Consider the following 57,671-nt stretch of genomic DNA (forward strand, 5'->3'; position numbering starts at 1 on the left):
TCACGGATATCCGCCTCATAGAAAGGCACTTCAACCCCTGTAATTCTCTCAACAACTTCTATACTTTTACGATTGCTATTGACAAGATTATCCACTACAACCACTTGATGACCTGCTTGGATCAACTCAATAACAGTGTGGGTTCCGATAAAACCTGCTCCACCTGTTACCAAAATTTTTTCTTGCATCTTTTTTCCTCGATTCTCGAATTATTTTTTCTTATTTTACCATTTTTGATAGGGAATGTCATTTGCCATCCTAGAGGGGAGACTAAAATTTCAGTAAAATGCTTATACTCTTCGAAAATCTCTTCAAACCATGTTAGCTTCGCCTTGCCGTGGATTGGTATGGTTACTGACTTCGTCAGTTCGATCCACAACCTCAAAGCCGTGCTTTGAGCAGCCAGCGGCTAGCTTCCTAGTTTGCTCTTTGATTTTCATTGAGTATTATTCGCTTTTTACTCGTTTGACATAGTTTGCGATTGGATAGTTTACTGGGTCCAGAGTCAATTCCTTGTCTTGGATCAGTTGAGCTAAATGGTAACCGATGATAGGACCCGTTGTGAGGCCTGATGAACCTAGACCACTAGCCGCATAGACACCTGCTAAGCCTGGCACCTGTCCAAAGAAAGGGGAGAAATCACTGGTATAGGCACGGATTCCCACACGCTCAGCTCTGGAAGTCGCTTTAGCCAAGGCTGGATAGTGAGGTAAGACTGCCTCCTCCATTTGTTGGAGCAAGGTTTCATCTACTGTCAAATCAAATCCCATATCATTTTCATGAGTAGCGCCTAAGGACAATTTCCCACCTGCAAAAGGAATCAAATCCCACTCCCCTTCTGGCATGACAACAGGGTAAGCTTCCATGTTTTTGGAAATCTGATAATCTCGGAGTTGCCCCTTTTGGGGACGAACATCTACCTCATATCCTAAAGGCTCCAAAATATCCCCCAACCAAGCTCCCGTCGCTAAAATAACCCGTTCAAGCACCTCTTCGCCAATCTGATAACCGGACGCTAAAGGTGTCAGACTCACTTTTTCTTTGACCAGCTTGACCTGACTGGCTTCTAGCAAACGAGTCACTAAGAGCTGGCCATCTACTCTTGCCCCACCAGAAGCATAGAGCAGGTGGTCAAATCCCTGCAAGCCAGGAAATAATTCATTAGCTGAGGCTTGGTCCAGAATAGCTAACTGGCCTATCAAGGGAGATTCTTCTCTGCGCTGAAAGGCTAGTTCATAAAGTTCTTCCAACTTGGATTCATCCTTTTTCAAGAGAAAAACTCCCGAACGCTGGTAAAAGTCGATTTCCTGACCAGACTTTTCTAAATCAGTCAACAAATCCACATAAAAGTCAGCCCCCAAGCGTGCCATCTTGTACCAAGCTTTATTACGGCGTTTTGAAAACCAAGGACTGATAATTCCCGCTGCTGCCTTGGTAGCCTGACCTTGTCCATAGTCAAAAACGGTCACCTCTAAATCTGCTTCTTTGGAGAGGTAGTAGGCAGCAGTTGCCCCTACAATCCCTGCTCCAATAATGGCAACTTTTTTCATTGTCTTCACTTCCTAACTAGATATGGTGGAAAGGATTGGTCGATGCTTGACTAGGCAAAATCTCAATAGGCCAGCCCTTTTCTGCCTTCCATTGGGCAAGGAGCGCAGTAATTTTTTCGACAAAAAGGATTTCGATATAGTGGCCCGGGTCCAGCGCCAACAAGCCATCTGACAACATATCCTGAGCTGTGTGGTAGTAGATGTCACCAGTAATATAGACATCTGCCCCCTTAGCTAAAGCATCCTTGTAGAATGACTGCCCGCTACCACCACAGATGGCTACTCTTGAAATAGGCTTCTGCAAATCACTCTCTTGATAATGAACCATTCGAAGGCTATCTAGACCAAAGACTTGCTTGACATGACTAGCAAATTCTTCATATGTTTGAGGTTGAATGTCACCAATACGACCAATTCCACGTTCAGGGCCTGTTTCCTGCAGATAAGTCGTCTCCTCAATGCCTAGCATCTGGCAGAACCAGTCATTGAGACCATTTTCAACGATGTCAATATTGGTATGGCTGACATAAACTGCGATGTCATGCTTGATGAGATCAATGTAAATCTGATTTTGCGGACGGCTAGCAACCAAGTCTTTGATGGGACGAAAAATCGGCGCGTGCTTGGCGATAATCAAATCCACACCCTTTTCAATAGCCTCTGCCACCGTGTCTTCACGAATATCAAGGGCAACCATGACCCTTTGGATATCCTTGTCTAGAGTCCCGATTTGCAGACCACGACTGTCTCCCTCCATAGAAAATTCTTGCGGACAAAAGGCTTCATAACGTTTAATCACTTCACTTGCTAGCATGGAGAACCTCCTTGATGGCTTGAATTTTATCTGCTAGGACTTGACGTTCCTCCAGATTTTTTTCTGGGATTTGGTTAAGGGCAAATTCTAGCTTAGTAGCTTCTTTTTGCCATTTTTTGATAAAGACTAGGCTGACTTCTTTGGACAAGAAGGGACCAAAGCGAACATCACTGGCAGATAACTTCATTTGTCCTGCTTCCACAACTAGAATTTCATAAAACTTGCCTGCTTCTTCTAGGATGCTTTCTGCTACGATTTGAAAACCGTGGTCTTGTAGCCAGATGCGCAAGTCGTCTTCACGATTATTTGGCTGGAGGATTAAACGTTCTACACTCGCAAGCTTATCCAATCCTTCTTCCAATATCCTAGCAATCAAACGACCACCCATACCTGCAATGGTGATAACCGATACTTGGTCGACATCTTCAAAGGCTGCTAAGCCATTGGCTAAACGAACTTGGATTTTCTCCTTTAGACCGTGAGCCTCAACATTTTTGACCGCAGACTGGTAGGGACCTTCCACCACTTCCCCTGCAATAGCACTTTTAATTTGGCCTCTTTCGACCAACTCGATAGGCAGATAAGCATGGTCACTCCCCACATCAAGTAACACAGCACCTTGGGGCACAAAGGACGCCACCAATTCTAATCTCTTTGAAATCATCTTCTCTCGCTTTCCAAAACTCTATTACCTTTTATTATACCATATTTCAGCTAGCAATCTTGCACCTAAAAAAACCGCAATCCACAGATTGCAGTCTTTCTTTATTTTCTAGCTTGATAACGACTAGTTAGAATGAAAATCAGGGTAAAGACCAGCATCATAGTTCCATAAACAGGCAGTGTTTGTCCAGTTAAGGTTGATATTTCAAGCAGTTTCTGGATTCTTGGGAAGAGAGCTGTAGTCAGGAAGCCTCCTACTGACCAAACAATCAAGAGAACACGCCAGAGGGTAAATGGCATGCAGGCTCTAAATACGGATAAGAAACCGATAGACCCAAGGAGATAATAGAGTAGGGTTGAGATTTCTAACTCAGACCAACCTTGACTACTTCCAAATATTTTTACAAAAAGGACGCTAAATACGACCATGAGAGCGCTTGGTAGGGCACGAAGCATGGATCTTCTGAGGAAGTTTGGTTCGACAGGCTTGATATTTCGCTCAAAAGTCAGAACGAATGGTGGGAACCCTTCCACGAACTGGTCAATCATGGTAATCTGGATTGGAATGAAAGGGAAAATCAAAATCCACTCAGACCGTCCTAGAAGAACACTAGCAATACAAATCACCGCAAGCAAGAAGGAATAAATCGTCTTAATCAAGAAAATCGGTGCAATATGGGCGATATTATTGACCACACGACGACCTTCAAAGAGAATCTCAGGAACATCATTGAAGTCTGAGTTCAAGAGAACCAGATTAGCAATCTGACGAGTCGCTGGATCCCCCTCCGCCATCACGATAGAACAATCCGCCTCACGAAGGGCCAGGATATCATTGACACCATCCCCTGTCATAGCCGTTGTATGCCCTGCTTTTTTCAGCGTTTGGATGATGAGTTTCTTTTGATGAGGGGAAACACGTCCGAAAATCGCAGTCTCCTCCGCCATGGCCATCAATTTCTCATCGGAGATTTTCGAGCAATCTACATAGCTGTGATAGTCTGCAAACCCAGCCTTCTGAGCAATGCTGGATACCGTGACTGGATTGTCACCAGAGATAATCTTGAGCCCCACTTCCTGGGAACGGAGATAGTCTAGCGTTTCAGCTGCTCCTTCTCGAATCGGGTCCAAGATTTCCAGCAAGGCTAGAGCCTGAATATCAGAAGGTTTCTGTGGTTTGTGGTGGTCTAGTTTTTCCTGACTAAGGGCCAAGACCAAGACACGTGACCCTCTCTCCAAGGCCTCTCTGGCTTCTGGTACTTCAGAGTCCAACAACATCTCAGGAGCACCTAAGAAAACCGTTCCTAGCCCTTCTAACTCCATTGCTCCCCACTTGCGGTCGCTAGAGAATGGAAGATTCGAGATCATAGGATAGGCAACCTGTCCTTGGAAACGCTGACGAATGGCTTGGGCGGTTGGATTTTTATCCTCACTATGAGCGATGTAGCTGGTTAGAATACTGGCAATAGCCTCGTCACCATAAGTTTCTGTCAGAGGAAGAACAGCCTCCACATGCATCTTTCCTTGGGTGATGGTCCCCGTCTTGTCCAGACAGAGCATATCCACGCGCGCCAAGGTCTCGACAGAGTACATCTCCTGCACCAAGACCTTTTTCAAGCCCAGCTTGATCACCGCAGTCAAGAGTGAAGTAATGGTCAAAAGGGCAATTCCCTTAGGCAACATCCCCAAAAGGGCTGTCGATGAATTTACAACGGATGACTTGAGGGGTAAGCCTTTTAACATCAAGGCTTCTAGCAGGAGAGCTAGACCAAAGGGAATGATAATCTTCCCAGTAAAACCAGCTAGCTTGTCTAGCGATTTCATGATACGAGAGTTGATGGGTTTCACTGTCTTAGCTTCCAGCATGAGCTTAGCAGCATAGTTGTCTGCTCCAACATGGTGAACTTGAGCCAAAACTGCGCCACTGGCTAGGAAACTTCCTGATAAAAGCAGAGCATCCACTTCCTTTTGTACCAAATCACTCTCACCGGTCAACATGGCTTCATTGACTTCCGCAAATCCTTCCAGAACCAGTGCATCACTAGGGATTTGCTCTCCAGCAGACAGACGAATGACATCTCCTAGAACCAACTCTTCTGGATTGAGGGCAACTTCCTGTCCATCACGAATCGTTTTGACCTTTTCCTTAGTCATGAGATTGAGCTTGTCCACCATGTGTTTAGCCCGTAGCTCGGTCACAATCCCAGAAAAAGCGTTAAAGCAAATAACGGCAAAGAAGACCAGATTGCTCCAAGCCTGCACAAAGGCCAGCGCTAGAGCAATAACAAAGTTTAATGCGTTAAAAAGTGTGAAAACATTTCGTTTGATGATTTGCCAAGTACTGGTACTGGCTGAAGCGGTAAAGTCATTGACCAAACCTTGAGCCTGTCTTTCCTTGACTTCTCTTTGGGTTAATCCCATAATCTTATTTTTATCCATGAATTCTATCATATCATTTTTTCTAGAAGAATTCTAATCTCATCCAAAAACTGTTGGTCGATAACTGAAAAAGTTTGCCAGTAGTCTTTTGATAAGGTATAATAATAAAAGCAATACAATCGAAGGAGATCTCATGTTTTATACTTATTTGCGTGGACTAGTCATGCTGATCTTGTGGTCCATCAATGGCAATGCCCACTATCACAATACTGATAAAATCCCTAGCCGAGACGAAAACTATATCCTCGTCGCACCTCACCGTACCTGGTGGGATCCTGTTTATATGGCCTTTGCGACCAAGCCAAAACAGTTCATCTTTATGGCCAAAAAAGAGCTGTTTAACAACCGTATCTTTGGCTGGTGGATCCGTATGTGTGGCGCCTTTCCTATCGACCGGGAAAATCCTAGCGCTTCTGCCATCAAGTACCCTATCAACGTCCTCAAAAAAAGCGACCGCTCTCTCATCATGTTTCCAAGTGGGAGCCGTCACTCAAATGATGTCAAGGGGGGAGTTGCTCTGATTGCTAAAATGGCCAAGGTCCGTATCATGCCTGTTACCTACACCGGTCCCATGACCTTGAAAGGCTTGATTAGCCGTGAACGTGTGGATATGAACTTTGGAAATCCTATCGATATCTCAGACATCAAGAAAATGAATGATGAAGGGATTGAAATGGTTGCAAACCGTATCCAAACAGAATTCCAACGTTTGGACGAAGAAACCAAGCAGTGGCACAATGATAAAAAACCCAATCCACTCTGGTGGTTTGTCCGTATCCCAGCCCTCATTCTTGCTGTGATTGTTGGTATCCTAACGATTATCTTTACTTTCGTCGCAAGCTTTATCTGGAATCCAGATAAGAAGAGAGAGGCTCTTGGTTAAATAATACAATTATCCCTTGGCTTTTGCCAAGGGATAATTCTTTTATTTGATTTTCCATTTTTGGGCCAACCAGCTGGAAAAGGCTAGAAATCGCTCAGCAACTTGCTCATGATGCCCATAGGGATCAAAGACAAATTGACCAGTCGGATAGTGTTTCTGAAGACTAGTATGGATCTGCTCAGCATAGGCTGGTGCTTGAGCCAAGCGATTGGTATGATGGGCTCCTTCTGTTTGGCCATTCTGTAAATACAGCAAACAGTCTAGATTTCTCACTTTCTCTTCCTTGCAATAAGTCACAAAATCAGGAAACCAAAAGGAACCGCAGATAGAGAAGATACAGGAGACCTTGTCAAAATGGAAAAGACTGTATACAGCCGCCAAACCACCTAGTGAATACCCTCCATAGGCAAGGCGATTTTTGTCCAGGCGATAAAGCGACTGCAACCTGTCTAAAAGACCTCCAAATAAATGATCATGATAGACCTTTGCCTGACCGCCAAAATCTGGAGTCCCCTCTCTCAGAGCAGCTGCCTTCCATGGAGTGTAGTCATCTAGGCGATTTTTAGAGGTCAAGCCCACTAAAATCACAGATTCTGAAAGGGAAGATAGAAAATCCAAATTTCCATCATTCAAAAGAATCGCTGGATAGGTTTGATTGGGATCATAGGCCGAAGGAAGGCTGATCTTAACTTGAATCCCTTCCCAATCAAACTCATTATTTATTGATAAAGTCATTGATTTTCTCAAGGGAATCAATCACTGCTGGACCATAATCCATCAACTCATCGTAAGAAATGGTCATGATTTTTTGATTCTTAATTGCAGGAACGTTTTCCAAAACTTCATTTGCCTTCATCAACTCTACTGCGTTGGCATCCAATTTTTTATTGCGGTCGCTGGTCACATAGATAATCAACTCAGGGTCCATTGACACGAGATTTTCCAAGGTCAAGCCTGACGTTCCCGTTGCGACGTTGGTATAACCAAGTTGATTTAGCAAGCTTTCTTGCAAAGCAGACTTGTATGTACCGAAGGTTTCGTCGTTATATGCAACCATAATCAAAGCCTTTTTCTTTTCACCTTGACTTGCTGGATTAGCTTTCTTAACAGCCTCAATTTTAGCTTGTAATTGCGCCGCGTATTCATTAGCTTTGTCCTGAACATTAAAAATCATTCCAAGATTTTTGACATCTTCTACAATATTCCCTAAATCTTGCTGAATTGTTGAGAGAGAGGCTTTTTGCGTATAGACTGGGATTTTATTTTCATTCCAGGTGCTAACTGTCCCCAAGGATTTTTCAGAAAACATCATGTTTCGACCCATTACTGCGTCCGGCTCATAAGAAAGGACTGTCTCTTGTGAGACTGTTTTTTTGTCCCCAATTTGAGGAATCGTCGCAATCGCGTCTTTGTATTTACCTGTTACAGCATTGTCCGGGTTGAGCATGCCAGCAATTTTATCCTTCAAGCCTAGTTCCAATAAGATTTCAGTGGTTGAAAGATTGTTGGTGATAACTTTTTCAGGTGCCTTGTCAAAGACTTGTTCGACTTCATGTCCCTTAGCGTCATAGGTCTTGACCGTTAACGGATAAGTCGTCTCTGTGCTCGCCTTTTGACTTGTTTCTGTACTAGACTGTGTAGTAGCTTTTTCTGTAGTAGTGTTACCACAAGCTGCCATGGTTAAGGTAGCTACTGTTACGAGTAAAATACTGAGTGTTTTTTTCATCTTGTTTTCCTTTTCTTTCTTATAAATAGTGAATCATGGCTTGCTGATCCTCGGTCCAAGTAACCTGACTTTGAACTCCATATACAGTTTGCAATGACTCTGGGGTGATGGTCTCCTTTGGAGTCCCTTGGTAAAGGATTTCTCCCTCTTTCATCAGATAGAGGTAATCCGAATAGCGACAAGCAAGTTGAATATCATGCAATACAGCTAAAACATTGACCTTAAGATTCTTTACAATGGCCAACAAGTCTAGCTGATACTTGATATCTAGGTGATTGGTTGGTTCGTCCAAAAGCAAGAGAGTCGGTTCTTGTGCCAAAGCGCGTGCTAACAAGACTCGCTGTTTCTCTCCCCCCGACAGGGACGAATAAAGACGAGTTTTCTTCTCGAGCATATCCACCTTCACGAGGGCATCTTGAACGAGGACATAATCTCTTTCCTTTTCCTTCTGTAAAAAAGAGAGGTGGGGAGTTCTTCCCAGCAAGACGATTTCCTCAACTGTACAATCAAACTGCAATTGATTAAACTGGGTTACAACTGCCATTTGCTTGGCTGTTTCTTTGAGTGACCAATGCTCCAGTGGCTTTCCATCTAGTCTTATCAAGCCTTTGTCCGCCCTTTCCTGACGATAGAGGAGTTTAAGCAGACTGGTTTTCCCACTTCCATTTGGTCCTAGTATCGTGTGAAATTGATGCCCCTCAACCTTAAGAGAAACTCCTTTGAGGATTTTTTTCTCTCCTAGTCCAAAGTGAACATCCTGACAAATCAAGTCCATATCAGGCCCTCACCTCCCTTCGCCTACCTCCAACAATGTAGATAAAGAAGGGAGCACCTACTAAGGCTGTGAAAATACCAATAGGCAGCTCTGCATTTGGAATGATGATACGGGAGAGTACATCGGCCCAGATGACAAAGAGGGCACCCAGCAAGGTTGCAACGGGAAAAAGTCTCCTGTAATTTGTTCCTACTAACCCTCGAGCTAAATGTGGAGTAATCAGACCGACAAATCCAATAATCCCACAAGTTGCCACTAAGACAGCTGTCAGTACAGCCACAACGGTCACGTAAAGATACCAATAGAAGCGTAAGGGAATTCCCAAAGTTAAAGCAGCCTCATCTCCCATCATCATCGCATTGAAAACACGATACTGGGTAGCGAAAAATAGAAAGGCTATTCCTACCACCATAGTTGGCAAGAATAAGTCAGACCAGGTAGTCCCTGCAAGCGAACCCATGGTCCAAAACTTAATGGTCATCACACTGTCCGCATTAGCGCCAACAGAGATAATAAAGTTGGAAAATGCCAGAAAGAGAGCGTTGACCACCGTTCCTGATAAAATCAGACTAGAAGTCGTCATCCTTCCCTGCATAGAGGCAATGATAAGGACAGCGATTGTTGCCAAAATAGCTCCAAGGAAAGCCCCAAGGCTAATCACCAATTTTAAACCAAGAATGATGCTCAAAGTTGCCCCTAGAGTTGCACCCGCAGAAATTCCTAAGACATAAGGCTCTGCGATGGGATTGTTCACTGTAGACTGCATCACGCTACCACACATAGAAAGACCAGCCCCTACTATCAGACCTAACAATACTCGGGGGAATCTCATGTTCCATACAATGGCAAGAGTGGACTTGGAAACCTCTCCTATCTCAAGAGGAAATCCCAACCTGCTCAAAATGATCCGATAGGTATCTCCTAAGTCAATCGCTACGGACCCCATAGAAACTGCTAGAAAGAGGGAAATCCCTAAAATACCTAGCAAAACACCTAAAAGTAACACAAATTGCAGGTCCCGTCGGCTTCCAGAAAATTTGGAAAGCATGAAAACCTCCTTAAACAAAATTAAAAATTTAGAAAATTCTCATAAAAAGTATACCATATTTCCATTGGATGAACAAGGATAGAAACATAGATAGAAAAAGCCCTCTAAAAATCAGAGAGCTGATTTGAGCTCGGGCTAAAATCCTAGTGAAACAAAAAAATCTACACGGTCAGAAAAGTCTCTATCGTGCCATTTTCATACATGATGTATAGTCCAAGTAGAATGAATACTAAGGGCACAATGATTCGCTCGTATTTTTCAATTGTCTCGAATATTAACGGAATAGAGGATAACATCCGACTAATCTCGCAAAAGATAATTATGCCGATTACAAACACAAGCAACGCCACGAGGGTCTGTGACCAATCTAACAAAGCAAAATAAGGTATATAGATACCTAAATTATCTCCGCCAGACGCAATTGTCAGCAATGTAACTGTCCAAAACAGTTGATTTGCCTTGCTTTGTTCTAATCTTTCAATAATTTCTTCCTCTTCTTCCTCACCTTCTCCAACAATTGCAAAGCGAATCCCTAAATAGATAGGGATTAAACCAAGCAATCCAACCATCCATTCTTCAGGAACGAAATTAACGACATAAGCAGCAACTAAACTCGCCCCTACAAGTAAGCCTATTCCTAGATATTGCCCCGCATAAATATGCCATTTCTGTTTATTCTGTGATAGCTGTGCAAATAAAATAATTAAAATAATTAAATAATCGATACTGGTGGAAATATAAACACCAATAGCAGATATGATTGTCTGTCCCATAAAAACCTCCTGTATTAGTTAGTAATAAATCAGCAGATTTTAGGAGAGCACAGACACATTAATTTAGCTATCGCTAGTGGGTAATGTCGAACGTAGGAAAGCATTTTACTCCTCCTCAAAACGTAGTTACAAAGTAATTTCTAACTGGAATTCGGTGACTACTTCCATGTAAAGTATAACATACTATACTTTACTTCGTAAAGTGTGGGCTCTCCGAGGGGGCTTGCAGACAGTTACTCGGCTTGAAAAGCCGAGTAACTGCGCACCTTCATGGTGTCATTAGCTGATACTATTTGAGGTTTTTGTAGTCTCCAAAATTATGACCGATAAAACTATAAAATAATTTTATTTCGTTCTATTTCTGTTTTTGTAGTCTCCAAAATTATGACCGATAAAACTTTTGCTTATTGGCATACATCGATGAACAAGTTTTTGTAGTCTCCAAAATTATGACCGATAAAACGACCCTTCAGCTTCAGCTATGATTGTCGAAGTTTTTGTAGTCTCCAAAATTATGACCGATAAAACACAAGATGCCGTTTTAGAGAATAAGGAAGGGTTTTTGTAGTCTCCAAAATTATGACCGATAAAACGATTGCATTGACTATAATTGGTTCAATTTTGTTTTTGTAGTCTCCAAAATTATGACCGATAAAACCTCAATAAAAAAGCTCTCTGAAGTCAGAGAGCTGATTTGAGCTCGGGCTAAAATCCTAGTGAAAAAGATGAAACTCCTTGTGTTCATCGAACACTGTTTCCTTTCCCTATTTTCATACGGATTTTTAACGCCCTCTGCATCGTGATTCTTGCCGGATAAACCGTTTATAGACTAGGCGATGAGCCGAAGATTGTACAAAAATGTTAGTGAAACAAAAAATCTCCCCGAAGGGAGATGATCTGGTTTATTTTACCTTACAGTGCTAGGAACCGTAACCGAAGATTATACTTGAGTATATCGAGGCAAGGTGACAACATAAAAAGCCCTCTGAATATCAGAGAGCTCCAATCTTGCTGGATAAAACGTTTATAGACTAGGCGACGAGGCGAAGATTGTACTAATGGTACATCGAGTCGAAGCCAACGAAGTATAGAAACGTTTTAGACGCAAGATTAACGACGAAGTCCAAGAGAGTTGATTAACTCACGGTAACGGTTAACGTCGTTTTTACGCAAGTATGCAAGCAAGTTACGACGGCGACCGATTTTCTTCATCAATCCACGGTAAGTAGCGTGGTCTTTTTTGTGTTGTTTGATGTGTTCGTTAAGGTGGTTGATTTCCCAAGTAAGGACAGCAACTTGAACCTCTACTGAACCTGTATCACCTTCGTGACGTGCATATTGTGCGATGATTTCATTTTTTTTCTCTTTTGAGATTGCCATGATGTTTCTCCTTTTTATTTGGCTTCATCCGAGTGACAGGTTGGCATGCCTGTAACCAAGAAGAAGTTATTTGTCTTTACGACAGTTCTTATTCTACCAAGAAGCAGGGACTTTGTCAACTGATTTACTGTTTAAAACCGTGAATTACTCTACTGATTTCAGGGCTTCGAGCATATCCACTTTTCTCAAGTGGTGATTGACAAATAGGCCTAATAAGGCTAAGATTACAGTCACTGCGACGATTGGAAGCGCATAGACTTCCCAGCTGACTTGTGGATAAAAGAGTATGGTGGCAGGTGAAATCATTTGAATCAAAAATTGATGTAAATAGTGGCCAGCTACCAAACCGAGAACAATCCCCACAAGGGACAGCACCATAGTCTCGCGGTAGATATAAAGGGTCACTTCTTTATTGTGGAAACCAAGAACCTTAATAGTGGAAAGTTCACGGATACGTTCTGCGACATTGATGTTAGTGAGATTGTAAAGAATGACAATGGCTAGTAAAACGGAAACAAGGACAAGGATGGCCATGGTTTTATTGAGCGAACTAGCCACGGATTCAAAGAGATGGATGGCCGTCGCATTTTGGACGACCCCAGAAATAGCTGCTTTTTCCATAAAGATAGCAGCTTCTTTCTCCGTATTGGAAGGTGTTGGATCTTTTAATTTTACTAGGTAGGTATTGTCTTGTGGACTGGTACCGTAGACTTGTTCGTATGTCGCTCGGTTGAGATAAACAAAGTGTCCAACATAGTTTTCAGAAATAGCTGCGACCTTGATTTCCTTCCCATCAAGCTCCAGCTCGTCTCCAATCGTAACACCTGCTAGTTGGGCTAATTTTTGACTCACGACCGCTCCATCAGTGACCTGCAACTCTCGCCTATTTTCCTCTAATGCGATAAAGGGTTTGAAGTCTTCGCCACTAGTAACCATCATGGTGATAGTCTGAGGTCCTGCTTTCCCTTTGAAATCTTTTTCAATGGTTTTAGAGTAAATCTTTTGAAAAGCATGGATAGGCTCAGCTTGCAAGGCACTTTCTAGATCTGCTTTTTCTTGCTCACTGGAACTGCTCTTTTCCGCTACAATCATCTGGTATTGCTGGATTTGTTCAAATTGGCGCTCCACAACTCCTCCCACAGAAGACTGAATACCAAGACCTGCAAATAGGAGAGCAACCGAACCCGCAACTCCAAAAATGGTCATCAACATCCGTTGCTTATAACGGAAAATATTTCGCGCTGTGACCTTATGAGTGAAGCTCAAACGACTCCATATAAAGCTCAACCGTTCCAGCAAAATCTTTGATCCTTTAACGGGAGGTTTGGGAAGCAAAAGTTGGGCTGCTTCATCGTGTAATTCCCTCCGCGCCACCAGATAAGCTGGCAAGACACTGGATACCCAACTCAAGGCTAGGGCAAGGATGCTATAAGACCAGTAAAAATACTCCTGGCTTTTCCCAACGACCATTCCTGCTGTTATAACATCCGAAATCACGCCTGCAAGGAGATAATGTCCTAGAAGCGTTCCTAAAATGGTTCCTACAGTTCCTGCAAGAAAACCATAGAGGACAAACTTGGCAATTATATCTTGATTCCGGTAACCTAGGGCCTTGAAAATACCGGCATTGGTACGTTCTTCATCCACAAAGCGAGTCATAGTTGTAAAGGTCACCATTGCAGCGACCATATAAAGCACAACAGGGAAGATATTCCCGACAGAACGAATGCTTGCTGAAGCGTTACTGTACATGAGATAGCCTTGACCCCCTGGCATGGTTTGGCGATTGTATACGTGATATTTCGGCTCTGCCAGTTCATCAAGCTCTTTCTGACGCTGTTCAAGCTTCTCTTTTTCCTTAGTTAGATCACTCTCTGTCTGAGCCAGTTTTTCTTTTTGAGTCGCCAGTTCTTCCTTTGCTTTTATCAGCTGTCCCTCGATTTGACTCTTTTGCGGTTCTGGTAAAGCGGTCGCTTGTTCTTCTTGGGTTTTCAAGCGACTTTCAGCCTGCTCTAACTGACTATTGCCATTTTGAAAGTTGCTTTCAGCAGTTTGGAGCTGTTCTTTCCCCTCTTCCAAGCTCTTTTGCCCATTGGCTTTGATGCTTACCAATCGTTTTTGACCATTATCGGCTAGCAAATCTTGCAACTCTTCCTGATGTTGGGTTCGTTTGGTTTTATAGTCTGATGAAAAAGCATCCAGATTTTTTAAATCATCATAGCGCACACGCGCAATACTATAAACATCTGAATCAAACTGGCTGGGCAAAATCACTCCATAGCCAGCCAAGCTTCCATTTCCACTGCTAGCACTCCCTAAGTCTTTTTGAGAAAGCATCTCACCCGACTGAACAAATCCAGTAATTGTAAAAGTTTGGGATTTTAGGACGGACTTCCCTTCTTCTTTCTTAGTAAAGGTAATGGTCTGCCCAATCTGATAGCGGTCTTTCCAGAAGTCGGCTAGGGCAATTTCCTCATCAGCCTCTGGCAGTCGCCCTTCTGTCACTTGGAAGGTTGAAATCCCCTCTGGCTTGGAATAAAGTCGAACCGCTTCTTCACTATTTTCAACGGTTAGGTCTGCCATATAACCAAACTCAACACTTGCTCCTTGAAGGGCCTTTAATTCGTCTTGGTCTTCTTTGTCCAAGCCATAATCAGCTATCACTGCCAGATCTAGGGTATTGGCTTTACGGAGATAATCCCCTGCCGTACGTTCCATATTTGGACTGGCCACTTTGAGACCAATAAGGGCTAAAGAACCCAGCATCATCAAGGTCAGGATAGAAACAAAGCGTCCCTTTGAAGCCGTCACTGACTGAAATAGGTCTTTCCGATACGTTTTTTTCATGCTAATACTCCAATGTATCGATATCCTGCGGATGCTCATTGACTGTCATGCTCTTAACCGTGGCATCGCGCATATGAATCACCCGATCTGCAATAGGGGCTAGCGCGCCATTGTGGGTTACGATAATCACCGTTGCTCCTTTTTGACGAGACATGTCTTGGAGAATCTTCAAGACTTGCTTCCCCGTCTGGTAATCCAAGGCACCCGTCGGTTCATCACAAAGGAGGATTTTAGGATTTTTGGCTACAGCACGTGCAATGGAGACTCGCTGTTGCTCCCCTCCAGAAAGCTGGGCTGGAAAGTTATTCAGGCGATGAGCCAGACCTACATCTTTGAGCACTTGCTCTGGATCCAAGGCATCTGTCACGATTTCTGAAGCCAGTTCCACATTTTCCTTGGCTGTCAGATTGGAGACCAGATTGTAAAATTGAAAAACAAAGCCTACATCTTCACGACGATAGTTTGTTCGTTGGTGCGAACTATAGTTGGCAATATTGGCACCATCAATCCAAATCTCCCCCTCATCATTGGTATCCATACCTCCTAAAAGATTGAGAACGGTTGATTTTCCAGCACCTGAAGCGCCAAGTATGATAACCAGCTCCCCTTTTTCAATTTCAAAATTCACATCACGATTAGCCACAATCTCTGTATCCCCAACCTGGTAACGCTTGTAGCTGTGTTTCATCTCAATATAAGCCATCAGACACACCTTCTCTCAAACAAATTACTTCCTATTATCATTATAACGCTTTTTCAACTAGTTGGAAACCAGAAGCAAAAACAAAAAGCCTAGGAATCCTAGGCTTTCTGTTTATAGATTATTTTCCAAGATAGTATTCTTTTACGACGTTCAATTTTTCGTCGAATTCGAATACCAATGGTGGGAAGTTAGGGATTTCTACACCCATGATTTCATCATCTGACAAGTGTTTGATGTGTTTTACAAGGGCACGGATTGAGTTACCGTGAGCTCCTACGAATACGTTTTTACCATCTTTAAGTGCTGGAGCGATTTTATCTTCCCAGAATGGAAGGGCACGTTCCAAAGTCACTTTCAAGTTTTCAGCATCTGGAATGACTGAATCGTCAAGTGAAGCGTAACGACGGTCAGTATGTGCTGAGTATTCGTCATCATGAGGCATTGCAGGAGGCAATACATCGTATGAACGGCGCCAGATATGAACTTGCTCATCACCAAATTGTTCAGCAGCTTCAGCTTTGTTTTTACCAGTCAAACCACCGTAGTGACGTTCGTTCAAGCGCCATGATTTTTCAACTGGAACCCAGAGTTGGTCAGCAGCTTCAAGAGCCAAATTTGTTGTTTTAATCGCACGTTTCAATACTGAAGTGTAAGCTTGGTCAAATTCGATACCAGCTTCCTTGATCAATTTACCAGCGTCAATCGCTTGTTGTGTTCCTTTATCAGACAAATCAACATCAGCCCAACCAGTGAAAAGGTTAGCTTTGTTCCATTCAGACTCACCATGGCGAGCAAAAACCAATTTTACCATTAGATGGATTCTCCTTTTATTTTTCGAGGTTTCCCTCGTTTATCTATTCTATTTTACACAATTTTTCACAAAAAAGCTAGTTAAAATCAACTAAAAAGAGAAGAGCTTATCAGTCTTCTCTTTATCGCACTATCATAATTGTTCTCGATAGAGGATGAAATAGTCCCCAAAAAATAATTGGAAAACTACTACTCTTCAATTACAAATTTTTTCAATGTTCCAAAGTAAAGTGAACCACCAATAATGGTTAAAATTCCACCTACCCATCCCAACAATGGAATCAAGCCGACCGCACCACCTACAATGAGCAAGACAGAAGGTGCATTCGTAACACGTTCATCATCTTTATAATAAACAATAGCCACAATCCCCAGTACTAAAACAGCAATTTTAACCAATAACAAAATAATTGAGAGCCCTGTCAATGTCCCAACTGCTACATCTGCATCTTCAGTTGCCGCAGCAGCTCCAACAGCCATGATAAACATGATGACTGGCGCTAAAAGCAATACAATTCCTGAAATAAGACCAAAAATAGCATTGACACGAGCAAGTGTATTTGTTTTCATAATAATCTCCTTAAAATTTTTATAGGTATTATTCTATCATAGTTTCTCTAAAAATTAAACAGTCTTATAAAATTTTATAATAAATATTGATTTTCAAAAAATAGCTTTAAGTTCTATAGTCCCTTGATAATTATTAGAAATCTAAAATTATGAGAAAACTGAATAGTTATTTATTTTAATTATCTACACGGACAGGCTAGGAAAAACTTCATTTGAAGAAATGGACTAGTAAATTTTCCTATGATAAAACGCATAATATCAAAGCACTTGAACTCTTGATATTATGCGTTTTTTATGATTTTAGCGACCTTTCTCAGTCTATTCTGATTATTTCGCTTCAAATCCTTCTGCGACTGCATCTGCAAAGTTTTCTTCTACGATACTTGCACAGTGGTCACAGATAACTGCATGGTAGCTACGTTCTGCAGTAGTTGGATCGATACGACGGCAGCGGTCACATACTTCACCTGCAGCGCGTTCAACTGTAAAGGCAACATCTTCAAAGCTTACTGCACTCTCTGGAGCTGTACCTTCAGCAATGGTCAATTCTGACACGATCAAAAGTTGAGCCACATTGCTATCCAATGCTCCAAGAAGAGTTTTCACCACTTCATTTGGATAAACTGTCAAGTGGGCTTCGAGTGATTTACCGATTACTTTTGCATTACGAGCTTCTTCCAAGGCTTTTTGAGCTTGTCCACGGAAATCCATAAAGGCTACCCATGTATCCAAGATTTCTTCTTGGTTGGCAAAAGTTTCAGCTTCTGGTAATTCTGATAATTGAACGAAGTCTTCAGCTTCAAACTCAAGATAGGACCAGATTTCTTCCGCAGTGTGAGGAAGGATTGGTGTCAAGAGTTTGGTGATTTTGACAAGAATGTCATAGAAGACTGTTTGCATTTGACGGCGTTCGAGTGATTTGGCACCTTCGATGTAGACAACATCTTTGGCAAAATCAAGGTAGAAGGCAGACAAGTCAACGTTAATAAAGTTCACCAATGCCTTATAGATTGTCAAGAATTCAAAGTCAGCATAAGCATCACGAATCGTTTTCACAAGCTGGTTAAAGCGAATGGTCATGTACTTATCAACAGAACGAAGCTCATCGTAAGCCACTGCGTCTTGAGCTGGGTTAAAGTCAGATGTATTGGCAATCAAGAAACGAAGAGTGTTACGGATCTTACGGTAAGTTTCAGAGACTTGGCTCAAGATATCCATAGAGATACGCACGTCGTTGCTTGAGTCAACACTTGTCACCCAGAGACGCAAGATTTCCGCACCAAATTGTTTTTCAACATCACTTGGAGCAATGGTATTCCCAAGGGATTTAGACATCTTCTCACCTTTACCGTCAAGGGCAAAACCTTGTGATAAGATTTGTTTGTATGGCGCTACGCCATGGTTGGCAACAGATGTGATGAGTGAAGAGTTGAACCAACCACGGTATTGGTCAGAACCCTCAAGATAAAGGTCTGCTGGGTAAGTCAATTCTGGACGGTTTACTACAACCCCATTCCATGATGAACCTGAGTCAAACCAAACGTCCATGATATCTGTTTCTTTCTTGAACTCGCCATTTGGTGAACCTGGATGGGTGAATCCTTCTGGCAAGAGATCCTTAGCATCACACTCCCACCAGATGATAGAACCGTGTTCCTCAAAGAGTTGAGCCACGTGCTCGATCGTTTCAGCTGTCATGATTGCTGTACCATCTTCAGCATAGAAGATTGGAAGTGGAACACCCCAAGCACGTTGACGAGAGATAACCCAGTCGCCACGGTCGCGAATCATGTTGTAAAGACGAACTTTACCCCATTCTGAGTGGAATTTCACTTTTTCAATTTCATCCAAGATTTCTTGGCGGAATTTAGATACAGAGGCAAACCATTGTGGTACTGCACGCCAGATGATTGGTTTTTTCGTACGCCAGTCAAATGGGTATGAGTGGGATATTTCTTCTTGAGCAAGGAGCAAATCACCAAGTTTTTCGATAACAGTTGGTACAACCTTGTCATAGAATTGACCTTCAAAGTCAGAGCCAGCATTGGCCATCATAATACCGCGTTCGTTAACTGTTACAGCAACTTCAAGGCCGTTAGCAACACCGACATTGTAGTCGTCCTCACCAAAACCAGGGGCTGTATGGACAATACCAGTACCAGAGTCAGTCGTAACGTGGTCACCGAGGATCACCAACTCATCTACATCTGTATCCCATGGGTGAGCTGTCACAATTTTATTCAATTCTTGACCACGGTAGGTCGCCAAGACCTGAACATCAGCCCAGCCAAATTTCTCAGAAAGACTATTCAGTAATTCTGAAGCAACCACAAACTTACGAGATTCGCCAGCTGGTTGTACCAATACATAATCAATATCTGCTCCAACTGTCAAACCACGAGATGCTGTGATAGTAAATGGTGTAGTTGTCCATACGACGATATAAGTATCTGTATCTAGGACACCTTTGCCATCTTTGACGCGGTTAGCATAGTAAAGGGAAGTTGAAAGCAAGTCATGGTATTCAATTTCCGCTTCTGCAAGAGCTGACTCAGATGACCATGACCAGTAAACCGGCTTGGCACCACGGTAGATGTAGCCTTTCTTAGCCATTTCACCAAAGACACGGATTTGAGCCGCTTCATAGTCTGGAGTCAAGGTCACATAAGGATTTTCCCAGTCACCAGAAACACCCAAACGTTTAAAGTCTTCTCGTTGTTTATCTACTTGAGAAAGAGCATAGTCACGGCAAAGTTTCAAGTACTCAACCAAATCCATTTCTTTGCGTTTAACACCCTGTTTCGCCAAAACTTGCTCGATTGGCAGACCATGTGTATCCCAACCTGGGATATAAGGGGCGTAAAATCCTGACATAGACTTAGAACGAACAATAATATCTTTGGAAATCTTGTTCATAGCGTGTCCAACGTGGATATTTCCGTTTGCATATGGAGGGCCATCATGCAAGGTGAAATGCGGTTTTCCTTGGTTCAATTCTTGACGACGTTGGTAAAGTTTTGCATCTTCCCATTCCTTTTGCCAAACTGGCTCTTTGGTAGGAAGTCCTGCTCGCATTGGGAAAGCTGTTTTCCCAAGGTTAAGGGTATCTTTGAGTTTCATGGTATCTCCTTTATAAATATTAACAAATTAAAAACCACGACTTCCAAAAAGGACGAAAATCGTGGTACCACCTTTGTTCGAAAAAAGACAGTGTCTCTTTTCCTCTTTTCCCGTAACGTGGGGAACGTCCAGTCTTACTGTTTTCAGACTGGATTCGTTGAGAGGATAATCTAACGACTAGGGATTGCAGGGCTCACACCATCTCCCGCTCGCTGAAAATATAGTTGGTTAGATTTTGTTCTCACATTTACTTTTATAGAATAAGAACAGATTCTTTGTTTGCATCTTCCTCAGTTGTTGCAGTAGTTTCTACGTCAACTGACTCTTCATGTTGTTCACTTTCATCTGTATGTTGATTCTGTTGAGCTTCAAACTCAGCCAATTCTTTATTTCCAGCCTCGATACGAGCTTGCAACTCAGCAACCTCTTCTGGTGTGAATTGACGAGTCATATCAATTGGCTCTTCCTCTGGTTGAGAAGGAATAGTTTCACCAAGAACTTCACCCACCACTTCTTTAAAGGCTTCATCGCTTGTTTGAAGATACGTTGCTGTTGGGCGAAGAATGTCTTCCCAATCTGATGACTCAACAATAGCCAATTGACTTTCAATCGTAGACTTGAGGCGTTGATGGAATACACGACTCTTGTTCTTCAACTCTTCTGTCTCAACAGCCACTTTCTTAGCATTATCTGTTGCCTGACGGAGAATTTCATTTGCCTTGTATTTTGCTTCTTCTAGCAAACGCTGAGCGTCTTGTTCAGCTTGTTGAATAATATTGTTCGAACGTTCTTGAGCAGCCTGTTTGACACGCTCCGCAGTATCTTGAGCAATCAAAACTGACTGACTCAAGGAATCTTTCATCTCATCAAAGTAAGACAAACGTTCTTCCAAACTCTTGATGTGTGTCTCTTTGTCGTGATTACTACGAACCAAATCTTCATAGTCACGAACAACGATATCAAGAAATTCATCTACTTCTTCTGGGTCAAAACCTCTAAATCTTGTACCAAAGGTTTTATCTTTAATTTCTAACGATGTAATTGGCATACTTTTCCTCACTTACTTAATAATAATTGAATGCTTAATTTTATCTTGTCTTTTTTTGTCTGTCCATTGTCTTTGACAACTTTTAGACGACCAAACTTTCTAACACTGATCAAATCCCCAACGGCAACCTGGTAATCAGATTTTTCAACCAGATGATAGTTTACCTGGACAGATTTTTTCTCAATCAGTTGACTGGTTTGATTTCTAGATAATTTCAAGGCACTTGATAAGAGGGCATCCAATCGAAAACTCGAAACTAAAATTTCTCGTTCTCTAAAGTCAATTTTAGATATAATCCTATCGGTAAAAGGACGTTCCTCCAGCGATACAGGAAGTCTGCCAATCTTTCTTATTCCATCCTGAAAAAGAGGAATAAAATCACGATTGACAAAAATCTGTGCTCTCTTTTCATCTACCAAGATATCACCAAATAATTTACGATCAATTCCTAGCTGGTTGATGACTGTTCCCAATATTTTTCCATGGCTCAGCTGTTCAAACTTGCTCGGATAGCAAATTTCTAACAAGGTCATTTCAAAGTCTGATATTTCCGGTTCAAAGTAATCTGGATACAGAAGAACACGAACCGACTCCGTCGGAAGAAAATCACCACTACTTTGGCAACCCAGTCCATATGTCCCAGCTAGCACCCTCAAGATCTGTTCCTGATGGGGATTGATAAAAGGAGTAAGCATTGGTGCATATGTATCTTCTACCCGCTTGATCCACTCTAAACCCTTATCAATAAAGGGAATATCATCTTGGGAAAAATGCTGATAAATGGCTCGATTTACTGTCATAGTAATAGCACTAGTCGTGTTAAGAGATTTCCAACAAACTGGATTAGAATCAGCGCAGCCCAAACCGTAAAATCAAGACCAGCAAATTGTAAATTGAGCTTACGAAGTGGCTCGATAACTGGACGAGCAAGTCTGATGACTAAGCGACCTAGTTGACTTTCATAGGCATTTGGAAACCATGAAAGAAGAGCAAATGCAACGAGAATGATGGAGTAAATGCTAACTGCATTTTGAATTAAACGGATTAAGAAAATCATTATCTTGCTCTATTTCGTTTAATATCAAAGCCGAACTCGGCACCTTGTGATTCGTCTGGAAGTTTGATATCCTCAATATTCACGATAACGTTGACAGGCGTCAATAGATACATCGTACTCGCAACTTTTTTCATATTTCCAGCCAAGACGTGACGGGCTCCGTCCAAGTAATCAAGGCAGCGGCGCGCTTGTACTTCTGTCATGTATTGGAAATCAATCAAGATGCTTTCATTTCCAGTTAACAAATCAACAATCTCAGTTGCATCCTCATACTTTCTTGGATAACGAACATCAATCGTCACTTTCTCATCTGAGTGATGGTTTTGCTTTGCCAACTCTTGTTGACGAGCATGGAGGCGAGTAATATTCGCATCTTTTACTGATTCCGGCTGAGCAGATGCTGGTAATCCTTTAGAAGATGAGATAGCTGGGCTAACTGTTTCCTCTTGTTGAGTCTGGTAGTTAGTCGTTTCTTCCCCATCTTCTGTAAAATAATCTATAAATTTATCGAATCTATCTTTTAAAGACATAGCTCTCTCCTATTTAAAAAATGCTGTACCGATTCGAACAAAGGTTGAGCCGAACTGAATCGCTTCTTTAAAATCACGACTCATTCCCATACTTAGCTCTGTCATCGGCATATTAGGGATTTGTTTTTCTCTAATTTCTGCTTGCAGAGCCTGCGTATCCTTGAAAATTTCTTTCAATTCATCACTGCCTGCCTCAAAAGGAGCCATGGTCATTAAACCAACATACTCAATCTGATCTAACTTAGCCAATTCTGGCAAAAGTTCTAGCAATTCTTCTTTTGAAAACCCATGCTTGCTTTCTTCCCCAGAAATATTAACCTGCAAGAAACACTTGATAACATGATCTGTTCTCTTTTGAATTTCCTGTGCTAACTTTAGGGAGTCTAAAGCATGAAAGTAATCCACATATGGGATTACTTCTTTTACTTTCCGTCTCTGTAGTGTTCCTATTAAATGCCAAGTGACTGGGTAATCTTTCAAGGCCTGATATTTTTCTAAAAATTTATCAACTCGATTTTCACCGATATGATGGATGCCAAGTGGAAGCAAGGCTTCCGCTGTTTGTACATCTACATATTTTGTCACTGCGATTACTGAAACAGCATCTAGATTACGGTTGGCTTTTTGACTAGCATCAGCAATTTGCTGAAAAACTAATTCAGTGTTTTTTTTCAAATTCATTGATTAACGATTTTTGAAGAATGGAGGTGTATCCAATTCATCCTCATCTTGTGAAACTGGTGTTTCAAAGCGTTCAACTGGTGAAACAACGGGATCTGTTTGGCGAACAATTGACTCACGGCGCAAGTCCCAATCTCCAAAAGCAGATGCTTGGTTAGTTTCAAAGCGACGTGGACTTGATTTAGGCAGTTCTGCTGTCTCTTCCAAGTCGAATTGACGGTCAAATGTGTGTGCTTGTGGAGTTTTAGTTGATGGTCGACCAACTGGTTGGTTGGTAGCAGACCCGACTACTTTTTCTAGTCGTTCTTGACGAACACCTGTCGCTACAACAGTCACACGGATTTCATCCTTCATGCTTTCGTCGATAGATGTTCCAAGCCAGATGTTTACACCTTTGCCAGCTGCTTGATTGACGATTTCTGAAGCTTCTTCTGCTTCAATCAAAGTTAAATCAAGACCACCAGTAACGTTGACAATCACATCTTCGGCGCCATCGATAGTTGTTTCAAGAAGTGGAGAGTAAATTGCTTTACGAGCTGCTTCAACAACGCGCTCTTCACCACTACCAATACCGATACCCATAAGGGCATTCCCTTTGTTTGCCATTACAGTCTTCACGTCAGCAAAGTCAAGGTTAATCAATCCTGGGTTCGTGATCAAGTCAGTAATCCCTTGAACACCTTGGCGAAGAACGTTATCTGCTTCACTAAGAGCTTCAAGAAGCGGTGTTTTCTTGTCAACAATTTCAAGCAAGTTGTTGTTAGAGATAATCAACAAAGTATCAACGTGCTCGCGAAGTTCATTGATTCCTTCTACAGCGTACTGACCACGTTTGCTTCCTTCAAATCCGAAAGGACGTGTCACGACACCAACTGTAAGAGCACCAAGATCTTTAGCGATACGTGCAATAACAGGGGCAGCACCTGTACCAGATCCACCACCCATACCAGCAGTGATGAAGACCATGTCTGCACCGCTGATTGCTTCCGTCAAAGCTTCTTCGCTTTCTTCTGCAGCTTTGCGTCCAACTTCTGGACGTCCTCCAGCACCCAAACCACGAGTCAATTTTGGACCAAGTTGGATAACGGTTTCTGCTTTCGTACTGCTAAGTGCTTGTACATCAGTGTTGGCTGCGATAAATTCTACACCAGCAACACCTTCGTCAACCATGCGGTTGATGGCGTTACCACCACCACCACCGACACCAATTACCTTAATAACTGCGCCTTGAGCTGCTGCTGTATCAAATGAAAATGTCATAATTTCTTATCCTCTTTTATTCATCAAACATGCTTCCGATTAAACCACGGAAACGTTCTGTTAGCTTCGGTTTACTTTGAGAACTTGCTTGGAATTCTTCCTTGGGAGCAACTGGAGCTTCCTGTACAGTTTCAACTGGAGTTGTCTGTGTTGGGCTTGGTTGCGCCACAGGATTCAAACGTTGATTTGGAATGCCAAAGTTAATTGGTTTTTGACGAAGGAATTCATCTCCTTTAACTGCTTTTTGAGCAAGAAGATTGACTTCAGTCAATTTACCAGCAAACTCAGATAAACTAATTACGTGAGCAAATGCAGGGTTGCGAATTCCAACCTGATTTGGTACATAGAGTTTTACACGAACACCAAATACTTCTTGGGCTAATTCAACAACGCCCGGCAAAATTGCATTTCCACCGATAAGGACGATACCTCCTGGCAAATCCAACAAGTGTCTTCTTTCCAACTCTTGTTTGATTTGGTCAAAGATATGTTTGATGCGTGCTGAGATAATTTCTGCCAAGTAGCTCTCTGTCACTTCAACAGGCTCTACTTCGCCAATTACTTCAACTTGGAAAGTTTCATTACTTGCTAGCGGAACATAAGCTTCACCATAGTTCAGTTTCAAACTTTCTGCAATCTTTTGAGATGTTTTCAAGACTTTAGAGATGTCTTTTGTAACGTAATCTCCACCTTCTTGGTAGATGTTGGTGAATTGCAATTCTTGATTGCGGATAGTCGCTACAGTAGTCTGACCTCCACCCATGTCAATGACAGTCGCACCAAATTCACGCTCGCCTTCATTTAGGACTGAGTTCACAATCGCCAAAGGTGAAATAATCACATTATCAACCTGGATACCTACACGTTCGACCGTCTTGCGAAGATTGTGTAGAATCGTACGAGGACCTGTGTAAAGCAAACCACGCATTTCCAAACGGACACCCATCATACCACGAGGGTCACGGATTCCTTGGAAACCATCCACGATGAATTCTTCTGGAATAAAGGTAATCACTTCACGATCAGGAGTCATGCTCTTTGTCAAAGCTGATTTAACAACATCTTCAACATCCTGATCTGTGATTTCTTTTGTATCTGATGTTACAGGAATCATTCCTTGTGTTGGTTCGACCTGCAGAAGATTTGCTGGAAGACCAACGTTGACAGACTTGATAGAAATGCCTGCTTTCTCTTCTGCCTGTGTGATTGCGGATTTGATTGCTGAAGCAGCTGCTTCAATATCAACAATAATTCCGTCTTTTACACCTTTACTTTTAGCATTACTAACACCAATTACATTTACTTCGCCATCTCTATGCTCCGCAACTAACACCTTAATGGAGCTAGTTCCGATATCTAAGCCTGTAAAAAAACCATCTCTAGTCATTACATCGCATCCTCTCTATCTTCCAAGTTTCTCACTTCTATTTAATAACTATGTTTGGGCATAGCTATTCAAAAAATATTATAACACAAAAAAACTAATCATGCTTAGTTTTTCGTAAATTTCCTGCATGTTTTTTGAGAAAATATTAGAAAATTTTTCTTCTGGAAAAAGTTTTTGATGTTCTTGTCAACAATTCGATAATATTTATAACCCATCAAAAAAAGAAGGTCTACTTAGACCTTCTCTTGAATAAATTCTTGCGATTTTTGCTGTAAAAAAATCTCTAGCAATTTTGCTGTTACGCAAATTGCTATCACGATAACGCTCGAAACAATAAGGTAATTCAAAAGTTGTCCGTGATTTCCAACAAGTGGCGGTCTCGTTAAGAATCCATAATCCCCACCTACAACTAAATTGACAACCCATATCAAGCCATTTAAGGCGAAGGTAATCACAGCCACATTCTTCAAATCAAGAAGGGAAGGTTGATAGTTTCTAAACAAGTATAGGAGCGCATTTCCTAAAAGGGCAACATGTCCGATAATGAAGGACAAAATGGTTACGTGTGGAAATGGGTAGGGATCAAAGAGTGGGTAAGCCAGTGCTGCTGTTGCTCCAAAAGTTCCTAAAAGGGCAAAGTACTGTTTGTACTTGGATGTCCCTGGAATTAAGAGCATCACAAACATGGCGATACGACAATGATAGAAGGGCAAACTTTCTGACAGAGGCATGAGATTGCCCCAATACCAGCCATACAGAACAATCAGTTGAACAGATTGAAGAATCTGAATAAATCGTTGGTAAGCCACTTTGTCGCGAAAACGATAAGAAGCGTAGAAAGTAAAGGCCAGTAAACATAACAAACCAATATACCAGTGGAGTTCAAACTGGGGCGGTTCTGATATCTGTGTGGTAAATAATTTATCCCACAAATTCATATTCTATTCCTCGTTCATCTAGCTAGAGGCAGTAAAAAATTCACTTTCTCCAGCTTTTAAATTTTTTGAAAAAACTTGATTCTATGCTATTCATAGAACACTTGCGTCTTAAATTCGCAACCTATTATATCATTTGTATTGCAGAAATGCACTTTACAGACACCCTTTTTTGATTTGTCGACTTCTCTAGCACAAACTAATCGACATATTGGTCTCTTTGTCCTTTATAAACTTGCCAAAGAATCTCCATTTGCTCCTTGGTGATGCGTTTTTCAGATAAGGCCGGCAGTTGGTCAATGGCAAAAAATTGAAGCTCAGCAATTTCTTGATTCTCTTGAAATTGTCCATCAAGAAGCCTACATTCAAAGACAAACTTTGCATACTGTTTGCTCTGTAGTTGGAAACGATTGGTATCAAAAACTGCAAGTAACCTTTCAGCTTTTGCTGTAAAACCGGTTTCTTCTTCAATTTCCTTGAGAATATTTTCGGTTGGAGAATAGCCGACTTCACCAAAGCCACCTGGCAAAGCCCAACTATCCTCTCCTTTTCCTCTAACTAAACAGACTTTTTCATCCTCAACAATCCAAGCACGGACGTCCATCAGAGGAGTTGCATAAGCGGAAGTTGGTTTCATGACTTCTGCCACTTCTTCTGCATCTATGTCTAATCCCTGATTCAACATTTCAGATAACAGGCTTCGCAAGTCCTCGTAACGCTCGCGGTCAAAAGGATCTTTTGTAAAGGTTAATCCAGTATCTGTAATGGCAATCATTCTTTGCAGATACTTGGCAAAATCACTTGCATTCATTTTCTAAACTTTCTACCAACCTGGCTAGATTCATGGAGTTCGAGCCTTTGAGCAAAATTTGGTCATTGGCACCGAGGCTTTCCTTGACCTGCTTGACGAGGTCTTCAAATTGGTCCTCGTCAGCTGTTTTTTTGAAGTAATAAACGTGGCCGATTGGGAACATTTGACTAGCAAGTTGGCTTAATTCCGCAATATCTTCTCCATAGAAAATAACGGTATTTAGCACATCTGGCGATAGGCTCAAAATCATCTGGTTATGGAGTTGAACAGACTGGCCGCCGAGTTCCTTCATATCTGCTAGAACAGCAATTTTCTTGCCTCCTTCATTAGCTGGAATGGCAGAGAATGTCTCCAAAATCAACTTCATGGCTGTTGGATTGGCATTGTATACGTCAGACAGAATATCTGCTCCATTGGCTGCTTTCTTCCACTCAGTACGATTGCGGGTCAATTCTAGGTTCTGGAAGGCCTGACGAATTTGCTCCTCTGAAACTCCTTCTTGTAGAGCTACATAAGCAGCAATCATAGCATTGGTGGCATTGTACTTACCTGTCACTGGCAAATCAAGGGCTTGCTCCAAGAAATTGGCCTTAAAGGTCAGACTATCCTTGCGTTCAAGCAAGTCTGTAATTTCCAGCTCTGCTCCTTGCCCAAAACGGACCACCTTTTTATCAGTGGGCAAATAGTCCTCTACAATGGAGTCGGCTGGTGCCAAGAGCAAAGAACTCGGAGCCATACCGTCTGCAATTTGCATCTTCCCTTTAGCAATCTCTGAACGGTCTTTGAAAAAGGCCAAATGGGCTTCTCCAACCAAGGTCACGATGGCTGTCTTTGGGTGTGCCAATTCAGACAAGAGATGGATATCTCCCAAGTGATCCTGTCCCATCTCCAAGACCAACTTTTCTGTTCCCTCAGGCATATGGAGAACCGTATAGGGAAGGCCAATCTCGTTATTGTAATTGCCTTGGGTTTTGTAGGTCTTGTAGGTTGTTGATAGTAAATGTGCCAACATATCCTTGGTCGTTGTCTTGCCATTTGAACCTGTAACAGCAAAGACATCGACCGCTGTTTTTTCAAGATAGTAGGCGGCTAGGGTTTGAAAGGCAGTCAACACGTCGTCTACTAGAATGTAAGGATGATTTGCAACCTCTTTCTCAGACAAGGTTACTACCGCACCATTTTCAAAAGCTGTTTCGATAAAGTCATGACCGTCACGCGCACCTTTTAGGGGCACAAATAAGTCCCCTGCAGCAATCAAACGACTGTCAAACTCAGCTTTTTCTAACTGAGCATCCGCAAAAAGACTAACATCATTTTTAGCTCCAACAGCTTGGGCGACTTCATGGATTGTTAATTTCATTTCTACCCCTTCTTTCATTTTATAGCAAATGTGCTTCGTGCTTGTTAAAGCTCTCCTTAGCAAGGTCAACCAGACGCTCGATTAGTTCTGGGTAGCTGATTCCCATATTGTCCCAAAGTAGTGGGTACATAGACCACTGGGTAAAACCTGGCATGGTATTAAGCTCGTTTAGGAAAATCTCGCCCTTATCTGTATAGAAGAAATCGCAACGAGATAGACCGAGGCCACCAATCGCACGGAAGGCAGTTTCAGCATTTCGACGCATGACAGCTACCACATCATCACTGATCCTAGCCGGAATATCCATGGTAATCTTGTTGTCGATATACTTGGCATCGTAGTCATAAAAGGCAACATCCTTGACCACTTCTCCTGGAAGCGTGCTTTTGACATCGTAGTTGCCCAGTAGACCAACTTCAATTTCACGCGCATTCACCCCTTGCTCTACCAAGACACGGCTGTCATATTGGAAGGCAAGCTCTAATGCTTGACGGAGTTCTTCTTGGTTTTCAGACTTAGAAATACCGACACTGGAACCCATGTTTGATGGTTTTGTGAAGACTGGATAAGTCAATTTTTCTTCAACTTCAGCAATTTTAGAAGTCACATCATCACCTTCGACGACGGCCACATAAGGAACTTGGGCAATTCCGACAGATTCTAGAACTCTCTTGGTCGTAATTTTATCCATGGCAAGACTAGATGACAAGATATTGCAACCTACGTAAGGCATTTTTAAAACTTCCAAGAATCCTTGAACAGAGCCATCCTCTCCCATTGGGCCATGAAGGACTGGAAAGACCACGGCACCTTCTTCATAGATGGCACTTGGCGCAATTTTCTTGTCCCAATCAATCGTTTCATTGGTCATGAGACGATCCTCTTGACCTGGAGTCTGGCTAAATTCCTGAGTCTTGATAAAGTCACCTGACTGGCTGATAAAGAAAGTCTTGACTGTGAAACGGTCGTAGTTGACCGCACGCATGACACTTTCAGCTGACAATACAGACACTTCACGTTCTGCACTGCGTCCGCCGTATAAAAGAATAATCGTTTGTTTCATATTACTTGTCCTAATTCTAATAGAATATTCGTTCTTTAGTATATCATATTTACTTTTTTTTTAAAACTTGAAGCTAATACTGATCTTCAAAAAACATAAAAAGAGACCGATAAAAACAAAGTCGGCCTCCTTGATTTTTTGTATAGATGAATGGAGTTAGTAAATTGGTCTACACTTACAACTCTGTCCGATTTTCAATGGCTCGTAAGAGTGTGACCTCATCCGCATACTCGATATCTGCTCCCACGGCTAGTCCTCGTGCTAGACGAGTGACTTTGATACCAGCTGGTTTGAGCAAACGAGAGAGATACATAGATGTCGCTTCTCCATCTGCTGTCGCATTGGTTGCCACGATCACCTCTGAAACCTCACTATCCATGAGACGGGTCATGAGGCTCTTGAGATTGATATCGTCTGGGCTGATGCCATTCATCGGAGAAATGAGTCCATGCAAGACATGATAGAGTCCGTGGTATTCTTGGATGTTTTCCATAGCAGCCACATCGCGACTATCCTCTAGCACCAAGATCGTTGTCTGGTCTCGAGTCGGATCTGTGCAGATAGAGCAGGGATCATCATCGGTCAAGCGACCACAGATGGAACAATAGGTCAATTCCCGCTTGGCAGATAGGAGATTTTTTGCAAATTCATTGACATCGTCATCAGACATTCCAATGGTATAGAAGGCGAGACGGGTAGCCGTTTTGATCCCGATACCTGGAAGCTTTGAATAGCTATCAATCAGCTTGGCAATAGGTGTTGGATACAGCATAAGTTCCTTTCTAATTCATTGGATGTTGTTGGTTATAAAGATTGATGATATCACGCGCAATTGAAGGTCCGACACCATTTGTTAGGTTGGTGTTATGAGGAAAGACGACTGCGACCGCGATTTGAGGATTATCGGACGGAGCATAAGCAACTGCGTTGGTATTATTGGCCTTTTGACCGCCATTAACATAACTTTCGGCCGTCCCCGTTTTCCCGCTTATGGAAACGGCTGCGCCATTTGAAAAGGCACGACCAGTTGTCAGAGCGCTCGTTCCATGCGAAACTTGATAGAAACCTTGGTGCAAGAGGCTCATATCCGCTTCTGAGATATTGATCTTGTTCAGTTCCTTGGTGGCTGTTTCTTGAACTAGATTACCTAAGCCACCTTGTTCATTGTTTCCATAAACTCCCTCAACGATGTGAGGAGCCAATCGTACGCCATTGTTTGCAATGGTTGCGACATACTGGGCTAACTGCATAGGTGTGTAGTTGTCAAACTGACCAAAGGCGTTGTTAATATAGTTGGCCAAATCAAATTCTTTTGGTGTAAATCCTGTAGATTCATCTGGGAGGTCAATCTCTGTTGAAGCTCCAAGTCCATATTCCCCAAAGGTTGATCGCAACTTGCCCATTGCAGTTTCTAACTGATCAGTTGCGACTATCATATTTGGCTGGTAGGACTGCCCCATGATCCCTAGCGCAGTCTGAACCATGTAGGTATTAGAAGAGTACTCTAGAGCCTCAACTGCTGTGATAGGGAAGGAGCCATAGGACAAGGTATACCATGAATTGATCGGAGCCGAACCTTGGAAAACAATCGGCTGATCTGTCAAAGTTTGATTTCCTGACAAGACCCCATTTTCCCAACCAGAGCTAAGGGTTGCCGCCTTAACGACAGACCCTGGTACAAAGACATTGGTTATAGTTCCAAGCGAATCTGAACTTAATTCACCGGATTCGACATCATGCTTGACACCTGACATAGCTAGAACTGCACCGGTTTTAGGATTGAGGGCTACAGCGTAGACTCCTTCAGAGTATTTGGCTCCACCGTTACCCAACTCCGAGTTGAAGTAGCTCTTGAGTAGATCATCCACACCATTCTGGAACGCTAGGTCAACCGTTAACTTGATATTGTTTCCTTTGCTTCCTTCTTCGACATTTTCTACACTTTCCATGTTTCCGTGTTTGTCGAGGTGGATTTCTTTGACGGAGCGTTTGCCTTGGAGAACATCTTCATATTGCTTTTCAAGATAGGAAGTTCCCACTCGGTCATTGAGAGAATACCCTTTTTTAAGATAGGCATCGACTTCCTCTGCTGGAAGACCTGATTTTTCACTTGATACACTACCTACAATTGAAGACAAAGAAGTGTCTAGGACTTTTCTATCCCATGAGGTTGAAATACTGATACCTGGTAATTCCTTGGACGCTGATGCAACAAGAGCAACTTGGGTATCATCTAAGGCATCCGTAGAAATGGTACCCGTCGCAAAATTTTCAACGGCATTGAGCTGACTAAAGAGATAGATTTCCTTTTTCTGGTCATCTGTATAATTGAGTTGACTCACGTCAATACTTTCAACCGCATTATTGTAGAGAGTCGCTTCAGATAAGCGGTTCCCATCTGAATCTAGGCGTTTATCACTTGGCAAGGATTCGACTGTTTTTTTGTAAACGTCCTGGTCCGCCAAGTAGTAGTCTGCAATCTGACGGTCTGTCAAATTAGGGGAGGTTACATTCACATATGTGAGAAGTTTCTTGGCTGTCTCCTTCAATTCTGCTGCCGTCATTTTATTGTTTCGGGTGAAAGAAACAACTTGCTTGACAGTGTTTTCTACCAAGGGTTTCCCTGCTGCATCATAGATTTGCCCACGAGCTGAACTGGTTGTTACCCTTGTCTGGCTGGCTGAAGCCAATTTTGTTTCATAGAAATCTTTATTGAGCACCTGCATATATAACAATCGACCAATAATGGCCATAAACAACAGGATAACAATGGCAAACAGTAAATTAAGCCGAATAGGAATCGAATGACTATTGAATTTTCTCATACAACTAAGACTCTTTTCTAGAAAAATTTCCAATTTTCACCTTTATTTACATATAAAATAATAGAGCAAACAGGTGAAGCTCAGTACTTTTCATTGTACCATATTTTACGGAGAAAGACTTGGAAAAGTCAAAGCATTTTTTGACTTTCAACTGAAAATGCCTTTTTATTTGGTTATCCTAACTTCTATGATATAATGATAGTAATAGTTAGGAAAGCGTTAACCTTTAAGACTTTGACTCATAAAAAGGAGCCTCATGAACAAGCCAGACATCGCAACCATAATCGACCTCCATTTTGAAGAATTAACCGAGCTTGAGCAAGAAATCGCTCGCTATTTTTTACAACCTGAAACGATCCAAGATGATCTTTCTTCTCAGCAAGTTACCCAGAAATTACATATCTCCCAAGCAGCGCTGACCCGCTTTGCTAAAAAGTGTGGTTTTACAGGTTACAGAGAATTTGTCTTTCAATACCAGCATCAGGCGAGTAAACAGGACACTCATTCGCACAAACATAGTCCTTTGACCAAACGTGTTTTGCGAAGCTACAGTATCATGCGAGAACAAACACAGGATTTGATTGACGAAGAACAACTGGAACGAGTCGCCCATTTAATCGAAGATGCTGAGCGTGTCTACTTCTTTGGAACAGGCAGTTCCGGTCTTGTCGCTCGTGAAATGAAATTGCGTTTCATGCGTCTGGGTGTGGTCTGTGAAGCCTTAACCGATCAGGACGGCTTTGCATGGACGACCAGCATCATGGATGAAAATTGTCTCGTACTCGGTTTCTCCCTATCAGGAACTACCCAATCCGTCTTAGATAGTTTGCTGGACGCCAAGGAAATGGGTGCCAAGACCATTCTCTTTACCAGCGCTCCAAACAAAAATAGTCAAGCCTATACAGAGACAGTTCTTGTTGCCAGCCACAGCCAGCCTTCCTACATTCAACGGATATCCGCTCAACTCCCTATGCTCTTCCTTATAGATTTGGTTTATGCCTACTTTTTGGAAATCAATCGTGAAAGCAAGGAGAAAATCTTTAATAGCTATTGGGAAAATAAAAAACTCAATGGCTATCGTAGACAAAAACGCGTTAGAAAATCCTAGTTTGGTTCAACCAAACTAGGATTGTTTTGTTTTGAAATGATAATAGGCTCCCAACATACCTGCTGTATTCTGATGATGAGCAAATTCTAATCGTGTTTTTTCAGCTAGGCTTGGGACCAAAGCATCTTTTAAAGCTTTTCGAATTTTAGGTTTGAGGATTGCCTCTTGCCCCATGATACCACCGCCAAGAATAACAACTTCCGGATTGGCAACGTAGCAAATATTTGCCAGACCTTTCCCTAAATAGTCTACCATGCGGTCAATACCAGCCATGCAGACCTTGTTTCCTTCAGTAGCTTCTTTAAAGATGCGTCGGCCATTCCACTGATCAACATCTTCTCCATGTGCTTCAGCTACATATTTCACTAAAGCTGTTGTAGAAGCCAAATCTTGAAAAGCCCCATCCTGCATATGCATATAACCGACTTCACAAGCTGAGTTGCTAAATCCATGGAAGACTTTCCCATCCATAATCAAGCAACCACCGATACCTGTTCCAATGGTCAAGCAAAGAGTGACACTCGCTCCCTTGCCGGAACCAGATACTGCCTCAGCAAGACCTGCACAGTTGACATCATTTTCAATTTCACAAGGAATATTAAAGCTAGTCTTGATTTCCTTCTTGAACTGAGTTCCTGCATAGTTAGGGATTTGAGGTCCCGCATAGAAAATCTCCCCCTTGTCAGGATCCACCATTCCTGCAGAAGAAATGGCAACACCTGCTACTGGGCCCTTTTCTAAATAGCTGGCTACGATATCTTTTGTCTTTTGTAAGATATGGGGTCCACCATTATATGCCTCTGTTGGCATTTCATGCGATTCAACAAGTTGGCCTTCTTGGTCAATTAAACCATATTTGATGTTGGTTCCGCCAATATCAATTGCAACGTAGTGTGTCATAAATACCTCCTTATGGATTAGAGGAAGCGCTCCTTGGTTTCACGAATCAAGGCTGCAGCTGCCTCTACAACTGGACGATCTTCTTCAGTTACTGGCGTCAATGGTGAACGAACAGAACCAATATTCAAGCCTTCATTAATCTTCAATACTTCTTTGATGACACCATACATATTTCCATGTGCAGCAGTCAATTTACCGATGATTGCATTGATAGCGTATTGTAATTCACGCGCTGTTTCCAAGTCTTTCTCTGCAATCAACTCATTGAGTTTCAAGAAGAGTTCTGGCATCGCACCATAAGTACCACCGATACCAGCTTTGGCACCCATGAGGCGGCCACCTAGGAACTGTTCATCTGGACCGTTAAAGACGATATGGTCTTCCCCACCAAGGCTCACAAAGGTTTGGATATCTTGAACTGGCATAGAAGAGTTCTTCACACCGATAACACGAGGATTCTTCAACATTTCAGTGTAAAGACTTGGAGTCAGAGCAACACCCGCTAATTGAGGAATGTTGTAGATAACATAGTCTGTATTTGGTGCTGCAGCACTGATGTCATTCCAGTATTTTGCTACTGAGTACTCAGGCAAGCGGAAGTAAATAGGTGGGATTGTTGCGATAGCATCTACTCCCAAACTTTCCGCATGGCGAGCCAATTCCATACTGTCTTTGGTATTGTTGCAAGCTACGTGAGCAATGATGGTCAATTTGCCCTTAGCAACTGCCATGACTTCTTCCAAGATCAATTTTCGGTCTTCTACGCTTTGGTAGATACATTCACCAGAAGAACCGTTGACATAGAGACCTTGAACTCCCTTATCAATGAAGTATTGAACCAAGGCACGCGTACGTTCTGGGCTTACTTCACCCGCATCATCATAACATGCGTAGAAGGCAGGAATGACACCTTCGTATTTTTTCAAATCTGACATAGATTTTCTCCTAAGATTTCTTTATTCTGCTGAGAGCAGTTCTTTTCTATACAAGTTTAGTATACACCTTGTGAAAATCGCTTTCAATATCTTGTATACACTTAGATTTTAGTTTCTACTTGTATTTTAGAAACTTGAACGTTTGAAAGTAGTTTCAGAAACAAACCATCCTACTGGTATTTGGCGAATATTTTCTCCATCAAACCTGCTTGGAGAAAGACTAGCAAACCAAAACCAAAGAGGATAAAAGCTGACCCACCCAAAAGGAGAGTGAATGCGGATAGATAAAGAACCATCACAATAAGAAAGAGAATGGCTAACATGAGGAAGAACCACGGAAAGTTAAAACTTGCCAAGATAAGCCCTTTTTGCAGCACTTCTTTCCAAGACAAATCATAGCGCGCAGCGATGGGATAACTAGCCAGCATCACCAGAGTGAGGAAGATGAGAATCCCCAAACAAATAGCTTTCACAATCTGGAAAGGTAAAGCTGTCTGGCCCCAGAAAAGATAGAGGTCTAAAAGACTCAGCAAAACAATACCCAACTCTAGCAAACCTAACTGGAAACCCAGTTTCAGATTTTGCTTGAAAGCTCTCAGATAGGTTCTGAAAACAGGTACTCGCCTGCTTCTCTTAATCTCAAACATGGTTTGGTAGAGGCTGATTTTAGCCACTCCAATCGTCACGATGGGCAAACAAGAGACGACAAAAAGAAGATTGGCTGTCACGATATCCAAGACCTTCTCACTGAAACGCATGAGAAAGTTATCTGTATCAAATGCTGCCTTGATAAGGCTCACTCCTTTTTGTGCCATGTTTGCTCCTCCTGATTCTTTTAATCAATCAAAATTTTAAAGAGATATTTGCGAACCTTCTCTTCCATACCTGCATAGCCATTTGGCTGGTGCGGTTCTCCTGGAAAGAAAATCGCAAAATTGTGATAACCCAACAAGAGTGGGTAGCGTTCATGACAATGGACAAAACCAATGTCACTCGCTTCGTCAAATGCTTCTGCCTCGTCTTTGATACGTGAACCGTAGCTCGAATATTCATGTCCTTCTACCAGCAAATGCAAATCTGCATAGTTCTTATGGTGTTCAAATTGGTCATTTTCAGCTTGATTGAGGACATTTTCCTGAACAACTAGAAAGACCTTGTCCCCGTCAATCTCATACTTACCGAGTTCGAAAGAATCCTTACGGTGCTGGTAGAGATAGTCGATAGCCTTATCTAGATTGGGATGAATCCCTTTGTAAAAGGTGATGTTTTTCAAATCGTCAAAAATCATACTGTTTCCTTCGTTTCTGATAGTTACTATTTTTCAGTTTCGAATTATCTTTTCTCTATTTCCCTGTAATAGTGCGGACGGAAGCAAATTCCTTCGGAATTTCATTCCTAATTTTTGAGCCTTTCACTCCTTTATCGTCAGTCTCAAAAATTCCGTCTAAGATAAGCGGTAATTGCTTATCTTAGATACCACTAAAGCGGGAAATAGTTACCATAAAACGAACCTATTCTAACTAGTATCATGAAAAGAGTTCATTCTTAAGTTTATAAGTGTCTGACAAAACTTCACGAAGTAACTGTATACTCTCCATTTTGTAGACACTTATGAAACTATATTTCTCTTAGTCTATAACATATTCTTCTGAATTTTGATAGACAGTTTTTTCTATACTCAATGAAAATCGAAGAACAAACTAGGAAGCTAACCGTAGGCAGTACTTAAGTATGGCAAGGTGATGCTGAAGTAGTTTGAATTCGATTTTCGCAGAGTATTATCCTTTAACCGCTCCCATAGTAATCCCTTGAGTGAAGGATTTTTGGAAGACAAGGAAGACGGTTACGATTGGCACGGCTGCAAGAGCTGCACCTGCCATGATCAAACCATAGTTGGTTGCCATTTCGGCCTGCATGGTCGCAACCCCGAGTGAGATAGTCAAGTTTTGACGTGAAGTCAACATAACCAACTGCATGAAGTAGTCGTTCCAAGTATTGATGAAGGTAAAGATCGCAAGGGCTGCAAATCCTGGTTTCACGATAGGAAAGGCTACGCTCCAGAAGGTACGAATCTCACCACAACCGTCGATTTTTGCTGATTCAAGCAATTCTGTAGGGATATTTTCACTGAATTGTTTCATCAGGAAGACACCGAATGGCCATCCGATCAAAGGCAAGATAACTGCCCAAAGTGTATCGTGAATTCCCATGAAGTTGACGATACGTACCAATGGTACAAGGACAACTTGTTTTGGAAGTGCCATGGCAGCGATAAAGACTGCAAAGAGGATGCGTTGACCATAGAAACGTTTTTTAGCCAAGACATAACCTGCTAGAGAAGAGGTTGCACAGACTAAGAACATGGTTACCAGTGAGATAAATACAGAGTTCCACATCCACTGCATAGCAGGGTTTTGCACCATGAGTTGTTGGAAGTTCTCCATGGTTGGCATTTTAGGGAACCACTGTGGCGGAATCATAATGGTATCAGGCTGTGATTTGAAGGCCCCTGTCAAGATCCAGTAGAATGGAAAGATGAACAGTACGGTCAACAAGAGCAAGATAATCGTTGAAATAACAGTGAAAGCTGTTAAAGGTTTCTTTTGTGTAGGTTGCATAACTGTCTCCTTTCTTTAGTATTCTACGTCGTTTCCGAGGATCTTGAATTGAGCAAAGCTGACAATGGCAATCATCACTGCCAAGAAGACACCGATGGTATTTGCATAGCCGTATTCTGTCAATTGGAAGGCTTTTTCGTAAAGGTAGTACATGAGTGTACTTGTTGAATAGTTTGGACCACCAGATGTCAACAACTGAATCAAGGCGAAACATTGGAATGAGTTGATAGTCGTAATGATCGCGATGTAAAGAGTTGTTGGAAGAAGGCTAGGCCATTTGATCTTCCAGAAGACTTGGAACTCAGTCGCACCGTCAACACGCGCCGCTTCAACAAGTGAGTTGTCAATATTTCCCATTGCAGCGATATAAAGGATAATCGGTTGACCAACAGATGTTGTCAAAAGGATAATCATAATCGCTAGCAAAGCCCAGTTTTTGTCACCCAGCCAAGAAATGTTTTGGCTGATGATATGGCTTGACTTAAGGACAAAGTTTAGAATCCCTGATAGGGGGTCATAGATCCATTTCCATACAACCGTTACGGCAACACTACCTGTAACTACAGGAAGGAAGAAGACGAAACGATAGAAAGAACGGGCAATCGCATTTTGATGATAGGTTTGAGATGCTACAAAGAGCGAGAAGAGAACCACAATCGGTACTGATCCAATAACCAGAATAACGGTATTGATCAAAGACTTGGTAAAGACAGGATCTTTAAACATGCGAATGTAGTTGTCCAAACCAACAAACTCAAAGCTGGTCATGGAGTAGTTAAAGAAACTTGTAATGAATCCCATAATCATAGGAGCCAAGACAAAGATAACAAAGAAGAACAATACTGGTGCTAGGAAAGCATAGGAAATCACTGTTTCCCGCATACGAATTTTATTGACTTTCACAGTCGGCACCTCTCTTTCAAATAGAATAGTTTTTGATTTTCTTGAACTGTTTTAAAATCAAAATGAAATTTTTTAAGATTCGCTTATGTAAGAACTTCATTTTAATTTCGTGACAGTTCCTACCATTTCAAACAAAAGTCCCCCTTTTCTTACACCTTAGTGCACAGGGAAAAGGGGGAATCAATCTGACTTAGTGCTTATTGTTTTGTAGCTTTTTTGATTGTTTCGTTAGCTTTTTCAGTGAAGGCTTTCAAAGCATCCGCTGGTTTTTCGTCACCATTTGATACAGATTGCAACATTGGGAACCAAAGTGTTCTCATTTCAGCAAATCCGTTGATTGTGTTGTAGTATGGTGAGTAGTATTTAGTCCAGCTGCTGATTGTTTCCATACGTTTGTCATCATAAAGTTTGCCAAATGATGTACGAACTGGGAAGGCACCTGTACGAACTACGTCTTTAGGACCCCATTCTTTATCATCTGCGATGAATTGAACGAATTTCTTAGCAGCTGCGACTTTTTTGTCGTCTTTGTTGTTAAATACTGCAAATCCATTTACAAGGTATTCAAGAGATGGTTTACCAGAGTCTGATGGGAATGGTACTTCTACCACGTCTACCTTACTCGCTTCCAAGAGTTTCGCTTGGATACCGTTTTGAGCTGGTGCCCAAAGGATTGTGTATGAAGTTTGACCGTTCGCAAAGTTTTGGATATCTGCCCCACCGTCAAATTGTGAACCGTTGTTCAATAGACCGTCTTTAATCCAGCTAGCAGCTTTTTCAAGACCTTTGACGAATTTAGGATCGTCTGTTGTATATTTGGTTACGTCTTTGTCTGTTACAGAACCGCCATAAAGGTTTGCAATGAAGGCACGTGTTCCTTGGTCTCCCCCTTGACCAGAACTGAACAATGAACCTGGTGTATATCCTTTATCTTTAAGAGCTTTCAAAACTTTTTCAAAGTCATCAGTTGTCCAACCTTCTTTTACAAGGTTTGCAACTCCAGCATCTTCCAACATTTTCTTGTTCATAGCCATGTAGAATGGAGCTGAACTGATTGGATACATGTAAGCTTTGTCACCAGCCTTACTTGCTTGTACGATGTTCTCGTTGTTGACATCTTTGACGAATTCGTCTGTGAAGAGGTCGTTCAACTCAGCCAATTTACCATTTTTACCGTATTGGATGATACGTCCTGGTGCGTCAAAGAGTACATCTGGCGCTGTTCCTGCTTCGATGGCTGTTGTGATCTTTTCAGGACCTGACTTGAAGTCGATGGTTTCCAATTTCACTTTTACATCTGGATTTGCTTTTTCAAAAGCTTCGATGATTGATTTTTCATAAGTTCCAACACCGTCACCAGTTTTTTCTTGTGTGAAGACTGGGAATGCCCACCAAGTGATTTCTGTTTTTCCGCTATCGCTACCAGAATTTGCAGCATCTTTACTTCCACCAGAGTTACCACAAGCTGCAAGGCCAAGAATCGCAGCACCTGCAAGTACTGTACAAGCTAGTTTTCTAAATTTCATTTGTATTCTCCTAATTTATAAGCGTATCCATATTGGATAATGAGTTCTTTATATTTGTATACGTTTTCATTTTGTCCGACGCATCAACCACTCTCCTCTGTTTTGAGATTGTGTTATTTAAGACCGGCAACAAAGCGCTCCGTAATCTCTTTTGGTCTAGTAATAGCTCCACCAACAACGATACCTCGCACCCCATATTCAAGGATTTGCTTAGCTTGTTCTGGTGTATGAATTTTCCCTTCAGCGATGACATCCACGCCTGCTTCACACAGTTTTTTGATCAGTTCAAAGTCTGGACCATCTACTTTGGGACTATAAGAGGTGTAGCCTGATAGGGTTGTTCCAACAAAATCAATCCCTGCTTCAACTGCTGCGATTCCCTCTTCAAACGTACTGGTATCAGCCATTAAGAGTTGATGCGGATATTTTTCTTTGACTTGTCGGATAAAGTCTTGGATTTCCAAACCATCGTAACGTTCACGTTTGGTACAATCCAGAGCAATGACCTCAATATCTAGTTCAGCCAGTTCATCAACTTCTCTCATCGTAGCTGTAATGAAGGGCTCCTGTGGCGGATAGTCACGTTTGATGATTCCGATAATTGGGAGTTTCGTAACCTCCTTGATCTCCTTGATATCGCGAACACTGTTTGCTCGGATACCGACTGCTCCACCTTGCTCAGCCGCTTTGACTAGCAAGGGAATGACTCCTCCCGCTTCTGTGTAAAGCGGTTCGTGAGGAAGTGCCTGGCAAGAGACAATGATTCCATCTTTGATTTGTTCAATCAAGGCTTCTTTGCTGATCTGTGGCATCCTCTTTCCTCCCTTTCTTGTTCTTATGGGCTTATTATATATTATTTGTTAAGCGCTTTCAATAGCTTGTGGTAGAATAGATTTCAGTTTCAAAAGTATTTTATAGAACAGACTATCCTGAAAGTAGTTTCAGACATCTTATGATTTCGAATCAACCTGAATGTCATCAAAAAAGATAGCAGGCTGAAAAACCTGCTATCTCTTCTGAGACTTACTCAAATAGCTTTTCTTATTATTCTTTTCTCCTCTTGCCTAATGCAAACAAGGATAAAAGCATACCTGAAAGACCAAGGGACATCAGTGAGCTTGTTTCCTTGCTTCCTGTATTTGGAAGTTCATCTTGTTTAGCTGCTGGAGCTTGATAGGTCACATCTTGTCCTAGAGATAGTTTATTGTCTGCAGCTGCCAATACTAGATTAGTTTCTCCCTTGTACTCTGACACTTCATGGACTGCTGCCTCAGCGCCATTGACTCCACCTTTATACTCTGGCAGGTCATTTGAAGCTGCCAAGACAAAGTTAGCACCCCCTCTATATTCCGGAAGCTCGTTTGAGGCTGCTTGAACTGCATTGACACCACCCTTGAACTCTGGAATCTCATGGACTGCTGCCTCAACAGCATTAACGCCTCCTGCGAATTCCGGTTTTTCTACCGTTGGAGCCGGTTCTTCACCTACCGTTGCCAATGGACCAGTGTACTCTGGTATCTCTGCCACAGCGGCTTCTTCTGCATTAACGCCTCCTGTGAATTCCGATTTTTCTACCGTTGGAGCTGGCTCTTCTCCTACTGTTGCTAATGAACCTGTGTACTCTGGTATCTCTGCCACAGCAGCTTCTCCTGCATTAACGCCTCCTGTAAACTCTGGAACCTCATGGATAGCAGCTTCACTGCCATTAATACCATCGCTTAGTTTAGAGCCAGCTAAAGAAACTGGTAAATTGTGCATGCTTTCAATTGCACCCTCAGATAGACCAGTAATTCTTTGACCCATATCTTCTGGATCCACTGTAAATAAGAGAGTCTTTGTATCGTACTGGGTCATGAAGGTTGCTGTTTTACCATTTGCCAACTGAAGGGTCGGAGCCTTATTTACCAATACTTCCGAATCAAACTCCATCGCAATAATACCTGGCCATTTTTGAATAGTATATTTTACTTTTGCTTCTTTAGGAGAAATTCTTTCCTTGGTCAAGAAATCCCAGTTGAATTTCTTGAAGGAAAGTGTATATGGAACACCTCCAGGAGCATGATGCTCATATAAAAGTCCAAATTCATCTGGTCCAATTTGTTGGAGAGAGTTATAAGCATATTCTCCTTCCTGAATCAAATGATGGTGCAACCAAGTTAACTGGCCATCTTCTTCAACACGAGCCACTCGAATATAACCATTTTTACGACCTGGACCGTTTGCATTCGCCAAAAGAATATACTCTTTACCATTTTGAACCGTATGAGTCGCAGCCATTTGAACATAAACATCTGGCACATCGTAGCGTTCAACGTTATTGTCCCAAGTTAGACCACCATCATGACTGGTTGCAACCTGTAGATCACCTGTCAAACCACGCATAAATAGTTTGAGATCCCCATTGTTCAACTGAACAACAGAAGCCTCTGTATTTTGAGCATAATAATTATTCATGGTACTTGAATCAACCACTGTACCATCATAAAGTGTACGATTGTCGTTGACACCACCACCCATATGCCATGTCTTACCATGGTCGTCTGAGTAGATGATTCGAGATGATTGAGAACCATTGAGGTGGTTAGTCCGATTGGTTGTATAGACAGGAACGACGATTCGACCTTTATGCGGTCCAGTACGAAGGGTTATCCCCACTCCAGGACCTACGCCTAGGAATTTCATCCAATCGGCTTTGACCATCGGAGTAATATCTTGAGGAGCAGACCAGGTCTTCCCGTCGTCATCACTGTAAGACATCCATAGGTAGCTATCCTTGGCAATTCTAAATGGAGAAGTTTTGTTTGTGGTGAAGTAGATATTGCCTAGTAGCTGGTCACCCTTGTATAGATCACCCTTGTCGCTGTATGCTGGTTTAACAGGATCTACAACAACGCGATAGTCTGTTGCCTTGCCATCTGGAGTGTAAACTGTACCATTTTCTCGAATAGTATAAGCTCCCTGTTCACCTTCTCGATAGAGGAGTTGATAGGTTTTACCATTGATTTCTTTGTAAGCTTCTTCTTTTTGCGAAGACATTCCAAAGATCCCTTTTCCTTCTGGGAACATGTCATAAATGGCAAAGATGCGTTTGGTTTCAGGATCTTGAGTCAAGGTCATATCGATATTCACTGGTGAACCGATTGATGGGTCAGAAGCTCTTGGATTGTCACGTAAGTTGGTAATGGTTACTCGATCTCCCCAAGTTTTACCATTATCTTCACTGCGTCTAATGACCATACCGATATCACCCCAGTCACTCGAATGGAGACGGCGTTCATCTGCACCTGCAATCAGCGTTCCTTTATCAGTCTTGAGAAGAGCTGGAATACGATAACTCTTGATGCCATCTTTGTTTGGTTGGTTATGCATTCCCCCTTTAAAGACATCTTCTTTCTCTGAGATTTTCGCGCCCTCAGGAAGTTTCTTTTCTAAATCACCTCTTTCAAATAGTTGACTCCGTGTTTGAACTTCATCTGGGCTTAAAGCACGATCATAAACGGTTAGGTTTCGAACTTGTAGGTTTGATGCCCAAACTGTTTTATTGCCCCGTTTGGTTGCTCCAAGTTGAGCTTGATTAACATCTGGCATATCTTTGATAAAGTTACCAGATTTGAGGCTTGTTCGAGATAAGACACCGTTCACATAGAGACGAACTCGACCATGAGGTAACTCTGCTGTCGGTTGTTCGACAGTAAAGGTCACGGAATTCCATTGTCCAGGGCGAACTTTCAAAGGAGCATCTGTATACTTATCATAGAACTGCTCCCCGTTAGCGCCACGCCCTTCAATAAGAGCTGTATTATCAAGGACCGACATAGTAAAGTACTCATTTTCCTTGGTGTCACTGGATACAGAGAAGAGATTGTAAAAGCGTGGAGCTGATGCATCTGGTTTGAACTCCATGTGAACTGTAGCATTTTTTAGTTGCTTTAGTTTGTCTAGTTCACTTGATAAATCGACTCTCTGACCATTTGCTGCATTGGTTTCAACATCTTCTTTTTCAAGGACAGGATTAGCATTTTTTAAATCTCTTGAGTAATAGTCACGAGGAATAGCTCCCTGATCCTCTGATTCTGCTTCCTTATTTGCTTCTTCTGCAGGGGTTTCCGTAGAGGATGGAGTTTCTGATTCTGTACTCTCATTTTTTTTCAAATGATCTTGGTCCACCACAACGCCGTTGTCTTGAGCTGCTGCCAATTTACCAGCCAAATCCTTATCCAAATGAGCAAGATCTCCCGAGGACACTTCTTTTGGTACTTCTGATAAACCTTGACCAGGTTCGACAGTTTCTGTACTAGCACCTGCTACATTGGCTTGCTCTTGAGCTAAGACTGGATTTACTCCAAATACTACTGTACCAATCACTACTGATGCTGCTCCGATTGCAAATTTTCGAATTCCGTATCGCTGTTTCCGATGTAAAGAGTTGTAATTCATGTTTGTCCTTCCATTTTTCATAAAAATAAAGCGCTTTCTTTTTTCTTTAAAAATTTTTATTGCCTCTTAAGAGAGACAAGATTTACAAGAAAGTAACCAACTCAATGAGAGCTCCCAATCCTCTCCCATTTCTGCTGAGCTATTCTTTAAGCGCCCAGCAGCATTTTTCCTCCTTTCACAAGTGATTTTTCCTTTATTATACAATAAAGTCTTATATTTATATCTATGTTCTCACAGAATAGATTTTACTTTTAAGAATATTTTAATATTTTAAATTTTTTAAAAGTACTTTCAGGTTTTGGACATAAAAAGAGAGCTCCTGGGCTCTCTCATTCATTATCTTGCGTACTTAAAAGGAATCTCACTACCACAGAGCCAGTTATAAACTTGGTCATTGACAAAAACATTCATGGCTTCGTGGGCATACTCAGGCATGATGCGATAGATCTTATCACAGGTCAGACGGTTGTAAATTGCAAACTGGGTAATAGGATAACAAACATCGTCGTCCAAGCCCGTAATCATCTTGACCTCACCTTGAATGCGATGGGCAAGATTTTTCACATCGATATAGGCTAGAGTCGCCATGATTTCATCCTCTGTTTCATGGAAGGGATCGTGGAACTTGAAATAACGGAAAAGTTCATCATAGGCTTCACTGGTATTGCCAATCTCAAGCACTCGTCTAAAGTCAGACAAGAAGGGATAGATGGCAACTGTTCGCTGAATCCGAGGATTGAGCGCTGCTGCAACCAGGGCTAAAGCACCGCCTTGTGAGGCACCATAACTAGAAAGTCGCTTCTCATCTACCTGTGGCAGACTAGCAACAATTTCGATTAACTGGTAAATATCCAGATAGACATCCTTATAAAAGAGCTGGTCTCGACCTTCAACAGCACCACGGATGATATGTCCCTTAACGGTATTTCCCAAAGGAGAGCGCAAACCATCTTGCGAATAACCTGATTGGCCTCGAACGTCCATAGAAACAACCCCGTAATCAGCCACGGTGAAGGCCAGCATGTCGGCCCAGTCCCAGCCACGTCCCATATAACCATGAAAGTGGAAGATTACCGGAACTTTCTCCTCACTTTTTGGAAGGACGACACGTGCATAGACTCTTCCGTCATTGCTTCCTTCAAAGGTTAGCTCATAACACTTGACTTGGGGAATATGGAAATCTCTTTCCTCCAGCTGGTAGGCTGGAAGAGTGGAAACTTTTTTGACTTCCTCATCCCAGAAAGCGTCAAAGTCTTCTGGAATCTCATCCCGTCCTAGGTAGGTCTTGATTTCTTCTAGTAAAGCTGGATTTTTCATAGCATGCTCCTTTAGTTTTGTAATCGCTATCATAACTCTAGCATATCTAGGAAAGCAATGCAAGAAAGAATGCTAAATAGAAAGTGATTTTAGATTCTCTTTCCTCAAACCTATCGTCTGAAAGTAGTTTTAAAATCTTAAACTTCTAATCTTCCGTTTTACATATGATCCTTCACAGCAACTGCTACCATTTTGGCTTTGGCACGGACTTTAGTAGCCACTGTCATCTCCATAGCAATAATTGCTTTTCTTTCCCCTAATTCCTCCAGAGTAGAAGTAACCACAATTTCATCTTCAATTGGACTAGGACTAAGGTAATCAATCTCCAAGCGAGCTGTAATAAAACGTCCTATCACAGTTGATTCCGTCAGTTCCAACCCTTTTTGATGATGGGCAAACCAAGCTGCTGAGGCCGTGCCATGGCAATCAAAAATAGTCGCTATCATTCCTCCAAAGACATTTGATGGAACTCCACCAGTATAAGCATTTTCAAGCTTTATCCGACTAATACAACTATTCCCATCTATACTTGGATAGGTTTTTAAATGTAAGCCTAAATCATTCTTGGGACCACATCCCCAACAATGCTGAAATCGTTCTTCATACCTATCTTGGATAGCAATCGTTCTTGTTTCTAACATTCTTTTCACTCCTCTTTACTCAGATGGGGCAATTATATCAAGCTTCAGTCAAAGAGTAAATAGGCTTGGAGACTAATATCTTTTTATCACTCGACTAAGTTTGATTTATAGCCGACCATTTTATAAAAATAAAAAGAGCGTTTCCGCTCTTTGTGTATCAATAGGTGCTAGCTCCTTTCTCTAGTTTGACGGTTTGGAATTTCTTTTGGTAGGTTACTTTAATCGTCATGTGAGAGTCCTCGTTTCTTTTTGATGACTCTAGTATAAGACCCAAACCTAAAAGCTAGCTTATAGATTTCTTAGAAAAGGCTTAATCCAGATGTTCTCTCTTCTCTAGGTGGAGAGCAATCATGCGCCATTCTGGATCCTCTTTCCAACCTTCTATCGAACTAATGTAGCTGGCAACCTTTCTGGCTTCTTCTAAAATCGGAAAATCTTCGATAATATCTGCCACTTGAAATTCTGGTAGTCCTGATTGTCTGGTTCCAAAAATCTCACCCGATCCGCGCATTTTCAAATCTTCCTCAGCAAGGACAAATCCATTATTGGTTTCTGTCATGATGCGCATGCGGTCCTTCCCAGAGTCCGTCTTGGGATTAGCCACAAGAACAGCATAAGACTGCTTGTCTCCCCGACCGACACGACCTCTGAGCTGATGAAGCTGGCTGAGACCGAACCGATCAGCATCCATGATAATCATGACGGTCGCATTTGGAACATTGACCCCAACCTCGATAACCGTTGTCGAAACCAAAATATCCGTCTTTCTCTCTTTGAATTCCTGCATGATCTGGTCTTTTTCGTCACTCTTCATCTTACCATGTAGAAGAGCTACTTCAGCCTTGCCGGCAAAATGAGCTGTCAACTCCTCAGATAAGGCAATGGCATTTTTCAGATCCAGAGCTTCTGATTCTTCAATCAAGGGAGAGATGACGTATGCTTGAGAACCTTTTTGAATTTCTCCTTCTAACCAAGTCAGCACCTGAGGCAGTTGCTCATGTTTGATCCAACGTGTCACAATGGGTTTCCGACCCGCAGGCATCTGGTCGATAATGGAAACATCCATATCGCCAAAGGCTGTGATAGCCAATGTTCGCGGAATGGGCGTCGCCGTCATCATGAGAACGTCTGGGTTGTCGCCTTTTTCCCGTAAAATCCGCCTTTGTCCCACACCAAAACGGTGCTGCTCATCGATGATAATCAAACCAAGGCGAGCATAATCAACCCCATCTTGTATCAGAGCGTGGGTTCCGATAATCAAATCAGCCTCACCCTTCGCTATGGTCTCCAAGACTTCTCTTTTTTCTGCAGCTTTCAAGGATCCTGTCAAGAGAGCGAGTTTCAAGTCTGGAAAGAGACTCTGTAGACTTTCAAAGTGTTGCTCAGCAAGGATTTCGGTCGGTACCATGAGAGCCGCTTGGTAGCCAGCCGTCACTGCAGCAAACATGGCCAAGCCAGCGACTACCGTTTTCCCGCTCCCCACATCTCCTTGCAGGAGACGATTCATGTGGTGGTCCGACTTCATGTCGGTCAAAATTTCCCGCAAACTTTTTTCCTGATCTGGGGTTAAGGCAAAAGGTAAACATTCCTTAACAGCCGTCACTTTTTCCTGAGACCAATTCAGAACCAGACCGCTTCCCTGAACTCTATTTTCAGACTTGAGCGTCTGCAACTGCATTTGGAAGTAAAAGAGTTCCTCAAACTTGATACGGCGAAGGACCTGCTTGTATTCTGCCAAATCCTTAGGAAAATGCATAGCGCGGACAGCCTGACAACGGGACATGAGTTTGTATTTGTCCAGCAAAGACTGGGGAAGATTTTCCTCAATCAAGAGGTCTAACCCCTGATCAAAGGCCGTTTTGATGACCTTGACCAGACTGGCCTGACTGATTCCTTGAGCCAGACGATAGACAGGCTGGAGGTCATCTTCCACCTGAGCCAGAACCTTCATCCCAGTCAGACTGGCCTTGGCACGGTCCCATTTCCCAAAGACAGCAAGGGTTGCACCCAACTCTATCTTATCAGCCAGATAGGGCTGGTTAAAAAAATTCACCGCAAAAACGACTTCTCCCTGCTTGAGGCTAAAACGTAGGCGATTGCGCTTGAAACCATAATACTGGACACTGGCAGGGGTCACGACTTGACCAGACAGAACTGCCTTCTCCCCGTCTTCCAGGTCTAGCACCTGCTTGGTCTTGAAATCTTCATAACGAAAAGGAAAGTAGAGCAAGAGGTCTTGCAAGTTTTCAATTCCTAATTTGGCGTATTTCTCGGCTGACTTTGGTCCCACACCAGGCAAGACATGCAAGGGTTGGTGTAGATTCATGCTCTACTCCTTTCTTTTTAATAATATTCTCTCGGAATGCGGTCACTGAGGAGGCAAACCACCTCATAGTTAATGGTTCCACGGTAGGTCGCTACCTGAGTTGCTGTGATTTCCCTGTCACCGTTGGAGCCAATCAAGGTTACTTTTGTTCCTAGCGGGTAACCCTTAGGCAGCCGAATGGTGATTTGGTCCATAGATACTCGTCCGACGATTGGGCAAGCTTGGCCATCTACCAAGACAGAGAAATTCTGCATGTCTCGTGTCCAACCATCCGCATAACCGATTGGCACGGTCGCGATGACTTGCTCACTATCCGCCTGATAGGTTGCTCCATAGCCCATGCAAGCTCCAGCTGGAACTGTCTTGACATGAACCAGGGCAGACTCCAAACTCAAGGCTGGTGTCAAATCATAGGGTAAGTCCAAGACCTCTCCACTTGGATTGAGACCATACATGGCATCTCCCATACGGACTGCATTGAAAATAGTCTCAGCATGCCAGAGGGTCGTTGCTGAGTTGCTGGCATGAACCAGCTCTGGAACTTCCTTCATACTTGCCAAAATAGCTTTAAAGCATTCTAACTGGGCATTAAAATAGTCATCTGCTTCTTCATCTGCAGTAGCAAAGTGGGTAAAAATCCCCTCAACGTGAGCACCGTATTGTTGGAGCAAGGCTTGAGCCTGCTCTGCCTCACTGGAATCTCGGAAACCAATCCGTCCCATCCCTGAGTCAATCTTGAGGTGAACAGTCAAGCCAGTTAAATCTGCTCCCTTGTCTAACAGCGCTTGAATCCAATCCAACCCTGCCACTGTCAAGGTGATGTCGTATTCTTTAGCTAGGGAAACAGCTTCTAGCTCAGAAACTCCTAAGATGAGGATTTTCTTGTTTATACCTGCTTGACGCAACTCGATAGCTTCATCGATATTGGAAACGCAAAATCCATCAACAACATCCTGGATAGCCGTTGCAACAGCTACCGCCCCATGTCCATAAGCATTAGCCTTGACTACTGCAAATTTGAGCGTACCATTAGGGATATGACTTCCCATTTGTTGTATATTTTGTCGAATAGCTCCCAAACGAATCAGAGCCTTGGTTGGTCTATGTAGACTAGCTTTCATGATTTTCCTCCAAAATGACACTGGCTGTCACAAACTGATCTGTGTGGCTGATAGATAGCCAAATCTTTCCTGAAAATGGTGCCTGACTAAAATAAGGCGCCCCTCTTTCATTGTTCAAGACTTCCAAATCCTGAAAGGTCAGTTTGCCAATTCCTGTCCCCATAGCCTTGGAAAAAGCTTCCTTAGCCGACCAGCGACCAGCCAAATATTCGATTTGTCTGCGCCCTTTGAGACTGGTAAATCGCTCCATTTCCTTAGTTGTCAGCACGCGCTTGGCAAAGCCCTCACGTCGTGTAACTGCACTTTCTATCGAAGCCAATTCTTCGATGTCAATTCCGTGTCCAACTATCATACTCATAAAAGGAGCTGAGATTCCCCCAACTCCATCCTTTTCACTTATTTTGTTAAGGTAGTATAAATTTCTTCTACCAAGGCTACTGTATTTTCCCATCCTAGACAAGGGTCGGTAATGGAGCAACCAAAGACCTCTGGTTGATTTTGGCGACCGTCTGCTAGGTAAGATTCGATCATAAAGCCTCGAACCGTCTTTTTAATCTTTTCATTCCAGTCACGATTCAGCAAGGCCTGACGAACAATGCGAATTTGTTCCATATACTGCTTGCCTGAATTGTCATGATTGGTATCGATGATAATGAAGGGATTTTCAAGTCCCATAGTCTCATAGCGATTGATGGCATTTAAGAGGGTTTCATAGTAGAAGTTGGGTTCATTTTTACCATATTCGTTCATGGCGCCACGAAGGATAACGTGGGCCAAGGGATTTCCTGAAGTTTGCACTTCTTGGCCATGATAAAGGAAGGTTTGCTTGTTTTGAGCTGCATATATGGCATTAAACATGACCCCAAGGTTCCCAGATGTTGGATTTTTCATCCCAACTGGAGCATCAATCCCAGAGGCTACAAAGCGGTGTTCTTGGTCTTCCACTGAACGAGCCCCAACAGCATGGTAGCTGACCAGGTCATCAACCAAAACGAGATTTGACGGATAGAGCATCTCATCAGCTGTTGTCAATCCAGTCTCCGTAATCACACGGTAGTGCAGTTGACGAACGGCTTGCAAGCCATTAATCAAGCTTGGAGCTTTCGAAGTATCGGGCTGATGAACCAAACCCTTATAGCCATCTCCATTGGTACGAGGTTTAGCTGTATAAACACGCATCACGATAAAGATTTTATCCGCAACCTTTTTCTGCAAGTCTGCTAAGCGGCGAGCATATTCGAGTACTGCTTCTTCATTGTCCGAAGAGCAAGGCCCCATCACCAAAAGGATTCGGTCGTCCTCACCCGAAATGATGGCTGCCAACTCTCTATCACGGGCTTCTTTTTTTCGCAAGGCTTCAGGTGACAACTGGGTCTCAGCCTTGATTGCTTCAATATCAATTTCTTGACCTTTTCCGATAAATGCCATCTTACTCTCCTAGCGTTTGGTAAATTTCGCGAACAAGTGCTTCTGTGTTGTCCCATCCGAGACATGGATCTGTAATGGACTTACCAAAAACTTCTGGCTCATTTTGACGTCCATCTTCTAGATAGGACTCAATCATAAAACCACGAACATATTTTTTGATTTTCTCATTCCAGTCACGGTTAATCAAGGTCTGACGAACGATACGGATTTGCTCCATATACTGCTTGCCTGAATTGTCATGATTGGTATCGATGATGATAAAGGGATTTTCCAAGCCCATCTTTTCATACTGGGCAATGGTATCTATCAAATTGTCATAGTAGTAGTTGGGAATATTTTTCCCGTATTCATTCAAGGCACCACGAAGAATAGCATGGGACAATGGATTCCCTGTTGTTTCCACCTCTTTACCGAGGAAGAGGAAACTCTGCTTATTTTGCGCTGCGTAAATCCCGTTAAACATAACATTGAGATTTCCAGATGTTGGATTTTTAAATCCTGTTGAAAAATCTGCTCCACTCGCTACAAAACGGTGCTGTTGATCCTCTACAGAACGAGCTCCAACAGCCATATAAGAAATCAAATCATCCACCAACGGAAGATTTTCAGGATAAAGCATCTCATCCGCTGTTGTCATACCCGTTTCAGAAATAACTCGGTAATGTAAATGACGAACAGCCTTGATTCCATTGATCAAACTAGGTGCTTCTTTAGCATTTGGTTGATGAATCAAGCCCTTATAGCCATCTCCATTGGTACGAGGTTTAGCCGTATAGACTCGCATGACCATAAAAATGCGGTCTTTGACCTCTTCTTGCAAAGCAGATAGACGCTTGGCATACTCGAGAACCGCCTCTTCATTATCAGATGAACATGGTCCTATCACCAAGAGAATACGCTGGTCTTCCCCACGGATGATGGCTTCCAATTCCTGATCACGTTGGTTTTTTCTCGCAAGAGCCGCCCCCTCTAATTTAGACAAGGCTCGAACTTCTTCAATGTTAATTTTAGGACTTTTAGCTGTAAATACCATGATTCATCTCCTTATAAAGCAAACGGACACCAAGCAAAAAATGATTTTTACCAGGTATCCGCCTGTATCTTATCTCATATTATTGTCTCTTACCATGACAGTTCTTGAATTTCTTACCAGATCCACATGGGCATTGATCATTTCGTCCGACTTGGCTCAAGTCCACATCTTTTGGAAGCTGAGTCTGCTGCGCTGCGATATTTCGAGTCGCAGTTGTACTGATATTGTGTTCAGTTTGAGGACGTTCCTGTTCGTGGATTTGTGCTTTCATCATCAAGCGGGTCACATCAAATTCAATTGATCCAATCATGTCATTAAACATGCGGAAACCTTCTGCTTGATATTCTACGACAGGATTGTTTTGGGCATATCCACGAAGACCAACAGCATTTCGCAACTGGTCAAGAGCATCGATATGGTCTGTCCACTTGTTGTCTACAACACGTAGGATCAAGACCTTCTGGAACTCTTTCACTGCTTCTTCATCACGAAGTTTGGCAACTTGGCTATCATAAACCTTCAATGCACGTTGATAAAGCTCATCTTTGATGGCCTGATCTGACAGACCTGCAAAATCTGAACGGCTAATTGAATCTTCTGGAAGTAAGTTATATTTAGCAAAGTTCAGGATTGCTTCCAGTTTTTCATCTTCCTTAGAGCGTGCATGTGCATCTACGATACGTCCAATGGTACGGCGGATCATAGCATGGATTTCTGGTGCCAAGTCACGATCTGCAGTAATGACATCATAACGTTGTGCATAGATGATTTCACGTTGTTCACGCATAACATCATCGTATTGAAGGACTTGCTTACGAGTGTCGTAGTTGTTTCCTTCGACACGTTTTTGAGCTGCTTCAACTTGACGCGTTAACATGCGAGATTCGATGGCTTCATCAGACATGTTAAGACGTTCAAAGACACCTTTCAAACGTTCTGAACCGAAACGTTTCATCAAATCATCTTCAAGAGACAAGTAGAATTGTGACTCACCTGGGTCCCCTTGACGCCCTGAACGTCCACGAAGCTGATTATCAATACGGCGACTTTCGTGACGTTCTGTACCAATGACACAAAGTCCACCAAGTTCACGAACCCCTTCGCCAAGCTTGATATCGGTACCACGACCGGCCATGTTGGTTGCGATAGTAACTGCGCCACGCTGACCAGCGTTCATGATGATTTGCGCTTCTCTGTAGTGGTTCTTCGCATTCAAGACTTCGTGAGGAACACCTGCCTCTACCAGTTTCTTAGAAAGAAAGTCACTCGTTTCAACTGCAACTGTACCTACCAAGACCGGCTGACCTTTTTGGTGACGAGCTTTTACATCCTCAACTACAGCCTTAAACTTCGCATCAAGACTGGCATAGAGAAGGTCTGAGTGGTCGATACGTTGGATTGGACGGTTGGTTGGGATTGGGATAACACGAATGTTGTAAATTTCGCGGAATTCTTCTTCTTCTGTTTTACCAGTACCTGTCATACCTGCCAATTTCTTATACATACGGAAGAGGTTTTGGTAGGTGATAGAAGCTGAAGTCTTAGTCTCATCTTGGATTGGCACACCCTCTTTTGCTTCGATCGCTTGGTGCAAGCCGTCAGAGTAACGACGACCTTCCATGGTACGACCTGTAAATTGGTCGACGATCAAGATTTCTTGTTCTTCACTAACCACATAGTCGATATCAAGAATCATGATATAGTTGGCACGAAGGGCATTATCGATAAAGTGGGTAAGAGCTACGTTTTCGACATCATAGAGATTTTCCAGTTTGAAATAGCTCTCAGCCTTGTCAATCCCAGAATCAGACAAACCAATCGTCTTAGACTGAATGTCAATAATATAGTCATCCTTGTCCAAAGACTTCACAAAATGATCCGCCATATGGTAGAGTTGGCTAGTCTCAACTGCATTGGCACCTGAAACGATCAAAGGAGTACGGGCTTCATCGATCAAGATCGAGTCAACCTCATCGACCAAGGCATAGTTAAGCGGACGCTGTACCATGTTTTCTGCACGAACGACCATATTGTCACGAAGGTAGTCGAAACCAATCTCTGAGTTGGTCGAGTAGGTAATATCACAGAGATACGCTTCTTTTTTCTCCATTGGAGATTTGGCTGCTAAGTTGATCCCTACTGACAGACCGAGCCATGAGTACAACTCACCCATCTCAGTCGCGTCACGTTCTGTTAGGTATTCATTGACTGTAACTACGTGAACCCCTTTACCTGCAAGGGCATTGAGGTACACCGGCATGGTCGCCGTCAAGGTTTTCCCTTCACCAGTACGCATCTCTGGAACATCACCATGGTGAAGAACAATCCCACCCATGACCTGAACTTTATAAGGGAAAAGTCCAAGGACACGTTTTGCTGCTTCACGGACTACCGCAAAAGCCTCATATAACAGCGAATCAAGTGATTCCCCCTTATTGTAGCGTTCTTTAAATTCGTCAGTTTTTGCTTTTAGTTCTTCGTCCGACATTGCGGCCATTTGGCTCTCATAGTTAAGAACCTTATCAGCCATCTTTTCTAGACGACGAAGTTCCCCTTTATCATTTTCGATAATTGTTTTTAAAATATTAGCCATGATTTTCCTTACTTTAGATTCTGAATATTTTAGAATGTTCTTTTAATTTTAGCATATTTACCATTATTTTTCAAGAAAGAATCCTTGTTTCACAAGGGGAAAAAAGGACTAGAAGCCAGTCTAGTCCATCATTTTTTAATGTTTAATTTCCCAAGAATGCAGGTAATATCCCAAAATACCAAAAGAGATTAATCCAGAAGGCCAAGCAAAAGATGATGCCAAAGAAGAAAAGACTGATTTTTTTAATCAGCACGGAGTATAGGATGGATAAAACGCCAAAAACCACGAAGAGTTTTTTCATAACGAAATAATATACTGAAACTCCTCCTGCTTGCCAATCCCAAGGAAAGAAAAACATGAGGAACCAGAGAAGGCAAATCGTAAGAATATATCTCTTGTAGTGCGCTTCAAGAAAGGCTTTTGTTTTCTCCATAGCAAACCTCCATTTGAGTCACTGTCTCTTCCCTTTTATTATACCAAAAAAACCTGGAAAAGACTTTCCAGGTTTGAGTTTGAAATCACTAGTCATGCTAGAAAAATCACTCTATTCATAGGATGATTCACTTTATTGACTTGATGAAGATGTTCCAAAATCGACCTTAGGAACTGTCTTGGCTTCTTCTGTTTCTTTAAAGGTTTCAGCTTCTTTAAAGCTCATCATATTCGCAAAAAGCACAGTTGGAAAACTTCTCAACTTTTGATTGTACTCGGCAGCGACTTTATTATAATCCTTGCGTGCTACAAAAATACGATTTTCACTGCCTGAAAGTTCGACCATTAGTTGCTCAACATTTTGATTGCTCTTGAGTTCTGGATAATTCTCCGTCAATGAAATCAAGCGAGAAAGAGCAGAGCTCAATTCTCCCTGAGCCTTTTGGTTTTCTTCAGAAGTTACTGAGCTACTACCGATTTTAGCTCTAGCATCAGCAATCTTGGTAAAGACTTCGGTTTCATGATTCATTTGTCCTTTAACGGACTCCACCAAGTTACCAATCAAGTCCGAACGACGTTGGAGGGCTGTCGAGACATCGGCCCGAGCCTGCTCCACCTTAGTCTGTTCACCAACCAGACCATTATAGGTCGTAACTGCGGAACAACTTCCCAGAACTAGTAGTCCAAAGAAAATCGCCACTATTGAGAGAATTACTTTATTTTGTTTCATATCAAAACCTTAACACTTTCTTTTATCAACTTTTCTGAGAAAATACTCAGATTTTAAATCAATTTCCCAAACTTTGTTTTTATTTTTAATTAAGGAGTAAACTCTTGCAAAGGAGTCACCTTACTGTATGGAGAAATCGGTTTGAGTAATATATGATCACTCACCAGTCATCAGACGAACCACCGCCATCAAAGCCACCGCCGTCCCAGCCTCCAGATGAGTCGGAGCCCGAATCAGACCAAGAGGAGCCCGAATCAGATGAGTCGCCGCCCCACCAGCCACCGCCAGAATCATCTCCACGTGAACCACCACGGCCTCCAAAAATAAAGCCGATAATCATCACAATGAAGTAAATGAGAATTCCAAATCCGATAACTCCGTCACTCGAACTGCTTTTTCGATGACGTTTTGAAGATCGGCTCTCAACGGTATACTTTTCAATTTCTCTTAGACGACTAGAATTAGAAGCATAGTCGTAACTACTTTTAGAACTTGAAGCAGGCGTACTCGATCCACTATAAAACATGTAGTTGAGATTGTTTGCTATAGAAAGAACTCCATTACT

Annotated in this window: 51 protein-coding genes and 1 CRISPR repeat array (2 of these 52 cut by a window edge); of the genes, 2 read left to right on the top strand and 49 right to left on the bottom strand. The window is 42.3% G+C overall.

Annotated features, from left to right (window positions below; genetic code table 11):
* The 5 genes from galE to ATE34_RS06490 form a co-directional block, all read right to left on the bottom strand.
* Positions 1 to 188, bottom strand: the 5' portion of a protein-coding gene (gene galE / locus ATE34_RS06465; protein WP_061598148.1) for a UDP-glucose 4-epimerase GalE. The gene continues 832 nt to the left of window position 1, outside the view; 188 of the gene's 1,020 nt are visible here — the first part of the coding sequence; the start codon lies at positions 186 to 188; the stop codon falls past the left edge of the window.
* A 258-nt stretch (positions 189 to 446) separates the two neighbouring features.
* Positions 447 to 1,550 (bottom strand): NAD(P)/FAD-dependent oxidoreductase, encoded by a 1,104-nt coding sequence (locus tag ATE34_RS06475; RefSeq protein ID WP_084911384.1) that lies wholly within the window; start codon positions 1,548 to 1,550, stop codon positions 447 to 449.
* Positions 1,551 to 1,566: 16 nt separating this feature from the next.
* On the bottom strand, positions 1,567 to 2,364 hold the full coding sequence (locus tag ATE34_RS06480) for a Nif3-like dinuclear metal center hexameric protein (RefSeq protein WP_061598146.1): 798 nt from the start codon (positions 2,362 to 2,364) through the stop codon (positions 1,567 to 1,569).
* On the bottom strand, positions 2,351 to 3,028 hold the full coding sequence (locus ATE34_RS06485; RefSeq protein ID WP_084911385.1) for a tRNA (adenine(22)-N(1))-methyltransferase: 678 nt from the start codon (positions 3,026 to 3,028) through the stop codon (positions 2,351 to 2,353). Before ATE34_RS06485 ends, ATE34_RS06480 begins: the two co-directional genes overlap by 14 nt.
* A 101-nt stretch (positions 3,029 to 3,129) precedes the next feature.
* On the bottom strand, positions 3,130 to 5,466 hold the full coding sequence (locus ATE34_RS06490; protein ID WP_084911408.1) for a cation-translocating P-type ATPase: 2,337 nt from the start codon (positions 5,464 to 5,466) through the stop codon (positions 3,130 to 3,132).
* Between the two features lie 133 nt (positions 5,467 to 5,599).
* On the opposite strand from ATE34_RS06490, the gene ATE34_RS06495 reads away from it, so the two are divergent.
* Positions 5,600 to 6,349, top strand: a complete 750-nt coding sequence (locus ATE34_RS06495) for a lysophospholipid acyltransferase family protein (protein WP_084911386.1) — start codon at positions 5,600 to 5,602, stop codon at positions 6,347 to 6,349.
* Between the two features lie 42 nt (positions 6,350 to 6,391).
* Here ATE34_RS06495 and ATE34_RS06500 read toward each other — a convergent pair whose 3' ends face one another.
* The 24 genes from ATE34_RS06500 to pbp2b form a co-directional block, all read right to left on the bottom strand.
* Positions 6,392 to 7,084 (bottom strand): alpha/beta hydrolase, encoded by a 693-nt coding sequence (locus tag ATE34_RS06500; RefSeq protein WP_084911387.1) that lies wholly within the window; start codon positions 7,082 to 7,084, stop codon positions 6,392 to 6,394.
* Complete coding sequence (locus tag ATE34_RS06505) at positions 7,065 to 8,075, bottom strand: ABC transporter substrate-binding protein (RefSeq protein WP_084911388.1); 1,011 nt, start codon at positions 8,073 to 8,075, stop codon at positions 7,065 to 7,067. The genes ATE34_RS06500 and ATE34_RS06505 overlap by 20 nt, the downstream gene beginning before the upstream one ends.
* 19 nt (positions 8,076 to 8,094) lie before the next feature.
* Complete coding sequence (locus tag ATE34_RS06510; protein ID WP_084911389.1) at positions 8,095 to 8,850, bottom strand: ABC transporter ATP-binding protein; 756 nt, start codon at positions 8,848 to 8,850, stop codon at positions 8,095 to 8,097.
* 1 nt (position 8,851) lies between these two features.
* Complete coding sequence (locus ATE34_RS06515) at positions 8,852 to 9,898, bottom strand: FecCD family ABC transporter permease (RefSeq protein ID WP_084911390.1); 1,047 nt, start codon at positions 9,896 to 9,898, stop codon at positions 8,852 to 8,854.
* 161 nt (positions 9,899 to 10,059) lie between these two features.
* Positions 10,060 to 10,671: a CadD family cadmium resistance transporter gene (locus ATE34_RS06520; protein ID WP_084911391.1), complete on the bottom strand. Its 612-nt coding sequence runs from the start codon at positions 10,669 to 10,671 to the stop codon at positions 10,060 to 10,062.
* A gap of 298 nt (positions 10,672 to 10,969) precedes the next feature.
* Positions 10,970 to 11,329: direct repeats of the CRISPR family, unit length 35 nt; unit sequence GTTTTTGTAGTCTCCAAAATTATGACCGATAAAAC.
* A gap of 452 nt (positions 11,330 to 11,781) precedes the next feature.
* Positions 11,782 to 12,051, bottom strand: a complete 270-nt coding sequence (gene rpsO, locus ATE34_RS06525) for a 30S ribosomal protein S15 (RefSeq protein ID WP_001018251.1) — start codon at positions 12,049 to 12,051, stop codon at positions 11,782 to 11,784.
* A 144-nt stretch (positions 12,052 to 12,195) separates the two neighbouring features.
* Positions 12,196 to 14,904, bottom strand: a complete 2,709-nt coding sequence (locus ATE34_RS06530) for an FtsX-like permease family protein (protein WP_180382682.1) — start codon at positions 14,902 to 14,904, stop codon at positions 12,196 to 12,198.
* Entirely contained in the window at positions 14,900 to 15,601 is a 702-nt protein-coding gene (locus tag ATE34_RS06535; RefSeq protein WP_000323386.1) for an ABC transporter ATP-binding protein, read from the bottom strand. Before ATE34_RS06535 ends, ATE34_RS06530 begins: the two co-directional genes overlap by 5 nt.
* Positions 15,602 to 15,719: 118 nt before the next feature.
* Positions 15,720 to 16,412, bottom strand: a complete 693-nt coding sequence (locus ATE34_RS06540; protein ID WP_000240120.1) for a phosphoglycerate mutase — start codon at positions 16,410 to 16,412, stop codon at positions 15,720 to 15,722.
* 188 nt (positions 16,413 to 16,600) lie between these two features.
* Positions 16,601 to 16,981 carry a hypothetical protein gene (locus ATE34_RS06545; RefSeq protein WP_061598139.1) on the bottom strand — a complete coding sequence of 127 codons (381 nt, stop codon included), beginning with the start codon at positions 16,979 to 16,981 and terminating at the stop codon, positions 16,601 to 16,603.
* 327 nt (positions 16,982 to 17,308) lie between these two features.
* Complete coding sequence (gene ileS / locus ATE34_RS06550) at positions 17,309 to 20,101, bottom strand: isoleucine--tRNA ligase (RefSeq protein ID WP_061598138.1); 2,793 nt, start codon at positions 20,099 to 20,101, stop codon at positions 17,309 to 17,311.
* 253 nt (positions 20,102 to 20,354) lie between these two features.
* Positions 20,355 to 21,149 carry a DivIVA domain-containing protein gene (locus tag ATE34_RS06555; protein ID WP_061598137.1) on the bottom strand — a complete coding sequence of 265 codons (795 nt, stop codon included), beginning with the start codon at positions 21,147 to 21,149 and terminating at the stop codon, positions 20,355 to 20,357.
* Between the two features lie 8 nt (positions 21,150 to 21,157).
* Positions 21,158 to 21,949: a YlmH family RNA-binding protein gene (locus ATE34_RS06560; protein ID WP_061598136.1), complete on the bottom strand. Its 792-nt coding sequence runs from the start codon at positions 21,947 to 21,949 to the stop codon at positions 21,158 to 21,160.
* The gene (locus ATE34_RS06565) at positions 21,946 to 22,206 is read right to left on the bottom strand and encodes a YggT family protein (RefSeq protein WP_000576501.1); all 261 of its coding nucleotides are present in this window, start codon (positions 22,204 to 22,206) and stop codon (positions 21,946 to 21,948) included. The genes ATE34_RS06560 and ATE34_RS06565 overlap by 4 nt, the downstream gene beginning before the upstream one ends.
* Positions 22,206 to 22,736, bottom strand: a complete 531-nt coding sequence (locus ATE34_RS06570; RefSeq protein WP_000053369.1) for a cell division protein SepF — start codon at positions 22,734 to 22,736, stop codon at positions 22,206 to 22,208. Before ATE34_RS06570 ends, ATE34_RS06565 begins: the two co-directional genes overlap by 1 nt.
* A gap of 9 nt (positions 22,737 to 22,745) precedes the next feature.
* The gene (locus tag ATE34_RS06575) at positions 22,746 to 23,417 is read right to left on the bottom strand and encodes a YggS family pyridoxal phosphate-dependent enzyme (protein ID WP_001049622.1); all 672 of its coding nucleotides are present in this window, start codon (positions 23,415 to 23,417) and stop codon (positions 22,746 to 22,748) included.
* A 3-nt stretch (positions 23,418 to 23,420) separates the two neighbouring features.
* Positions 23,421 to 24,677 (bottom strand): cell division protein FtsZ, encoded by a 1,257-nt coding sequence (gene ftsZ, locus ATE34_RS06580; RefSeq protein WP_000144258.1) that lies wholly within the window; start codon positions 24,675 to 24,677, stop codon positions 23,421 to 23,423.
* Between the two features lie 16 nt (positions 24,678 to 24,693).
* Positions 24,694 to 26,064, bottom strand: coding sequence for a cell division protein FtsA (ftsA, locus tag ATE34_RS06585; protein ID WP_000196340.1), 1,371 nt, complete (start codon positions 26,062 to 26,064; stop codon positions 24,694 to 24,696).
* A 233-nt stretch (positions 26,065 to 26,297) separates the two neighbouring features.
* The gene (locus tag ATE34_RS06590) at positions 26,298 to 27,002 is read right to left on the bottom strand and encodes a YwaF family protein (RefSeq protein ID WP_084911393.1); all 705 of its coding nucleotides are present in this window, start codon (positions 27,000 to 27,002) and stop codon (positions 26,298 to 26,300) included.
* Positions 27,003 to 27,198: 196 nt separating this feature from the next.
* A complete protein-coding gene (locus ATE34_RS06595; RefSeq protein ID WP_084911394.1) occupies positions 27,199 to 27,810 on the bottom strand; it encodes an NUDIX hydrolase N-terminal domain-containing protein in 612 nt (203 codons plus the stop codon).
* The gene (locus ATE34_RS06600; protein ID WP_084911409.1) at positions 27,797 to 29,170 is read right to left on the bottom strand and encodes a UDP-N-acetylmuramoyl-tripeptide--D-alanyl-D-alanine ligase; all 1,374 of its coding nucleotides are present in this window, start codon (positions 29,168 to 29,170) and stop codon (positions 27,797 to 27,799) included. The genes ATE34_RS06595 and ATE34_RS06600 overlap by 14 nt, the downstream gene beginning before the upstream one ends.
* Before the next feature lie 19 nt (positions 29,171 to 29,189).
* The gene (locus ATE34_RS06605; RefSeq protein ID WP_084911395.1) at positions 29,190 to 30,233 is read right to left on the bottom strand and encodes a D-alanine--D-alanine ligase; all 1,044 of its coding nucleotides are present in this window, start codon (positions 30,231 to 30,233) and stop codon (positions 29,190 to 29,192) included.
* A 175-nt stretch (positions 30,234 to 30,408) separates the two neighbouring features.
* Positions 30,409 to 31,005 carry a recombination mediator RecR gene (gene recR, locus ATE34_RS06610; protein WP_000966754.1) on the bottom strand — a complete coding sequence of 199 codons (597 nt, stop codon included), beginning with the start codon at positions 31,003 to 31,005 and terminating at the stop codon, positions 30,409 to 30,411.
* 10 nt (positions 31,006 to 31,015) lie between these two features.
* Positions 31,016 to 33,058: a penicillin-binding protein PBP2B gene (gene pbp2b / locus ATE34_RS06615; RefSeq protein WP_084911396.1), complete on the bottom strand. Its 2,043-nt coding sequence runs from the start codon at positions 33,056 to 33,058 to the stop codon at positions 31,016 to 31,018.
* 256 nt (positions 33,059 to 33,314) lie between these two features.
* Between pbp2b and ATE34_RS06620 the strand changes: the two genes are divergently transcribed.
* The gene (locus tag ATE34_RS06620) at positions 33,315 to 34,166 is read left to right on the top strand and encodes a MurR/RpiR family transcriptional regulator (RefSeq protein WP_084911397.1); all 852 of its coding nucleotides are present in this window, start codon (positions 33,315 to 33,317) and stop codon (positions 34,164 to 34,166) included.
* Positions 34,167 to 34,181: 15 nt separating this feature from the next.
* On the opposite strand, the gene ATE34_RS06625 is transcribed toward ATE34_RS06620, so the two are convergent.
* The 20 genes from ATE34_RS06625 to ATE34_RS06725 form a co-directional block, all read right to left on the bottom strand.
* Positions 34,182 to 35,066 carry an ROK family protein gene (locus tag ATE34_RS06625; protein ID WP_084911398.1) on the bottom strand — a complete coding sequence of 295 codons (885 nt, stop codon included), beginning with the start codon at positions 35,064 to 35,066 and terminating at the stop codon, positions 34,182 to 34,184.
* A gap of 17 nt (positions 35,067 to 35,083) precedes the next feature.
* Entirely contained in the window at positions 35,084 to 36,001 is a 918-nt protein-coding gene (locus ATE34_RS06630) for a dihydrodipicolinate synthase family protein (RefSeq protein WP_084911399.1), read from the bottom strand.
* 170 nt (positions 36,002 to 36,171) lie between these two features.
* On the bottom strand, positions 36,172 to 36,816 hold the full coding sequence (locus ATE34_RS06635) for a YesL family protein (RefSeq protein WP_049490024.1): 645 nt from the start codon (positions 36,814 to 36,816) through the stop codon (positions 36,172 to 36,174).
* Between the two features lie 20 nt (positions 36,817 to 36,836).
* Positions 36,837 to 37,289 (bottom strand): NanQ anomerase/TabA/YiaL family protein, encoded by a 453-nt coding sequence (locus ATE34_RS06640; RefSeq protein ID WP_084911400.1) that lies wholly within the window; start codon positions 37,287 to 37,289, stop codon positions 36,837 to 36,839.
* A 490-nt stretch (positions 37,290 to 37,779) separates the two neighbouring features.
* On the bottom strand, positions 37,780 to 38,619 hold the full coding sequence (locus tag ATE34_RS06645) for a carbohydrate ABC transporter permease (RefSeq protein ID WP_001183243.1): 840 nt from the start codon (positions 38,617 to 38,619) through the stop codon (positions 37,780 to 37,782).
* Between the two features lie 15 nt (positions 38,620 to 38,634).
* Positions 38,635 to 39,501 (bottom strand): carbohydrate ABC transporter permease, encoded by an 867-nt coding sequence (locus ATE34_RS06650; protein WP_001209417.1) that lies wholly within the window; start codon positions 39,499 to 39,501, stop codon positions 38,635 to 38,637.
* 218 nt (positions 39,502 to 39,719) lie between these two features.
* Entirely contained in the window at positions 39,720 to 41,048 is a 1,329-nt protein-coding gene (locus ATE34_RS06655; RefSeq protein ID WP_009730446.1) for an ABC transporter substrate-binding protein, read from the bottom strand.
* Between the two features lie 113 nt (positions 41,049 to 41,161).
* Positions 41,162 to 41,860: an N-acetylmannosamine-6-phosphate 2-epimerase gene (locus tag ATE34_RS06660; protein WP_001135658.1), complete on the bottom strand. Its 699-nt coding sequence runs from the start codon at positions 41,858 to 41,860 to the stop codon at positions 41,162 to 41,164.
* Positions 41,861 to 42,092: 232 nt separating this feature from the next.
* Positions 42,093 to 45,485, bottom strand: coding sequence for an SIALI-17 repeat-containing surface protein (locus ATE34_RS06665; protein ID WP_084911401.1), 3,393 nt, complete (start codon positions 45,483 to 45,485; stop codon positions 42,093 to 42,095).
* 336 nt (positions 45,486 to 45,821) lie between these two features.
* Positions 45,822 to 46,802 carry an acetylxylan esterase gene (locus ATE34_RS06670; protein ID WP_084911402.1) on the bottom strand — a complete coding sequence of 327 codons (981 nt, stop codon included), beginning with the start codon at positions 46,800 to 46,802 and terminating at the stop codon, positions 45,822 to 45,824.
* Between the two features lie 158 nt (positions 46,803 to 46,960).
* Positions 46,961 to 47,443, bottom strand: a complete 483-nt coding sequence (locus ATE34_RS06675) for an acyl-CoA thioesterase (protein WP_084911403.1) — start codon at positions 47,441 to 47,443, stop codon at positions 46,961 to 46,963.
* A 310-nt stretch (positions 47,444 to 47,753) separates the two neighbouring features.
* The gene (gene recG / locus ATE34_RS06685) at positions 47,754 to 49,769 is read right to left on the bottom strand and encodes an ATP-dependent DNA helicase RecG (protein WP_084911404.1); all 2,016 of its coding nucleotides are present in this window, start codon (positions 49,767 to 49,769) and stop codon (positions 47,754 to 47,756) included.
* 17 nt (positions 49,770 to 49,786) lie between these two features.
* Positions 49,787 to 50,890 (bottom strand): alanine racemase, encoded by a 1,104-nt coding sequence (alr, locus tag ATE34_RS06690; RefSeq protein ID WP_084911405.1) that lies wholly within the window; start codon positions 50,888 to 50,890, stop codon positions 49,787 to 49,789.
* Positions 50,880 to 51,242 carry a holo-ACP synthase gene (gene acpS, locus ATE34_RS06695; RefSeq protein WP_084911410.1) on the bottom strand — a complete coding sequence of 121 codons (363 nt, stop codon included), beginning with the start codon at positions 51,240 to 51,242 and terminating at the stop codon, positions 50,880 to 50,882. Before acpS ends, alr begins: the two co-directional genes overlap by 11 nt.
* A 44-nt stretch (positions 51,243 to 51,286) precedes the next feature.
* A complete protein-coding gene (locus tag ATE34_RS06700) occupies positions 51,287 to 52,318 on the bottom strand; it encodes a 3-deoxy-7-phosphoheptulonate synthase (protein ID WP_084911406.1) in 1,032 nt (343 codons plus the stop codon).
* 1 nt (position 52,319) lies between these two features.
* Positions 52,320 to 53,351: a 3-deoxy-7-phosphoheptulonate synthase gene (locus ATE34_RS06705; protein WP_061598126.1), complete on the bottom strand. Its 1,032-nt coding sequence runs from the start codon at positions 53,349 to 53,351 to the stop codon at positions 52,320 to 52,322.
* A gap of 79 nt (positions 53,352 to 53,430) precedes the next feature.
* Entirely contained in the window at positions 53,431 to 55,944 is a 2,514-nt protein-coding gene (gene secA / locus ATE34_RS06710) for a preprotein translocase subunit SecA (RefSeq protein WP_061598125.1), read from the bottom strand.
* 142 nt (positions 55,945 to 56,086) lie between these two features.
* Complete coding sequence (locus ATE34_RS06715) at positions 56,087 to 56,377, bottom strand: hypothetical protein (protein WP_000415954.1); 291 nt, start codon at positions 56,375 to 56,377, stop codon at positions 56,087 to 56,089.
* Positions 56,378 to 56,509: 132 nt separating this feature from the next.
* A complete protein-coding gene (locus tag ATE34_RS06720; RefSeq protein WP_000812474.1) occupies positions 56,510 to 57,106 on the bottom strand; it encodes a LemA family protein in 597 nt (198 codons plus the stop codon).
* Between the two features lie 160 nt (positions 57,107 to 57,266).
* Positions 57,267 to 57,671: the final stretch of a TPM domain-containing protein gene (locus ATE34_RS06725; protein WP_084911407.1), read on the bottom strand. It continues 444 nt past the right edge of the window; the window shows 405 of its 849 coding nt (coding positions 445–849); its start codon lies beyond the right edge, outside the window; it ends in the stop codon at positions 57,267 to 57,269.

Origin of the sequence: Streptococcus oralis subsp. tigurinus (assembly GCF_002093545.1) — a bacterium.
Classification (GTDB): Bacteria; Bacillota; Bacilli; order Lactobacillales; family Streptococcaceae; genus Streptococcus; species Streptococcus oralis_C.

Coding starts and splice junctions, on each gene's coding strand:
- ATE34_RS06570 (WP_000053369.1), bottom strand. CDS start 22,736: ATGTCTTTAAAAGATAGATTCGATAAATTTATAGATTATTTTACAGAA.
- alr (WP_084911405.1), bottom strand. CDS start 50,890: ATGAAAGCTAGTCTACATAGACCAACCAAGGCTCTGATTCGTTTGGGA.
- rpsO (WP_001018251.1), bottom strand. CDS start 12,051: ATGGCAATCTCAAAAGAGAAAAAAAATGAAATCATCGCACAATATGCA.
- ATE34_RS06715 (WP_000415954.1), bottom strand. CDS start 56,377: ATGGAGAAAACAAAAGCCTTTCTTGAAGCGCACTACAAGAGATATATT.
- ATE34_RS06490 (WP_084911408.1), bottom strand. CDS start 5,466: ATGGATAAAAATAAGATTATGGGATTAACCCAAAGAGAAGTCAAGGAA.
- ATE34_RS06495 (WP_084911386.1), top strand. CDS start 5,600: ATGTTTTATACTTATTTGCGTGGACTAGTCATGCTGATCTTGTGGTCC.
- ATE34_RS06625 (WP_084911398.1), bottom strand. CDS start 35,066: ATGACACACTACGTTGCAATTGATATTGGCGGAACCAACATCAAATAT.
- ileS (WP_061598138.1), bottom strand. CDS start 20,101: ATGAAACTCAAAGATACCCTTAACCTTGGGAAAACAGCTTTCCCAATG.
- ATE34_RS06620 (WP_084911397.1), top strand. CDS start 33,315: ATGAACAAGCCAGACATCGCAACCATAATCGACCTCCATTTTGAAGAA.
- ATE34_RS06720 (WP_000812474.1), bottom strand. CDS start 57,106: ATGAAACAAAATAAAGTAATTCTCTCAATAGTGGCGATTTTCTTTGGA.
- ATE34_RS06510 (WP_084911389.1), bottom strand. CDS start 8,850: ATGGACTTGATTTGTCAGGATGTTCACTTTGGACTAGGAGAGAAAAAA.
- ATE34_RS06590 (WP_084911393.1), bottom strand. CDS start 27,002: ATGAATTTGTGGGATAAATTATTTACCACACAGATATCAGAACCGCCC.
- recR (WP_000966754.1), bottom strand. CDS start 31,005: ATGCTGTATCCAACACCTATTGCCAAGCTGATTGATAGCTATTCAAAG.
- ATE34_RS06705 (WP_061598126.1), bottom strand. CDS start 53,351: ATGGTATTTACAGCTAAAAGTCCTAAAATTAACATTGAAGAAGTTCGA.
- ftsA (WP_000196340.1), bottom strand. CDS start 26,064: ATGACTAGAGATGGTTTTTTTACAGGCTTAGATATCGGAACTAGCTCC.
- ATE34_RS06560 (WP_061598136.1), bottom strand. CDS start 21,949: ATGACAGTAAATCGAGCCATTTATCAGCATTTTTCCCAAGATGATATT.
- ATE34_RS06535 (WP_000323386.1), bottom strand. CDS start 15,601: ATGGCTTATATTGAGATGAAACACAGCTACAAGCGTTACCAGGTTGGG.
- recG (WP_084911404.1), bottom strand. CDS start 49,769: ATGAATCTACACCAACCCTTGCATGTCTTGCCTGGTGTGGGACCAAAG.
- ATE34_RS06665 (WP_084911401.1), bottom strand. CDS start 45,485: ATGAATTACAACTCTTTACATCGGAAACAGCGATACGGAATTCGAAAA.
- ATE34_RS06660 (WP_001135658.1), bottom strand. CDS start 41,860: ATGCCACAGATCAGCAAAGAAGCCTTGATTGAACAAATCAAAGATGGA.
- ATE34_RS06640 (WP_084911400.1), bottom strand. CDS start 37,289: ATGATTTTTGACGATTTGAAAAACATCACCTTTTACAAAGGGATTCAT.
- ATE34_RS06635 (WP_049490024.1), bottom strand. CDS start 36,816: ATGGCACAAAAAGGAGTGAGCCTTATCAAGGCAGCATTTGATACAGAT.
- ATE34_RS06480 (WP_061598146.1), bottom strand. CDS start 2,364: ATGCTAGCAAGTGAAGTGATTAAACGTTATGAAGCCTTTTGTCCGCAA.
- ATE34_RS06575 (WP_001049622.1), bottom strand. CDS start 23,417: ATGAATTTGAAAAAAAACACTGAATTAGTTTTTCAGCAAATTGCTGAT.
- ATE34_RS06500 (WP_084911387.1), bottom strand. CDS start 7,084: ATGACTTTATCAATAAATAATGAGTTTGATTGGGAAGGGATTCAAGTT.
- pbp2b (WP_084911396.1), bottom strand. CDS start 33,058: ATGAGAAAATTCAATAGTCATTCGATTCCTATTCGGCTTAATTTACTG.
- ATE34_RS06540 (WP_000240120.1), bottom strand. CDS start 16,412: ATGGTAAAATTGGTTTTTGCTCGCCATGGTGAGTCTGAATGGAACAAA.
- ftsZ (WP_000144258.1), bottom strand. CDS start 24,677: ATGACATTTTCATTTGATACAGCAGCAGCTCAAGGCGCAGTTATTAAG.
- ATE34_RS06645 (WP_001183243.1), bottom strand. CDS start 38,619: ATGCAACCTACACAAAAGAAACCTTTAACAGCTTTCACTGTTATTTCA.
- ATE34_RS06555 (WP_061598137.1), bottom strand. CDS start 21,149: ATGCCAATTACATCGTTAGAAATTAAAGATAAAACCTTTGGTACAAGA.
- ATE34_RS06595 (WP_084911394.1), bottom strand. CDS start 27,810: ATGAATGCAAGTGATTTTGCCAAGTATCTGCAAAGAATGATTGCCATT.
- ATE34_RS06655 (WP_009730446.1), bottom strand. CDS start 41,048: ATGAAATTTAGAAAACTAGCTTGTACAGTACTTGCAGGTGCTGCGATT.
- ATE34_RS06670 (WP_084911402.1), bottom strand. CDS start 46,802: ATGAAAAATCCAGCTTTACTAGAAGAAATCAAGACCTACCTAGGACGG.
- ATE34_RS06630 (WP_084911399.1), bottom strand. CDS start 36,001: ATGTCAGATTTGAAAAAATACGAAGGTGTCATTCCTGCCTTCTACGCA.
- ATE34_RS06600 (WP_084911409.1), bottom strand. CDS start 29,170: ATGAAATTAACAATCCATGAAGTCGCCCAAGCTGTTGGAGCTAAAAAT.
- ATE34_RS06675 (WP_084911403.1), bottom strand. CDS start 47,443: ATGTTAGAAACAAGAACGATTGCTATCCAAGATAGGTATGAAGAACGA.
- ATE34_RS06515 (WP_084911390.1), bottom strand. CDS start 9,898: ATGCTTTCCAAATTTTCTGGAAGCCGACGGGACCTGCAATTTGTGTTA.
- ATE34_RS06475 (WP_084911384.1), bottom strand. CDS start 1,550: ATGAAAAAAGTTGCCATTATTGGAGCAGGGATTGTAGGGGCAACTGCT.
- ATE34_RS06505 (WP_084911388.1), bottom strand. CDS start 8,075: ATGAAAAAAACACTCAGTATTTTACTCGTAACAGTAGCTACCTTAACC.
- ATE34_RS06605 (WP_084911395.1), bottom strand. CDS start 30,233: ATGAAACAAACGATTATTCTTTTATACGGCGGACGCAGTGCAGAACGT.
- ATE34_RS06565 (WP_000576501.1), bottom strand. CDS start 22,206: ATGATTTTCTTAATCCGTTTAATTCAAAATGCAGTTAGCATTTACTCC.
- ATE34_RS06545 (WP_061598139.1), bottom strand. CDS start 16,981: ATGAAAACAAATACACTTGCTCGTGTCAATGCTATTTTTGGTCTTATT.
- ATE34_RS06650 (WP_001209417.1), bottom strand. CDS start 39,501: ATGCGGGAAACAGTGATTTCCTATGCTTTCCTAGCACCAGTATTGTTC.
- acpS (WP_084911410.1), bottom strand. CDS start 51,242: ATGATAGTTGGACACGGAATTGACATCGAAGAATTGGCTTCGATAGAA.
- ATE34_RS06485 (WP_084911385.1), bottom strand. CDS start 3,028: ATGATTTCAAAGAGATTAGAATTGGTGGCGTCCTTTGTGCCCCAAGGT.
- ATE34_RS06700 (WP_084911406.1), bottom strand. CDS start 52,318: ATGGCATTTATCGGAAAAGGTCAAGAAATTGATATTGAAGCAATCAAG.
- secA (WP_061598125.1), bottom strand. CDS start 55,944: ATGGCTAATATTTTAAAAACAATTATCGAAAATGATAAAGGGGAACTT.
- ATE34_RS06520 (WP_084911391.1), bottom strand. CDS start 10,671: ATGGGACAGACAATCATATCTGCTATTGGTGTTTATATTTCCACCAGT.